This window comes from Streptomyces sp. NPDC059649 (assembly GCF_042734445.1).
Taxonomy (GTDB): Bacteria; Actinomycetota; Actinomycetes; order Streptomycetales; family Streptomycetaceae; genus Streptomyces.
This window is the reverse complement of sequence record NZ_JBHWDV010000003.1, coordinates 1-57671: the sequence shown is the minus strand read 5'-3', so window position 1 is coordinate 57671 and position 57671 is coordinate 1. Positions and strand designations below refer to the sequence as shown.

Genomic DNA, 57671 nt, shown 5'->3' with positions numbered 1-57671 from the left:
CTCCGGACGGGCGGACGTGGGCACGGCGGTCGGTTCGTGGCCGGGCGTGGTGGGCCGGGCACTCGGGACCGCGGACGCGCCGGCGGCCGGCGAACGTTCCGCGGCGTACGCCGACCCGGCGGCCACCACCGGGACGGCAAGCACCGGTACGACGGCCAGCGCGAGCGCCGCGACGAGTCCGCCGCGGGCACGGGCCGCCCGCTTGGCGGGGGAGGGGCCGTGCCCCGTGGTGGTGCACGAGGCGTGGCCCGGGCTGGCGTTTGTGTGGTCGGTGTGGTCGGTGTGGGCCGTGGTGGGGAACGGGGTGTGCTTCAGGGTCACGGTCGGCTGCTCCACGTTCATGCGTCGAAGGGCGGCGCCGATTGGCGCCCTCACCCCTGACGACGCCCGGCGGACACGGGGGTTGCCGCACGCACCCGGATTTCTTCCGCGTACCTCAGATTCCCGCAGACGGCCGGGGGCCGACGGCCGATGGTCCACGCCCCCTGCCCCCTGCCCCCTGCCCCCTGGCCCACGGCCCCCGCCGCACGTGCCGTACGTGCCGCACGTGCGCGCTTGCCGCCTCAGATCGTCGACGCGTCGATCACGAACCGGTACCGCACATCGCTCGCCAGCACCCGCTCGTACGCCTCATTGATCTGGTCCGCGCTGATCACCTCGATGTCCGCGCCCAGCCCGTGCTCACCACAGAAGTCCAGCATCTCCTGCGTCTCCGGGATGCCACCGATCATCGACCCGGCGAGCGACTTCCGCCCCGGGATCAGCGCGAACGGCGCGACCGGCAGCGGGTGTTCCGGCGCACCGACCTGGACCAGGGTGCCGTCGGTGCGCAGCAGCCCGAGGTACGCGTTCAGGTCCAGGTTCGCCGAGACGGTGTTGACGATCAGGTCGAAGGTGCCCGCGAGCTGCTCGAACGTGGCCGGGTCGGAGGTCGCGTAATAGTGGTCCGCGCCCAGCCGCAGGCCGTCGTCCTTCTTGCGCAGCGACTGGCTCAGCACGGTGACCTCCGCGCCCATCGCATGCGCGATCTTCACGCCCATGTGCCCGAGGCCGCCCAGACCGACCACGGCCACCTTCTTGCCGGGACCGGCCTTCCAGTGGGCGAGCGGGGAGTAGAGGGTGATGCCGGCGCAGAGCAGCGGAGCGGCGGCGTCCAGGGGGAGGGAGTCGGGGATGCGCAGCGCGTAGTTCTCGTCCACCACGAGGTGCGTCGAGTAACCGCCGTATGTGGGCTCGCCGTCCCGGCCGGTCGCGGCATACGTACCGACGTTGCCGAGCTCACCGGTGCAGTACTGCTGCAGGCCCGCGCGGCAGTTGTCGCACTCGCGGCAGGAATCGACGAAACAGCCGACGCCGACCCGGTCACCCGTCCGGTAACGGGTGACCTCGGCGCCGACCTCGGCCACCACGCCGGCGATCTCATGACCGGGGACGATCGGGAAGTTCCCGCCGTCGCCCCACTCGGCGCGCACGGTGTGGATGTCGGAGTGGCAGATGCCGGCGTACTTGATCTCGATCAGGATGTCGTGGGCCCCCAGCTCGCGGCGCGGAATCGTGGTCCGCTCCAGCGGTGCTTTCGGGGCGGGTGCGGCGTACGCAGAGACAGAGGTGTGGGTCATGCCCACGAGAATGCGTGGTTCCGCTTTCCCTGACCAGTGCACCGTTCAACATATGCACAGCAGGCCTAGTACTGGCGGAACCACCTTGCGGCGGGGCTTTGGGGGGAGGAGCTGGGGGGCTGGTCGGAGGGAGGCCCCCAGCGGGACCTCGAGCAGCAGCCCAAGCAGCACCTCAAGTGGGACCCCAAGCGGGACCCCATGCAGCCCCCCAAGCAGCACCCCAAGTGGGACCTGACGGAGGTCCTCAGACAGGACCCCAAGCCGGCTCTCAGGAGAAGACGACCGACCGGACCTTCAGACGCTCGGAGGCATGGCCGCCGTTCGGCCGGAGGCTGAAGTAGTCACCCGTGCAGTCGGCGCCGGCGAAGACCGTTGCCGTGGAGGCGGTGTAGTTCCTCGGCGTGTGCGCGGGCGGAACGGCCGGGTCGGCGACCTCGGGCAGCGTGATGCACTCCAGGCTGGGCGGATCGGCCAGTAGCCCCACGCGCGGCTCACCGGCCGCGTCGTCGTAGACGTAGCTGAACGGCCCGGTCGCCGCCCCGGCCGCCGACGCCGGCAATGCCACGGCGAGCGCAAGCGCCCCGAGAGCCGTGGCAGCGGCAGTGACGGTACGCCGAAGCCGCACGGCCCGACGCCCGGCCCCCTTCTCGGCCCGGCTCACGGTTCCCCTCTCGGACAGACCAACGGACGGGCGGCCTACGGGCGGGCGGCGTACGGACAGGCGGCCTACGGGCGGGCGGCCTGCGGGCAGGCGGCCTGCGGACGGGCGGCCTGCGGACATGCCTGCGGACACGCCTTCGGACACGCTCTCGGACAGATGCATGGGCAGCTTCCTTCCCTCTTCTCCCGCAGGGGCTCGACACCCCTCGCGCGGAATGCGAGCTGCCCATACGCACGCCCGACGATGTGCCCGTCACACGAAGGAGTGCTGCCGAATCGATCCAGCGGGTGCAACTCCGTACGAAGCGGAGGCACGCCGAGCGGTGCGTACCCGAAGCCGTGCGTCCCCGACGCGACGGCGTCCCGACGCGCTGGGCCCCGAAGCTGTGGCGCACCGAAGAGGTGGTGCCCCGAAGCCGTGGGCTACACCCGCTCGACCTGCTCCACGGTGATCGCGGCCGCCGGGCAGATCGCCGCGGCCTCCCGTACCGCGTCATGCAGCTCGGCCGGCGGCGCCGCATCCAGCAGCTCGACGATGCCGTCCTCCTCCCGCTGGTCGAACACCTCGGGCGCGGACAGCACACAGCTCCCGGCCCCACAGCACTTCTCCTGATCAATGTGGACGCGCATGACTCTCTCTCCTCAGTGATGACAAAAACGGTGGTGCACCTGCACCAGCGGCAGGCCAAACGGAAGGATCGAAGGCCGGATAAAAGGCCGGATAAACAGCCGGGGCGAAGGCCGGGCGAGGACCGGAGCGACGTACGGGCTCAGCGCGCCAGCCGAGGCCCAACTGGGCCCCCAAGGCCCAGCCGACCACCCGAGGCCCAACTGGCCACCCAAAGCCCAACTGGCCCCCCAAGGCCCAACTAGCCCCCTAAGGCCAGCCGGCCCGGCCAGACATGGGAGCGCCCCGGCTCACTCACCACGCGACCGGCAGCGCATACACCCCGTAAACCCCCATGTCATGCCGGAAGCGGACCTCCTCGAAGGGAACGTCGAGCCGCAGCTCCGGCAGCCGGCGAAGCAACGTCTCCAGGGCGATCTGCAACTCCACCCTGGCAAGCGGCTGCCCCAGGCACTGATGAACGCCGAAACCGAACGCGACATGACGACGGGCGTCCCTGCCGACATCGAGAACGTCCCCGCCGGGGAAGACGTCCTCGTCCCGGTTGGCACTGTTGAGCGTGCACAGCACGCCCTCGCCGGCACGGATGGTGACGCCACCGACGGTGACGTCCTCGGTGGCGATCCGCGGCAGACCGTTGTGGACGATCGTCAGATAGCGCAGCAGCTCCTCCACGGCGCCCTTGATCAGCGACGGATCCGTACGCAGCCGGGCCATCTGGCCGGGGTTACGGAGCAGCGCGAGCGTGGAGAGGGCCGTCATGTTGGCGGTCGTCTCATGGCCGGCGACCAGCAACAGCCGCCCTATGGAGGCGATTTCGTCATCATCGAGCTCGCCCCGGGCAACCAGCCGGCTGACAATGGCGTCGTCCGGCCGCTCCCGCTTGGCCCGGGCGAGCCGGACAAGGTACTCATGCAGTTCCTGCTGCGCCGTCCGGATCTCCTCGGGCCCGGACCGAAGGCTGAGCAGGATGCCGCTGCGCTTCTGGAAGAACTCATGGTCCTCGTACGGCACGCCCAGCAGCAGGCAGATCACCAACGAGGGCAACGGCAGCGCAAATTCGGCCACCAGGTCCGCCGCGGTCCGCCCGTCGGTCATCCGGTCGAGCAGCTCGTCCGCGATGCGCTGCACCTCGGGGCGCATCGCCTCGACCTTCTTGACCATGAAGTCAGCGGTGAGCATCCGGCGCAGCCGCGCGTGCTCGGGGTCGTCCTGGCGGATGAAGGTGGGTTTCTTGGTGACGATTTCCCGCCCACCAGCCGTGAGGAACGGAAACCCGGGCCGCGTCGCATCAGCACTGAACCTCGGGTCCCCGAGCACCGCCCGCACATCCTCATGCCGCGTGACCAGCCAACACGACGACCCGTCCCACAACGTCGCCCGCACCACCGGCTGCTCCCGCCGCGCCCTCTCCACCCCCGCCGGCGGATCAAACGGACACCCTTCCCCCCTCCCCACCGGCACCACCAGCCCACCCTCACTGACGCCACCACCGCCGCTCGCGTCACTGACGGTGCTGGAGGTCCTGGAGGCATGGAGGGTGCTGGCGATGCTGGAGGCGGTGCTGGAGGTGCTGGAGGTGCTGGAGGTGCGGAACGTGCTAGCGGTGCCGAGCATGCTGGTACTACGGCTGGTGCCAAGAGCGCCCGTGGTTTCGGTGTTCCCGGAGGTACCGACGTCCCCGGAGGTGCCGACGTTCCCGGCGCTCTGCTCCACGTCGATGGGTGTGGGTTCTACGGTCGTCATGCGGCTGGTCCTTCCACGATCGGGACACGGCACTGCCGTGACCAACGCTGCGGGGTGGCGCCACTCCTCGACGGGACGTTGCAGGCACGCGCACTGGCACAACTTCAGAACAGCACGCGGCACAACTACTTACCTAAGTTAAGCAACTAACCGTTCACACGCTAACCCAGCGCCAGCAAGCCACGGAAGGAAAGATCCGAGCCTCCCCAAGGTTGGCTCAAAACCAAGCCCAGCCAGGGACCGCCTCTCGCCCTGACCGCGGGGGCGGCTCTCTACCGGCCGCAGGGACGGCTCTCTACCGGCCGCAGGGGCGAACCGCTGCAGACGCCGCCAAAGGCGCCGAACTGTCATAGGAGGCAGGGAAGTTGCAGTAGCGCTGGACAAGTTGCAGCGACGTGGACAGGTTCGGGCGGCGCGGCGACCGGCACCGCTCGGGCTGCGCGGCCCCTACGGAATCAGGAACGAAAGCCAGGAGCCAGGAACGAAAGCCATGAGCCAGGAACGGAAACGAGTAGGAGATGGCGGGTAAAGGGTGACGAGTAGGAAACCTGGTGCGGCCCAGCTCGGCGATTCGGGACGAATCGGGTACGGGGTCGGCACGGCACGGATCGGGTACGAGACCGGCCACGAATCGGGTACGAGTCCGGTACGGATCGGGTGCGGGAGCCGGCACGGCTCGGGTGCGAGACCCGGTACGGCTGGGGTACGGGAACCGGTGTGGAAACAGGTACTGAGCAGGGCTGATCCTGGTATGCGGCAAGGGTTCCGGAATCCCAAGGGCCGCTAAAGTGCCTGCATGCCGGACCCCGGAATGGACCAGGACCCCACCGCCGCGCTGCAAAGGGTGCTGGCCACGCTGTCGTATCTGCTCACCCGTTCACGGGCGCACGAGCGCCAGGCGACTCAGGCGGGCGTGACGGCGGCCCGCTCCGACCTCTGGCTGTTGATGGCGCTGGAGGACAGCGGTGGCACGTGCCGGGTCGGCGATCTCGCCGAGCTGCTGATGGTCGAGCCGCCGCATGTCACGCGACAGATCAGCCAGTTGGAGGCGCAGGACCTGGTCGAACGTACCCAGGACTCGCTGGATCGGCGCGCTCGGAAGGTGGCCATCACCCCGCACGGCAAGGCCGTCCTCCAGCGTCTCCAGCAGACCAGTCAGGCCGGCCTGCGCGACGCTCTTGCCGACTTCGACGACTCCGACATCGCCGCCACCGTCGCCGTCCTGAACCACCTGGTCGGCTACGCCCGACACAAGCACGCCGAGGAGGAACGCCAGCGGCGCCGGGGAGCTTGAGGACGTAGCCCGAGGACGGTTGGTGGCGGGCGCAGGAAGGCGGGGGCGGGGTACGGGGCAGGTGGCTGGGGGCTGGGCGGGCCCGGGTGGGGTGGCGTTCGTAGACGGTGGCGGCGATGTCGGAGTCGTGGCGGTTCCGAGGGCAGGCTCTTGTGAGCTTGGGTAGCGCGGGACGTCGGCATTGGCGCGGGCGGGGTGCGGCACCCGGCCCTCGGCGATGTCGGTGAAGTGGGCCTCCTTCCCGGGTGGTTGGCCTCGCGTGTGCCTCCTTATTCCGGCAACGATTACGGAGAGTTGTTCGTTCCGGGGTGAGGGTCGCTCATTGTGATGGGTTTGGGAGTGGGCTGGGGCGGTGGCTCCCTGGTCGGGGCTGGGTGGGGTGAGCGCCCGGCCGTGGGACGGGTGCTGGCCCTGGGGCGCCGGCCACGGGGTTGCCCAACCTGGGGTCGGCGGCCCCACCAGCGGCGCCCCCCGGGTCGCCGACCCCGCGGGCACCACCCCCGAGGTCGCCGCCCCCGCAGCCGCCGCCCCCAAGCCGCCGCCCCCGGGCGGTGGCTATTCGATTTCCACGCGCCCGGACGGGTTGGGGTTGGACGGGGAGTTCGGGGTGGGAGTGGAGGTGGAGGTGGTGGAGGACTTGGTGGGGGACTGGTTGTCGGGGGTGCCGAGGTTGCGGCGGACCGAGTCGAGGATGGTGAGGCCCTGGCCGACGAGGCCGGCGGCGATTTCACCGAGGCCGTCGGTGCCGTTGAGGACGTTGACGTTGGCGTTGGACAGGCCCGCGGAGGCTTCCTTGACGATCTGGGGAAGCTGGTCGATGAGCATGCGGTCCAGGGCCACACGGTCGTACGAGGCGGCGGCCTCGGCCTGGATCTTCATGCGCTCGGCCTCGGCCGTGGCCAGGAGCTTGATGCGTTCCGCCTCGGCCTCGGCGGGCTTGACGACCTCGGCGACCAGTTCCTGCTGGCGGAGCCGGGCGCGGCGTTCGGCGAGTTCGGTCTGGGCGGCCAGGACCTCTTGCTGTGCGTGGGCCTGGGCGAGCGGGCCGGCCTGGGCCGCGCGGGCCTGGGCACGGTCCACCTCGGCGGAGTACTCGGCCTGGACGACCGCGGTCTGCCGGTTGTACTCGGCCTGATTACGGGCGGCCTCCTGCTGCGCCTCGACCGCGGCCTGGGTCGCCTGGGCCTGGGCGATCTGGGCCTGGCGCTGGATGGCGGCCTTGTGCGGGGCGGACATCGCCTCGATGTAGCCGGTGTCGCCGTCGTCGATGGACTGGATCTGCAGCGAGTCGACGATCAGACCGATCTTGGCCATTTCGGTCTTGGACGTCTCCAGGACCTCGGTGGCCAGCTTCTGGCGCTCGGTGACGATCTCCTCGACCGTCATCGAACCGATGATGGAACGCAGGTGGCCGGCGAAGATCCGGCCGGTCAGGACCGACATCTGATCCTGGTCGGACAGGAATCGCTGGCCGGCGTTGACCACGCTCTCGGTGTCGTTGCCGACCTTGAACGCGATCACGGCACGGACCGTGAGCGAAATGCCCTGCCGGGTCACACAGGTCTCGGCGACCTCTGCCTCGCACATCGCCAGGGTCAGGAAGCGGACCTTGCGGAAGACCGGCAGGACGAACTTGCCATGACCGGTCACCACCCGGAATGGCGCGCCGCCCTGTCCACGCCTGCCACCCGAGATCAGCATGGCTTGATCTGGGGCCGGAACGCGGTAACCGAACATCTTCGTCTCCTCAACCGGCGTTGCCGGCGTCGCCGGTCAACGCGTCCAACGGATCGGTCCACTCCATGACCTCGACCTGGCGATTGCCACGGGACTCGATCACGAGCACGGTTGCCCCTACTGGAAGGGGCTCGGCGGACCAGGCGAGAAAGGCCTCGGAGCCACCCCTGACCCGCACCAGAACCTCACCGGGACCGGCAGCCCCACGAGTGCCGATCAGTAGCACTCCCGTGCAGCCGATCACCGCGTCGTCCTGCACCATCGGCGGCTGCCCTCCCCCGTTACGTTCCTGGAAATCCGACATTAGCGCCCTCGAACCTGCGGGCCTATGGGGGGATGACGGCGAGTTGGGCCATCGGGCCGACCTCCGTTCGCCCGTTCTTGAGTCAGCTCGCTCTGTCAGGCCTTTCAGGTCTTTCGCGGTCCGTCGGCGGGGCGGTGGGGGAGGGCTGGAGGAGCCGTGGGGAGGGTCGGGAGGGCCTGTTGGAGGCGTAGGGGGTAGGGCGTGGGCGTGGGGCACTGGGGGTGTTCGACCGGTGGCGCTCAGTGCAGACGAGGGTGATCAGTGCAGCCGGGATGATGAGTGCGGACGGGGGTGCTCAGTGCAGACGGTGGGTGACGAGGTGGTGACCGGCACCCCGTCGTGGTGACCGGCACCCACCCCGCCGGCGTCCCCTCTCGGTCTTCCACGATTCTCGGTCTTCCACAGTGACTGGTGGGTCGGTCGTCGTGTTCCCGGCCAGGGCTGGGGGGACTCCGTGGCGGCGGTCATGGCTGGGGCTTGAGGGCTGTGGCCTTGAAGAAGGTGTAGTGGAAGGTGCCGTCGGGGTCGGTGGTGCGGTGGAGGTCGGTGATTCCGCGGTTCCAGGCGGCCGTCGTGGTGAGCCCGGCCGACAGCGCCTCGTCGCGTACCGATTCGATCATGGCGATGAAGGTCCTGCGGGTGAAGCCGTCCACCAGGGTGGGGCGGGACGCGTCGGCGTAGACGGTGCGGGGGCGCACCGTGATCGCGTCGAACCCCGCTTGGGTGAGCAGGGGGTGTAGTTCGCGGCCGATCAGGGCGTTGCCGCCGGCGGCGGACTGGAGGCGTACCTGGTGGTCGATCACCGCCTGCGCGTACGGGCTGGCCGGGTGGAAGAGCGCCGAGCCGTGGTCGCCCTCGATGGCGGTGAGGGTGCCGCCCGGCCGTAGGACGCGGCGTAGTTCGGCGAGCGCCTGCGCCGGGTTCTGGAGGTGTTCCAGGACGAAGCAGGTGAAGACGTGGTCGAAGGAGGCGTCGACGAAGGGGAGTTGGCGCAGGTCGGCGTGGTGCCAGGAGACGGGGGCGGCGGGGGCCTGGGCCGTGACCTGGGCGCGGGCCTGGTTGAGCGACTCCGCGGAGCGGTCGACGGCGACGATCTGGGCACCGGGGCTGCTCCGTACGAGGTGGACGGTCTGCGCGCCCACCCCGCAGCCGGCCTCCAGTACGCGGCTGCCTGGCTCGTAGGCCGTACCGGCGTGCAGGAGCGCGGCCAGGGTGTCGGCCTGGTCGCCGAGGCGGCGGGCTTCCTGGGGCGAATAGCCATGGATGTAGGGGGAGTTGGTGGAGGGGGTCTGGGTGGAGGGGGTGTGGTTCGTGGTGGACATGGGACACAGCGTGGCGCGGACAATGGATCGATGAACAGGTCCAAAGGCGGGACGGCTGAGGGGTCCATAAAGGCGGCGGGGACCTCTGATTTTCTTCAGCTGGACATCGGGGAGGCGCCGGCCGGGGGACGGGCGGACTGGCTGGCGCGGCGATTGCGGGAGGCGATCGCGGATGGCCGGCTGCCGGTCGGGAGCAGGTTGCCCGCGACCCGTGTGCTCGCCGCTGACCTGGGGGTTTCGCGGGGTGTGGTGACGGAGGCGTATCGGCGTCTGGGGGAGGACGGGCAGCTGGCGGGGCGGGGGAGGGGCGGGACGGTGGTGGTGGCTGCACCGGCGACGACGCTGGGGGGCGGTTCTTCGGTCAGTCGGGTGGCCACGCCGGGGGGTGGTCCCTCGGCCGGTCGGATGGCCATGTCTGGGGGATTGCCGGAGGGCGGGGCGGGCGTCGGGCCAGATGCCTTCCGGCCGGGCGTTGTTGGGCCGGATGTTTTCCGGCCGGACGTTGTCGGACCGGACATCCTCCGACCGGACGTTTTCGATGTAATGCGGGCGGCGCCGGCAAAGGTCGATCTGTCGCCGGGCGTACCGGATCTGGCCGCGTTTCCGCGGGCTGCCTGGTTGCGGGCCGAGCGGGAGGTGCTCGCCGGGTTGCCGGCCGCCGGGTTCGGTTACGGGGATCCGCGGGGCGCGCCGGCGCTGCGGCGGGCGGTTGCCGGCTGGCTGGCGCGTTACCGGGGGATCGCGGTGGACCCGGAGGAGGTGATCATCACCGCGGGTACGGCGCAGGCGCTCGGGCTGGTCGCGCAGGTGCTGCGGGGCGCGGGGATCCGGGAGGTCGCGGTGGAGGATCCGGGGTCGCTGGGGGCGCGGCAGCATCTGCGGTACTGGGGCGTGGCGACGCCGCCGGTGGGGGTGGACGAGGAGGGGGTGCGGGTCGGGGAGCTGCGTGCGAGCGGGGCGCGGGCAGTGCTGCTCACGCCGGCGCACCAGTTCCCCACCGGCGTGGTGCTGGGCGGTGCGCGCCGGCGGGAGCTGATGCGCTGGGCGGCGGAGGACGGCGGGCTGATCATCGAGGACGACTACGACGCCGAGCACCGCTACGACCGCCCCCCGGTGGCGGCATTGCGCTCGCTCCTTCCCGAGCAGGTCTGTTACGCGGGCAGCGTTTCCAAGCTGCTCGCGCCGGCGCTGCGGGTGGGCTGGCTGCTGGCGCCGCCGGCGTACCGGGAGGCGCTGGTCGACGCCCGGCGGTTCGCGGACCTCGGCAACGCCGTACTACCGCAGCTGGTGCTGGCGCGGCTGATGGAGACGGGTGAACTGGAGCGCCGGCTGCGGTGGGCGCGGCGGCGCCACCGTCAGCGCCGGGACGCAATGATCGCCGCGGTCCGGCGCCACCTGCCCGGCGCGACCGTGCACGGTGCCGCGGCGGGGCTCCACCTGACGCTCACGTTCGGGACGCCGGAATCATTCGGGGTGTCGGAATCATTCGGGGTGTCGGAACGGTTCGGGGTGTCGGACTTCCGGGCTACCTCATCCTTCGGAGCGCCGGATTTCCGGGCTCCCGCAGGTGCAGCCGATGCGGCCTGCGGGGCCGGTGGTGCCGACAGGGCTGGCATGCCCGGCAGGGTAGACGTGGCGATGGCTGGCCTGCCCGACGAAGCCGACGTGGCCATGGCCGGTGGGCCTGACGGTGTGCCGCGCGGGTCCGATTCGACCGGAGTGCTCGACGAGGCCGACGGGCCAGGTGCCGACGGGACAGGTGCAGCAGGCACCGAGGACCTGGCCGGTTGCGGCCGAGTCGGTCGAGTCGGCCGAGTTGGTCGAGTCGGTCGAGCCAACGTGGTCGACGTGGAGTGGGCAGCGGCTGCGCTTGAACGGGGCGTGAAGGTGCAGCCGTTGTCCTGGCACCGGCAGCGGCCGGGAGCGCCGGGGCTGGTGCTCGGCTATGCGGCGCGTACGGCAGGGGAGATCGCGGAGGGGGTGGCCACCCTGGGGGAGGTTCTGGGGGAGGCGCTGGGGGACGTGGCGGCGCTGGGTGGTGCGAGATGCACTCGGCGGACGCCTTGAAGTGCGATGCGCGGGGTGGAAACCCAACGCGCGGCGGACGCCTTGAGCGGATGCGTTAGGCACTTTGCGTGGACGCCTTGGGCGGAGGCCTTAGGCGCCTTGCGCGGGCGCCGTGGTGGGTGTCTTAAGGCCTCAAGGGCCGTGCCGCACTGGGCCGTGTTCCGCCGAGTTGCCTCGTTTCGCCTTGCCTCGCCGGGCCTGCCTCCCTACTCTTTCCGGCAACGATTACGGAGGGTTAATTTGTTCCCTAGGTCGTAGCAGAGAGTTAAGTTGGTGGGGGTGGGGCGAGGCGGCGGGAGTTGGGGGCGTTAGGCGAAGGGGAGGGGGTGGCCCTTTTCGTGGTCTGGGCGGGGGCCGATGATGCGGCGGGCGGATTCCTGGATGGGGATGTCGTGGATGCCGGCCTCGCGGCGGCGCATCAGGCCGTGGTCGTCGAACTCCCACAGCTCGTTGCCGTAGCTGCGCCACCACTGGCCGTTGGTGTCGTGGCTCTCGTACTGGAAGCGGACCGCGATGCGGTTGCCGTGGAACGACCAGAGTTCCTTGCGTAGCGCGTAGTCCAGTTCGCGGGACCACTTCTGGCGGAGGAAGGCGATGATCTCGTCGCGGCCGCGGAGGAAGGTGTCGCGGTTCCGCCAGATCGAGTCCTCGGTGTAGGCGAGGGCCACTCGTTCCGGGTCGCGGGTGTTCCAGGCGTCCTCGGCGGCCTGGACCTTTTGCAGGGCGCTCTGCTCGTCGAACGGGGGGAAGGGTGGGCGTGGGGAGGTCATGGTGACTCCTTGTCGTGGTGCGGCCGGGGCGCACTCTTTAGTCGTTGCGCACCCCTCGGGAGGAGGGCGGGGAGAACGAGCGTTCTCGAGGTGCTGTGTCGGCTAGTGTAGAGAACGGGCGTTCTCCTCGCTACCGGTCGCCCCGATCAGTGCTGATCTGCCACCCATCACCCCCCTCCCGATCAGCGCCGATACGCCACCCGTCAACCCCCGAACACCCCGGACGTGACATGACGATGGACCAGGATGAAGCCCGGGGGCGGATACTTGATGCCGCCGAGGAGTTGTTCTACGGGCGCGGGATCCAGGCCGTGGGCATGGATGAGCTGCGGACCGCTGCGGGGGTCTCGTTGAAGCGGCTCTACCAGTGCTTTCCGGCCAAGCAGGATCTTGTCGAGGCGTATCTGCGGCGGCGGGATGCCCGGTGGCGGGCGGCGCTCGCGGAGTACGTGGACGCGCACGGCGAGGGGCCGGCGGAGCGGGTGCCGGCGGTCTTCGACTGGCTGGCGGAGTGGTTCGCGGAGCCGGATTTCCGGGGGTGCGCCTTCCTCAACTCGTTCGGTGAGCTGGGGGCCACGTCGGAGCAGGTCGCACGGGCCGCGCGGGAGCACAAGCGGGCGCTGGTGAGCTATCTGGGCGGGCTGGTGAGTGACCTCTCCGGCGAACTTTCGGAGGAGCAAATCTCCCTGCTCGCCGGCCAGTTGGCGTTGCTCGTTGATGGGGCGATCAGTGCGGCCGCTGTTGCCGGGGAGGCGGGGTCGGCCCGGCAGGCGCGGGCCGCCGCCGAGGTGTTGCTGGCGACGGCGGCCCGGATGGAGGGAGGGGGACGGCGGCCCGGTGACGACGGCCCCGTCTGCCCCTGACCTCACCACTCGCAAGGGCGGCCCCGTAAGGGCGGCCTCGCCCCTAACCTCACCCCGTAAGGACGCCCTGTGGTGGCGGTCCCGTACGGGCGGCGCCTCCGGACCCCGCACGGGCGCTGCCTCCGGACACCACCCCGCACGGGCGCCGCCTCCAGCCCCCGTACGGACGTTAGGCCTCCCGCCCCCATACGGACGTTCAGCCTCCCGCCCCCGCACGGGCGCCGCCCCCCCCGTACGGGCGCCGCCCCTCCTCGTACAGGCCTTAGCCCAAAGCCCGTTCCAGTGCCGTCAAGGCCGAGGTCAGTTCCTCCGGGGTGATGGTCAAGGGTGGGGCCAGGCGGATGGTGGAGCCGTGGGTGTCCTTGACCAGGATGCCTTCTGCCAGGAGGCGTTCGCTGATCTCGCGGCCGGTGCCGAGAGCGGGGTCGATGTCCACGCCGGCCCACAGGCCGCGGGCGCGGAAGCCGGTGATGCCCTTGCCGGTGAGGGAGGCCAGGCCGGTGCGCAGCTGTTCGCCGAGTTCGGCGGCGCGGCGCTGGAACTCGCCGGTGGCCAGGAGTTCGATGACGGCCGAGCCGACCGCGGCCGCGAGCGGGTTGCCGCCGAAGGTCGAGCCGTGCTGGCCCGGGCCGAGGACGCCGAGGACCTCGCGGCGGGCGACGACGGCGGAGACCGGGACGATGCCGCCGCCGAGTGCCTTGCCGAGCAGCAGGACGTCGGGGACGACGGATTCGTGCTCGACGGCGAGGGTGGTGCCGGTGCGGCCGAGGCCGGACTGGATCTCGTCGGCGATGAAGAGGCAGTTGGTTCGTCGGGTCAGTTCGCGGACGCCGGTCAGGTAGCCCTCGTTGGGGATGATGACGCCGGCCTCGCCCTGGATGGGCTCGATGAGGACGGCGGCCGTGGTGTCGTCGACGGCGGCTGCGAGGGCGGCGAGGTCGTTGTAGGGGACGGTGCGGAAGCCCGGGGCGAAGGGGCCGAAGCCGGTGCGGGCGGTGGCGTCGTCGGAGAAGCCGACGATGGTGGTCGTACGGCCGTGGAAGTTGCCGTCGGCCACCACGATCGTCGCGCGGTCGGCGGGGACGCCCTTGACGTCGTAGGCCCATTTGCGGGCGACCTTGATGCCGCTCTCCACCGCCTCGGCGCCGGTGTTCATCGGCAGGACCATGTCCAGGCCGGTCAGTTCGGCGAGGGCCTCGGCGAAGCCGGCCAGCCGGTCGTTGTGGAAGGCGCGGGAGGTGAGGGTGAGCTGGTCGAGCTGGCGGTGTGCGGCCTCGATGAGGGCCGGGTGCCGGTGGCCGAAATTGAGTGCCGAGTAGCCGGCCAGCATGTCGAGGTAGCGGCGGCCCTCGACGTCCTCGACCCAAGAGCCTTCGGCGCGGGCCACCACTACGGGCAGCGGGTGGTAGTTGTGGGCCAGGACCGGGCCCTCGGCGCGGATCAGCTCGGCGGACGAGCGGGGTGCCCGGGCGGGGGCGGCGGTGGGGGCCGGGACGGTGCGGACGGGTGCGGTCATGAGCGGATCTCCTGGGTGCAGCACTTGATGCCGCCGCCGGCCTTGTGGAACTCCGACAGGTCGACGGGGACGGGGACATAGCCGCGGGCGGCGAGCTGGTCGATCAGGGCGGTGGCCGGCGGTGCGACGAAGACGTGCCGGCCGTCGGAGACGGAGTTGAGGCCGAACGCCATGGCGTCGTCCCGGGTGGCGAGCACGGCCCCGGGGAAGAGCCGGCGCAGCACCTCGCGGCTGCCGGACGAGAAGGCGCCGGGGTAGTAGGCGATCTCCGCGTCGCCGGTGCCGGCGTCCTCGGAGAGGACGAAGAGCGCGGTGTCGAGGTGGTAGAAGTGCGGGTCGACCAGCTGCAGGCCGATGGTCGGGACGCCGAAGAACTCCTGCACCTCGGCGTGGGCCGCGCGGTCGGTGCGGAAGCCGGTGCCGGCGAGGACGTAGCGGCCGGCCGGGACGAGGTCGCCCTCGCCCTCGCACGGGGACGCGGGACGGTACACGTCGTAGCCGGCGGCCTTGAACCAGGCCTCGTACTCGGTGGCCTCCGGGCGGCGCTGCGGGGCGTGGAACTGCGAGCCGAAGACCCGGCCGTTCACGACGAGCGCGGAGTTCGCCGCGAACACCATGTCGGGCAGGCCGGGCGCCGGCGGGACGGTCTCGACGCTGTGGCCGTGCGTGCGGTAGGCGTCGACCAGGGCCTCCCACTGGCGGGCGGCGAGGGCGGTGTCTACCTGCGTGCCCTCGCGCATCCAGGGGTTGATGGCGTAGCGCACGTCGAAGTGGCGGGGCTCGCACATCAGGTAGCGGCGGGGGCGCGCCACGCGGGGCGGTACGGGGGCGGGGAGGCGCGTAGTGCTGGGGGTGATGCTGGGGGTGATCGGGCTGCTGGGGCTGCTGGGGCTGACCACACCGCTCGTGCTGCTGGGGCTGATCACACCGCTCGTGCTGCTCGTGGTGCTGGGGCCGCTCGTCACGCTTGCGCTGCTGGGGCTGCTCAACCCGTGCGCACTGGGCGCGCTGGGCGCGCCGGTCGTACCGCTCGTGCTGTTCACGATGCTCGCGGTGCTCACGATGCTCGCGCCGGCAGCGCTGCTCGGGGTGCTCGTCGCACTACTCGTCGGCACAGAAGTATCCCTTCCTCTCCGGTGGGACAGGCTGGGTGACCTCGATCCATGCGCTGTGATTCATGAACTGTGACACTGCGTCACTGGTCGTCACCCGGGCCTTACCACGGTAAGGAGGGGTGGATTCCGGCCACAAGCAACAAATGCTGCGTATATGAGCAGGAATCCTGCGTGCTACGGGTCAGATGCGCTCGTTCGCTGCATGGGCTATTTGCTTGGGCCGTGCTGGGCTGCTGCTTGGGCCCCGGCCTCCGGGCTGTCCGGGAGGAGGTGGGAGAGGACCATGTAGCTGATCGTCTTCCGGATGAACGGTTCGGCCCGGATCCGCTCCAGGACCTCCTCGAAGTGCTCGACGTCCGTGGCCCGTACGTGGAGCAGGGCGTCGGCGCCGCCGGTGACGGTCATCGCCGCCGCGATCTCCGGGTGGTTGCGGACGACCTCGGCCAGCCGGCGGGGCGGTGCCGCGCTGTCGCAGTACACCTCGACGTACGCCTCGGTCAGCCAGCCGAGGGCGGCGGGGCGGACGGTGGCGGAGAAACCGGTGATCACGTGGTGCTCGCGCAGCCGGTCGACGCGTCGTTTGACCGCGGTGGCGGACAGTCCGATGGCGGTCCCGATCTCCGCGAAGCTCGCCCGGCCGTTGTCGATCAGCGCCGCGATGATCTTCCGGTCGAGGTCGTCGAAGGGCACGGCCTTGTGGGTCACGGCGGGACCTCCTTGTCTTCCCAGTCCTGCGTGATCGCCGCACAGCAACGCACGGTATGCGTGACCGCCTCACGGTACGCACGGTGATCGCCTCACGGTAGCGGCCCGCCGGCGCCCCGTAGTGCTCCGCCCGTAGCGGCCCGCCGGCGCCCCGTAGTGCTCCGCCCGTAGCGGCCCGCCGGCGCCCCGTAGTGCTCCGCCCGTAGTGGTTCGCGGGTGCCCCGCAGTGGTCCGTCCGTGGTGGTCCGCCGGTGCCGGGTGGTGGCGCAGTCCCGGGGCCGGCCCGCAAACCGGCAGTTCAGGAATCTATGCAGGTCAGGCGGGGCGGCGTACCCTCGCGGCAACGCCGGTCGCCTAGCGTCGCGGGCGTAGGGAGGAGGGCTGGGAATGCCGGCGGATCAGGGGCGGCGCGCGGATCAGGCGCGCCGGGTGGCGCATGTGCTGCGGGGCCAGGTGCTGCGCGGGGCGTTCCCGGAAGGGGTGCTGCCGGACGAGCGGGCGTTGGTGGCCGAGTTCGGGACGTCGCGGAACACCGTGCGGGAGGCGCTGGGGTTGTTGCGGGACGAGGGGCTGGTGGAGCGGCGCCGGGGGGTCGGCACCGTGGTGGCGGGGCGGACGTACCAGCATCCTCTGGGGGAGCTGTCCGGGCTGGCGGAGGTGCTGCAGCGGCACGGTGTGGTCGTCAACGAGGTGCGCGAGGCGCGGAGCGTGCGGCCGCCGCAGGCGGTGGCCCGGCGGCTGGGGCTGGCGGAGGGGGCGGCGGCGGTCTATCTGGAGCGGCTGCGGCGGGTGGACGGGGCGCCGCTGTCGCTGGACTGTACGTATCTGATTCCGGAGGTCGGGGAGCCGCTGCTGGCGCGGGGGCGGGCGACGCTGGAGCGGAATGACGTCTTCGATCTGATCGAGCGGGTGGCGGGGGCGCCGCTGGGCCGGGCGGAGGTGTCGGTGCGGGCGGTGGTCGCGGATCCGGCGACGTGTGAGGTGCTGGCGATGCCGGAGGGCGGCGCGGTGCTCGCCGTGGAGCGGCTGACCCGGCTCGCCGACGGGCGGCCGGCCGACCTGGAGTTCATCCATCTGCGCGGGGACCGGCTGACGCTGCAGGCCACGCTGGACCGGGCGCGGGACGTCAATTCCGTTGTGGAGTAGGCGCGTTGGGGCTGCGCCGGGTCGGCGTGGTGGGCATGGGGTCCGCGGTCAATCTCCCCCGGGGGCGCAGGGTGCTCGGGGAGTGGGGGAGGCGACGGGCGGGTGGGGGCGGGGTGAGGGCGGGGGCCCCTAGGGAGGGGGCGAACAGATCCCCTAGCTAGGGGGTCCGGGCGCCCCCTCGGGGCCCACAACGAGCCAGAGGTGAGGGGTATTCCCGTGGAGGCCGACGACAGCCGGTGTTCCCGTGGGTGGGGCCGAGGCCAGCGGGTATCCCCGTGGGTGGGCCTACACCGGCGGGTGTCCCCGTGGGTGGGCTACACCGGCACGTATCCCCGTAGGGCCCTACACCGGCTCCACGCGTTGCAGTTTGGCGCGTTCGACGGTTCGGGGGCCGAGTTCGGCGGCGTGGGTGAGCAGGGCGTGGGCGTCCCAGTCGGTCGGCCAGCCGTGCCAGAGGCGGAGTCGGCCGGCGACGACGACGGCGGCGACCTGGTCGCGGTTCGCGAGGCGGACGAGTTCCCAGCGGAGGTCGTAGGAGGGGGTGAGTTCGGGGACGGCGAGGTTCACGACGAGGTAGTCGGCGGCCTTGCCGGCGGCGATCTCGCCGGTGACCTTGCCGAGGCCCAGGGCGTCGGCGCTGCGGGCGGTGGCGTGGTCCAGCCACATCCGGCCGGCGCCGCAGACCGAGTCGCCGGAGCCCAGGCCGTAGGCGAGGCGCTGGGCGGTCTCCGCGGCGTCGAGCAGGCGGAAGCCGTCGCCGCGGGTGCCGTCGGTGCCCATGCCGAACCGGACGCCCAGCGCGGCCAGCATGGTGGCGTGGTTGACGCCGTTGCCCTTCCAGGCGCTGGCCACCGGGTTGTAGCTGATGGCCGCGCCGGAGTCGGCCAGCAGCCGCATCTCCGTGGGGGTGAGGAGGGTGGCGTGGGCGCCGAGGGTGTGCGGGCCGAGTGCGCCGATGTGGTGGAGGTGTTCGAGGGGGCGCCGGCCGACGCTCTTCAACGAGCGTTCCACGGAGGCGAGGTGCTCGTTGACGTGGATCTGGAGGACCGCGCCGGCCTCGGCGCACAGGGCGGCGGTCCTGCGGAGGGTCTCGGCCGGGGCGTCCTCGGGGACGGCGATGGCCAGGGAGGGGTGGACGAGGGGGTGGCCGTCCCAGCGTGCGAGGTGGGCGGGGCCGCCGGTGCCGTCGGAGACGATCTTGGACAGGACGCAGCGGATGCCGGCTTCCTCGGTGCCCCTGGCGATCGCCGCCACGTCGACGGGGGCGCGGGTGCCGGCGTCGGCGACGGTGGTGAAGCCGCCGCGCAGGGCCTCCAGGGCGGCCAGTTTCGCGGAGACGTAGGCGCTCTCCTCGTCGAGGGCGTGCTCCAGTGGCTCCCAGATGGTCTTGAAGATCTCCGAGGGCTGGCCGAAGGACTGGGCCTTGCCGAAGCTCTGGGTCAGGTGGTGGTGCGCGTCCACGAAGCCCGGCATCAGCAAGTGGCCGTCCAGCCGCACCGGTTGGAGGTCGCGGTGGTCGGCGATGAGCTGCTCGGCCGGCCCGACGGTGTGGAACGTCCCGCCGGAGACGAGGACCGCCCGGTCGCGCACCGGGCCCTCGGGCAGGAGCAGCAGCTCGGGCACGAGCAGCTGCCGGTGGCCGTGGAAGTCCTCGGGCCGCGGCCCGTGATGGGGTGCCGCGGCCTCGGCCGGGCTCGTCGCGCCGAGTCCTGAGGTGCCGATGATGCCGCCCATGCCGGCCAGGAATCCCCGCCGGCCGAATCCGCTGTGCTGTGCGTTCGCCAACCCGCTCGCCTGCTTCCGTACTCCGGTACGCGGTGCGTACCGCTCGCCGATCCGTCCCCGGGGTGGCCCGACCCTAGGACCGCACCAGAATCGGAACAAGGGTTCCGGCATACGGGATTTGAGGGGTGGGGTGGGGGGTGGCGTTGGGTCGGAGGGGGGCGGTGGCGTGCCTGGTCAGGGCGGTCGGAGCGGGCGCCGAGGGTGGCGTAACCTCGCCGAAACATGGGGCGGGCGGGGATCCGTAGCGGCGCACGGGCCCTCACGGCCCCTGTCGGGCCGTGCGTGGGATCCTGGTGTGTCGCGGATCTGCCGGGCGGACGGTGGACGGACGCCCGGCGATGACGAGGATGCCCAGATGAGACTCTGCTTCCTGGTGGAGGAGCAGTACCGCCACGACGGCATGCCCAAGGACGTGATCCGCCAACTCGGCGCCTGGGGCCACCAGGTGGACGTCGTCCGGCCCGGCCGCTCGCTGATCCCGATATCCGAGTCGATCCGCGCGGGCAGCCACGACGCCTGGATACTCAAGACCGTCTCCGGCGGGCCGGGGCTGACCCTGTTGGAGGCCGCCGCCGCGGTCGGACTGACCACGGTGAACGACGCCCGGGCGATCCGCGGCGTCCGGGACAAGGCACTGGCCGCGGTGATCGCCCGCACCCACGGACTGCCGGTCCCGGTGACGTACGCGGCGGCCCGGGCCGAGGAGTTCGCGGAGCTGCCCGGCAGCGCGTTCCCGCTGGTGGTGAAGCCCGCGGACGGCAGCTCGGGGCGTGCGGTGCGGCTGGTCGAGAGCCCCGGCCGGCTGACCGGGCCGGGCGCCCCGGAGAACGACGGCGGGCTGCTGATCGCCCAGCCGTACGTCCCCAACTCCGGTACGGACCTGAAGGTTTACTGCGTCGCCGGTGAGCTGTACGCCACCGAGCGGTGCTCGCCGCTGCACCCCGGGCACGACGTCCCCGAGCGCCAGGTGCCGCTCACCGCCGAGGTCGCCGGGATCGCGGCGGAGGTCGGGGCGGTCTTCGGGCTCGACCTCTACGGCGTGGACGTGCTGTTGGGCCCGGACGGGCCGGTGGTCGTCGACATCAACGACTTCCCGAGCTTCCGTCAGGTGCCGGACGCGGTGGCCCGGGTGTCGGCGGCGGTGCTGCGGCTCGCCGGCGGAGACGGCGTGGGTGGCGCAGGCGGCGGGTACGGCGGGCAGCGGGTGCCGGCCGCGGCGGCGCGGACCGCGCCGGAGACCGTGCCGCTGGCGGCGATCGGCGGCGACCGGTGAGGATCGGCCTGATCACCACGGACCCGGCGCACCCGGTGCTGGCCGCGGTCACCGCCCTGCTGACCGCGGCCGGCCACCGGGTCGACCACCTGGACCCGGAGGGTCCGGAGGGTCACCGGGTCGGCCATCTGGGTCCGGAGGGTCCGGGCGGCCACCGGGGCGACCACCTGGATCCGGAGGGTCCGCACGGCCACTGGGGCGACCACCTCGACCCCGACGGTCACCGGGTCGGCCACCTGGATCTGGAGGGTCCGCACGGTCACCGGGATGACCACGCGGGCCCGGACGGTGCGGTGTCCGGCCCGGACCGTGGCGGGCTCGCCGATGTGTATCTCCTCAAGGCGCGGACGCCGCGGGCGCTGGCGTTGGCCGCCCGTCTGGAGGCGTACGGCGTTCCGGTGCTCAACTCGGCGGCGGCGACGGCCCGTTGTCAGGACCGGGTGGCGATGGCGGAGCTGGCGCGGACGGCGGGGCTGCCGTTCGCCGCGACCCGGGCGGTGGACACGATCGGGGAACTGGCGGCGGCGGGGGAGCCGGCCGGGCCGCTGGTGGTCAAGAGCCGGTACAGCCGGCGCGGTGACCTGGTGGCCCGCGCCGACACCGTCGCCGACCTGCGGGAACTGGCGGCCGGCTGGCCCGGGGAGCCGGTGGTCGTGCAGGAGTTCACCGCGAACAGCGGCTGGGACCACAAGCTGTGGGTGGTCGACGGGCAGCTCTTCGCCGGGTTGCGCCGCTCGGAGCTGGCACCGGACGGACGCGGGCCGACCCGGCCGCTGTCGCCCGGCGAACTGCCCGCCGGCTGGGCGGAGCTCGCGCTGCGCACCGGCGCGGCCTTCGGCCTGGAGGTCTACGGCGTGGATGTGCTGCGGGGGCCGGACGGGCCGGTGGTCGTCGACGTCAACGCCTTCCCCGGCATACGGGGCCAGGCCGGCGCGCCGGAGGCACTGGCGGACCTCGCCCTCCGCACCGCCCGTACCGCCGCCACGGCTCCCACGGCCCGTACCGCCCCCACGGCTCGTACCGCTGCCACCGCCGCCATCGCCCGTACTGTCCCCACCACCCATACCGCCCCAGCCGCCCAAGAAACGAAAGCGTGGCGCCGGAAAAGCGGCTGAAGTGATCGTCGGTGCGGAGTCGAACGGGCAGAAAGCGGCGGGGGCGGAAGCTCCTCCTCCGCAACGTCTAATGCGCCGGGCCCCGGGGTAGCGCTGCCCCCGTCAGGGGGGCGTGGTCCGGCGCGCCGTCCTTCCGCACGTATGGGGAGAGGCCAGCAACGGTGACACAGCCATTTGAATTGCCCCACTTCTACACGCCCCATCCGGCGCGGCTGAATCCGCACGTGGAGGCGGCGCGTACGCACTCCCGCCGGTGGGCCCGTGAGATGGGGATGCTGGAGGGCTCGGGCATCTGGGAGCAGCGGGACCTCGACGCCCACGACTACGCCCTGCTGTGCGCGTACACCCACCCGGACTGCGACGCGGACGCGCTCTCGCTGGTGACGGACTGGTACGTCTGGGTCTTCTTCTTCGACGACCACTTCCTGGAGAAGTTCAAGCGCACCCTGGACCGGGAGGGCGGCAAGCAGTACCTCGACCGGCTGCCCGCCTTCATGCCGATGGACGACACCACGCCCGTACCGGAGCCGACCAACCCGGTCGAGGCGGGTCTGGCCGATCTGTGGGCGCGCACCGTTCCGCACATGTCGGCGAACTGGCGCGGGCGGTTCGCCGAGAGCACCGAGCACCTGCTCAACGAGTCCCTCTGGGAACTGTCCAACATCGACATCAACCGGGTGCCGAATCCCGTCGAGTACATCGAGATGCGCCGCAAGGTCGGCGGCGCGCCCTGGTCCGCCGGCCTGGTCGAGTTCGCGGCCGGCGCCGAGGTCCCGGCCGCGGTCGCCGCCTCCCGGCCGTTGCGGGTGCTGCGCGACACCTTCGCCGACGGCGTGCACCTGCGCAACGACCTCTTCTCCTACCAGCGGGAGACCGAGGACGAGGGCGAGCTGAGCAACGGCGTCCTGGTGCTGGAGACCTTCCTGGACTGCACCACCCAGGAGGCCGCGGACGCGGTCAACGACCTGATCACCTCCCGGCTCCAGCAGTTCGAGAACACCGTGGTCACGGAGCTCCCCGCGCTGTTCCTGGAAACCGGCCTGGACCCCGCGTCCTGCGCGGCCGTGCTGGCGTACGCCAAGGGACTGCAGGACTGGCAGTCCGGCGGCCACGAATGGCACCTGCGCTCCAGCCGCTACATGAACGGCGGCGGAGCGGCGGCGGCCGGATCCGCGCAACCCTGGTCGCCGTTCGCCGCCGCCGGACTGGGCACCTCGGCGGGGGACCTGAGGACGGCGCTGACCACCGCCGGCGCGCACCGCTTCCGCAGCCACACCCACGTACCGCACCGGAAGGTCGGCCCGGCGCGGATCCCCGAGATCACCATGCCGTTCACCCTCACCCTGAGCCCGCACCTGGACGGCGCCCGCCGCCGGGTCATCGACTGGGCGCACCGGATGGGCATGCTGCGGCCGCAGCCCGGGGTGCCGCTCTCCGACGTCTGGGACGAGCCGGCGATGGAGCGCCACGACCTGGCGCTGTGCGCGGCCGGCATCCATCCGGACGCCACCCCGGACGAGCTCGACCTCGACTCCCAGTGGCTGGCCTGGGGCACCTACGCCGACGACTACTACCCGCAGGTCTTCGGCCGGGCCCGGGACATCGCCTCGGCCAAGGTCTGCACCGAACGGCTGTCGGCGTTCATGCCGCTCGACGCCGCCACGCCCGTCCCCGAGCCGGTCAACGCCCTGGAACGCGGACTGGCGGACCTGTGGCCCCGTACGGTGGCGGCGATGACGCCGGAGGCGCGCCACGACTTCCGCAGGACCGTCGACGTCATGACGGCCAGCTGGCTCTGGGAGATCGACAACCAGATCCAGAACCGCATCCCCGACCCGGTCGACTACATCGAGATGCGGCGGGCGACGTTCGGGTCCGACCTCACCATGTCCCTGTGCCGGATCGGCCACGGCCGGCGGGTGCCGCCGGAGGTCTACCGCACCGGCACCCTGCGCGCGCTGGAGAACTCCGCCGCCGACTTCGCCTGCCTGCTGAACGACGTCTTCTCGTACCAGAAGGAGATCGAGTACGAGGGCGAGGTGCACAACGGCGTCCTCGTCGTCCAGACCTTCTTCCGCTGCGACTACCCGAGCGCGCTGGGCATCATCAATGACCTCATGACCTCGCGCATCGAGGAGTTCCAGCACCTCGCCGCCAAGGAACTGCCCGTCGTCCACGACGACTTCCAGCTGTCCGCCGAGGCCCGTGAGGTGCTCGACGGCTATGTCCACGAGCTGGAGAACTGGATGGCCGGCATCCTCAACTGGCACCGCAACTGCCGCCGTTACGTCGCGTCCGAACTCCGCCACCCGACGGGTTCGCCCGGTTGGTGGGGCGTCCCGGACGGCCTGGGCACCTCGGCGTTCCGGCTCGGCCGGCGGCCGGTGGCGAGCGGCGGGTAGCCGTCCGCGCGGCGGGCCCGTGGGACCGCGGACCACGGGCCCGTGCCATGCCCCCGTGCCCCTCCTGTGCGCACTACCGCGTCATGTGCCACGGACCTATGGTTCATGACCCCGTGGGACGCGGGGCGAGGTGAGGGGGCGCGCGATGACGGCAGGCGGGTCGGCGGCGGGCGGATCGGCAGCACGGCGGGCCCAGGAGGCCCGGCGCCAGGAACGGCTGTTACGGGAACAGTGGCAGGCCGCCCGTCAGCGGGCCGAGCGCTGGGAGGCGGCCGGCGAGGGGGAGCGGCGGATCGCCGCCCAGCTGCTGATGCTGACCGAGCGGGGCTGGCGGCTGCTGGTGGACCGGCGCTGGCCGGGCACCCGGGCGGCCAACGTGGACATGCTGCTGATCGGGCCCGGCGGGGTCTTCGTCATCGACGTCAAGAACTGGCGGGCGGCGCCGGAACCGTCCGGCGGGCGGCTGCGGGCCGGCGGGTTCTCCCGCGACGAGCACCGGCGCAAACTCCTCGCGGTCACCAAGGCCGCCGAGGGCGCGGTGGCGGCGCTGGGCATGTCACCGGTGGCGGTCCGCCCGCTGATGGCCTTCGCCGGCCACCGCGTCGACACCGAACTGGGCCGGCTGCGGCTGCTGGGCGAGCACGAGATCGGCCCGGCGCTGCTGTCGGAGCGCACCCGGCTGCCCCCGGGCTCGGTACGGGCGCTCGCCGAGCACCTGGCCCGGGTCTTCCCCGAGTACGAGGACCCGGCGGCGGCCGGGACGGCGAACGGCCGGGCCCCGCGGAACCGGCCCGCGACCACGGCGGCCCCGCCGGCCGCACCGTCCGCGCCGGCCGCACCCGCCTTGGCGGACGACGGCCTCTTCGACCTCGACGGGCTGCGCCGGGCCGCACTGGACGAGGCCCGGCGGGCCCCCATCGAGCAGTGGATGACCTTCCTCGACCCCGACCAGCTGGCGCTGGTGCGCCGCAACTGGGCCGGACCGGCCCGGATCAGCGGCCCGGCCGGCACCGGCAAGACGGTCGTCGCCCTGCACCGCGCCGCGTACCTCGCCCAGCGCACGGGCGGCCGCGTCCTGTACGTCACCTTCGCCAACAACCTGCCCCGGGTGCAGGCGACGTTCCTCGCGACCATGGCCCCCGCGGTGGCCGAGAAGGTCGCCTTCCGCAGTCTGCACTCGTGGGCGCAGGAGTACCTCCAGTCCCGCGGCGTGCCGGTGCGGCTGCACGGGGAGAAGGCGGAGACGGCCTTCAGCCTGGCCTGGAAACACGTCGGCCGGGACAGCTGCCTGGCCGAGATCGATCCGCTGCCCCGTTACTGGAAGGAGGAGATCGACCACGTCATCAAGGGCCGCGGGATCACCTCCTTCGACGAGTACGCCGTGCTGCCCCGCCGGCGCCGCCGCACCAGCCTGCGCCACCCGCACCGGCAGGCCGTCTGGGCGCTCTACGAGGCGTACGAGGCCCAGCGTGCCGAACGCGCGGTGCACGACTTCAACGACGTGCTCTCCCTCGCGCTCGCCGAGACGGCCGGCCGCTCCGGGCACTCCCCCTACACGGCCGTCGTCGTGGACGAGGTCCAGGACCTCACCCTGGTCGGGGTGCGGCTGCTGCACTCCCTGGTGGGGGACAGCCCGAACGGACTGCTCCTGGTGGGCGACGGCCAGCAGGCCGTCTATCCCGGCGGGTTCCGGCTCTCGGACGCCGGGATCGACATCCGCGGCGACCGCGGGCAGGTGCTGCGCGCCAACTACCGCAACAGCAAGGAGATCGTGGACACCGCGCTGTCCGTCGTCGCCGAGGACGCCTTCGAGGACATCGACGGCTCGCGAACCCCGGGCCGGCGGGACGTCGACCTGACGTACCACCACGGCGAGGTGGTCCGGGCCGTGCTGCCCACGCCCGCGGCACACGACGCGGCGCTGGTGGCCGTGCTGCGCGGACTGACCCCGCAGGAACTGGCGGACTCCGCCGTGCTGTGCCCCGCCACCCGCGCCATCGAACGCTACCGGCGGCTGCTGACCCGGGCGGGCGTACGGGTCTGCCTGCTGGAGAACTACGACGGGCGGCCGGTCCCGGCGGTGAAACTGGGCAGCTACCGGCGGGCCAAGGGCCTGGAGTTCAAGCGGGTCTATCTGCCCCGTTACGAGGCGAACCTGACGGCGCGGAAGGACGGGCCGGACGATGCCGGGACCGCCCGTGAGCAGGGCGAGCTGAGGCGGAGCCAGCTGTTCGTGGCGATGACCAGGGCGCGGGACGTGCTGTGGCTGGGCAGCGTCCGGCCGAGCGGCACGGAGGGTGAATCTACCGAACGGGAGGAATAGGATAAATCGCCCTCGGGAACGTGTGGGGCCATGCGACGCAAGACCGCTCTTCTCGGCGCCGTGGCCCTCACCGGAGCGCTCAGCGCGGCGCTCGCCGTGTCCGTACCGCCCACGGCCCGGGCCACCACCGGCACCATCATCTTCCACATGCGGCCGGGCAACCGGCAGTACCAGATCGTCGACCCCGGCGACGACCACTGCTACGGCCTCGGGCCCGGGGGCGGCGAGGTGGTGAACGACACCCCGCTCGACCTGGTCCTGTGGTCCTCGCGCGACTGCACCGGCAACCCGATGGCCACCGTCCGGGCAGGCACGGACGCGGTGTTCGCCCGCTACGGCAGCCTGCAACTGGTCCCTTCGGACGACCCCGACCCCGGGGACGACGACCCGCCGGGTTCCGGTGACGATCCGCCGGACACCGATCCGCCGGACACGGACCCGCCGTCGACGGACCCTCCGTCGACCGATCCACCGGACACGGACCCGCCCGGATCCGGGGAGGAGCCGCCGGTGACGGACCCGCCGGGTGACCAGGACCCGCCCGCCGCCGAGCACCCGCCGGCGGGCAAGCCCTCGGCGCGGCCCTCGCCCGCGCAGTCGGCACGGCACCCGTCGGCACGGCAGCCGTCCCGGCACTCGTCCTCACCGCACTCGTCGTCCCGGCATCCGTCCTCACCGCACGCGCCCTCACGGCACTCGTCGTCGCGGCACTCGTCACCGCACGCGGCGCGCCGCTCGTAGAGCGGGGCCGAGGACCGGATGCCCGAGTTGCCGGACGTCGAGGGGTTCCGGCGGACGCTCGTCTCCTGCGCACGGGGCCGGGTGATCCGGCGGATCGACGTGTACGACGAGGGCGTGCTCCACGGGGTGAGCCGGCAGCGGCTGCGGAGCGAGCTGGAGGGCCGGCGGTTCACCGAGCCGGAGCGGCACGGCAAATGGCTGCTCGCGCACACCGGCGGCCCCACCCTGCTGCTGCACTTCGGGATGACCGGACGGCTGGTCTGCTGCTCGCCGGACGATCCGGTCCACCCCCACGACCGGGTGGTGTTCACGCTCGGCCGGGAGCGCCAGCTCCGCTACCGCGACCAGCGCAAACTCCAGGGCCTGTGGCTCGCGGACCCGGCCGGTACGGAGCGGATCCTGAGCCGCCAGGGCCCGGACGCGGGGAAGGTGGGCCGGGCGGACCTCCGGGCCGCGCTCGCCGGGCGGCGCGGCAGCCTCAAGGCCGTGCTCATGGACCAGTCGGTCCTCGCCGGGCTCGGCAATCTGCTCGTCGACGAGATCCTGTGGCGCAGCTGCCTGCCCCCCGGCCGCCCGGCCGGTGACCTCTCCGCCGCCGACTGCGACCGGCTGCACACCGAGATGCGCCGCACCCTGCGGGCGGCGGTCCGGGCGGGCTGCGTCCCGCCGCGGGACTCCTGGCTCACCGGCCGGCGCGACGACCCCGCCCCCACCTGCCCGCGCTGCGGCAGTCCACTGCGCCGGGCGCGGATCGCCGGGCGGGGCACGGTGTGGTGCCCCCGCTGCCAGCCGTAGACCGGCGGCCGTGGACCGTCGGCCGTAGACCGGCGGCAGGTCAACTCGTCCGTCGTGGAGGCCGGACGAGCGGCCCCGCCGCCTTGACCGTGCGGAGTACCGGAGCGGTTTCCAGGGCGTGGATCGCGCGTTGCCCGCCGAGGCGGTGGGTGAGGTAGTGGTGCAGGGCCGCCGGGTCCGGGCACAGGGCGTGGGCGACCACGTTCGTCCGTCCGGTGGTGGCGGCGACGAAGGCGAGTTCGTCGTGCCGGGCCAGGGCGGTGGCGACCTGCTCCAGGCGGGCCGGGGCCACCGTCATCCAGAGCAGCGCCTGTGTGGTGGCGCCGAACAGCGCGACATCGCATTCGACGTCGAAGAACAGCGCACCGGTGGCCCGCAGGGCGGTCAGCCGGCGGGCGACGGTGGTCGGTGACCAGCCGGTGGCCGCGGCCAGTTCGGCCTGGCCGGCCCGGCCGTCCCGCTGGAGCGCGGCCAGCAGCGCCTGGTCGTCGTCGGTCGGTGTCGCGCCCGGAACGGAGGTGGCGTCGGCGTTCTGCCGTTCCGGCGGGGCGAGTTGGCGGCGCTGCCGGGCGTCGAGGACGTTCACGCGGCCGCGCCAGGCGGTGGGGCCGCCGAGGTAGGTGTGCAGCAGGTAGTGCGCGGAGACCGCGGTGATGCCGGCGGTGCGCGGGATGTCGTGCAGCAGCAGGGAACGGCCGTCGGCGCCGCTCGCCGGGGTGTGCACCACGGCGATGATCTCCGTCCCGCCGGAGGCGAGCTTCACCCACGAGGTGTCCGACCGCCGGGCCAGCGCATGCGCGAGGTCCTGGGCGCTGTGCGGGGTCGCGGTGAGCCGGACCAGCCACTGGGCGCGGCCGGCGCGGTGCGGATCGGGCAGGCCGACGACCCGCAGACCGGCCTCGGCGGACAGTCGCCGGTAGCGGCGGGCCACGGTCTGCGTCGAGACGCCGAGCACCTCGGCGATCCGGCTGAACGGCGCCCGGCCGTCGAGGTGCAGTGCGTGGATCAGCCCGCGGTCGATCTCGTCGAGCGGCATGCCCGGGCCTCCTGAGCGCCGAGGGAAGGTGATGGATGAATTCCTTGCCGAGGTGCCCATCGATGGAAAGAAACCTCGGCCTCATTCGTCCAGCTGGAACATTCAACGTACGCGCAAGCAGGCTCGGCCCGTGAATCCGTGACGGCCGAAGGGACGATCCATGCCGCACCACTCCTTGTCGAAGAGCTCCGTGACGACCCGCCCCGGCCCGGCCGGTCCGCCGGCCGGGCCGCACCCCCGGCGGTGGGCCGCGCTGGCGGCGCTGCTGCTCGCCGAGGCGATGAACCTGCTCGACTCCACGATCATGACCGTCGCCGCCCCGGTGATCCACGCCGACCTCGGCGGGCCGGCGTCCGTCATCCCCTGGTACAGCGCCGCGTACACGCTGCCCTTCGCGGTGCTGCTGATCACCGGCGGCCGGCTCGGTGACATCGCGGGCCGCCGGCGGCTGCTCCGCCTCGGGGTCGCCGGCTTCGTCCTGGCCTCCACGGCCTGCGCGCTGGCCGTCTCCCCGGCGCTGCTGATCGGCGCGCGGGCCGTGCAGGGCGCCGCGGCCGCCCTGGTCATCCCGCAGACCATCGGGCTGATCCGGGCCATGTTCCACGGCGACGCGCTGGCCCGGGCGATGGGCAGCATCGGGCCGGTGATGGGCCTGGCCGCGGTCTGCGGGCCGGTGCTCGGCGGGGTGCTGACCCATGCCGACCTGCTCGGTTCGTCCTGGCGGGCGGTCTTCCTCGTCAACGTCCCGCTCGGCCTCGCCGTGCTCGCCGCGACCCCGCTGCTGCCCGAGGACCGCTCGGACCGGCGGCCGCGGCTCGACCTCACCGGCACGGTACTGGCCGTCCTCGGCACCGGACTGCTGGTCCAACCGCTCCTCGACGGCGGGCTGGTCCGGTTCGCGGTCCGGCCCTGGGCGGTCCTGGCCACCGGGCTCGCGGTGCTGGCCGTCTTCGTGCTGCAGCAGCGCCGCCGTGCCCGGCGGGGGCGCAGCGCGCTGGTCGAGGCGGGGCTGTTCCGGGACCGCGGCTTCCCCGCGTCGCTGGCCGCCTCGCTGCTGTTCTTCGCGGTGGTCAACGGCCTGATGATGGTCGTCGTGCTGCAGCTCCAGCTCGGCCTGCACACCGACGCCCGGTCGTCCGGACTGACCCTGCTGCCCTGGTCGGCCGCGATGGCGGTGGCGTCCTGGTGCGCCGGGGCCCGGCTGGTGCCCCGTTACGGCTCCCGGGTGATGTTCGCCGGGCTCGCCGCACTGCTCGCCGGTTCACTGGGCGCCGTCGCCGTCTACACCACCGCGCCCGCCGCCTCGTACCCGTGGCCGCTGCCGGTGGCGCTGGCGGTCTGCGGGCTGGGGCAGGGGCTGTTCGCCGTCCCGTTCTTCACCACCGCGCTGGGCCGGGTCCGGCCGCACGAGACGGGCTCGGCGGCCGGGCTGCTCAACGCCGCCCAGCAGCTCGGCGGGACGCTCGGCACCGCACTGCTCGGCGCGGTCTTCTTCCACGCGTTCCACGCCCCCGCGGTCCACGCGGCCCCGCCGGTCGGCGCGCCCGGTGCTGTCTTGGCGCTGCACGGCGTACGCGATGCCTTCTGGATCGGGGCCGCCCTGCTCGCCTGCACCTTCGTCGCCGCGGCCCGGATGCGGCCAAGTCCCGTGGTGGCTACGGCGGGTGATCGAGGAACGGACGGTACGGGCGCTGCGTGACCGTCTGCGGAGAGTGATGAATTGTCCACTATGTGCAAGGAAATTAAGAATTTCAGCTTTCGTCTGAAATTTCACGTATTTTCCTTGTTGTCAGTAGGTGTGCGACGTAGCTTGGGAGTTGGCGCCACCGGTAACGGGGCGTCGGAAAGGATCAACCGAGGAGGCAGAATGAGCTTCCGGAAAGTCTTCCCGCGCAGGAACAGGCGCGACTGGGACCACGACCGGGACCGTTACAGGAGGCGTCGTCGTAGGCATGGCCGCCGGCACAACAGGCGCCGCTACTTCGGCTTCGACTACGACTAACTGACCCCATCCTCACAGTTCGAGGCAGGCTCGCGTGGCGCGCGGGTCCGCCTCGTGCGTTTGCGAGTGGGTGTGCGTGAGGGCCCCTCAGCGGCCTTTCCGCCCGGTCCGACCAGCGACTGATACGGCGTAGCCATCATGCATCTGCGCAGCTCGCGACGGCGGCCGGTGCGCACCGAGACGCCGGCCCCGGCGCCGACCGAAGCCTTCGCACCGCCGACAGCGTCCACACGGCCACCACCGCCGGCCCCTCCGGCACCTCAACCGGCATGGGATTCCCCGCCCGTTGAGGGGGCCCCGGAGACCGTTCGGAAGGTCCCGGGGCGGGAGGCCCAGGAAGCGGAGGAGCCCGGGACCGTCGGATTCGGCCGCGGGCTGTGGGGCCCGCTGGCCGATCCCACCATCCGCACCCGGCGGGTCGGGCTCAAGGAATCCCTCCGACGCTTCTGGCCCCTGACCAAGGGCGACCGGCGCTGGCTGCTGCTGGTCTGCCTGTGCGCCGTCGGCGCCGCGCTCGCCGAGACCGCGGCCATCCTCCTCTTCGCCCAACTCACCGACAACGCCCTGCAGAAGGGCTCGGTCGACGCCTTCTGGCAGCCGGCCGGACTGTGGCTGGCGGTGGCCGTCATCGGCGCCGTGGTCGGCTACCTCGGCAACTCGCTCGCCGCCTGGACCGCCGAGCGCTTCGTGCTGCGCCTGCGGGCCAGGGTCTTCGCCCATCTCCAGACGCTGCCGCCGCACTTCTTCCAGCGCAACCGGCGCGGTGACCTGGTCGAGCGGCTGACCGGCGACGTCGACGCCATCGAGCAGCTGGTGGTCTCCGGCCTCGTCCAGGCGGCCACCGCCCTCTTCGGCGTCATCTTCTACGCCGGTGCGGCCCTCTGGCTGCGCTGGGACCTCGCGCTGGCCACGTTCGTGCTGGCACCGGTGTTCTGGGGTGCCACCCTCCGCTTCACCGGCCGGGTCAAGGAGGTGTCCCGCCGTGAGCGCGCCGCGGACGGCGCGATCACCTCGGTCGTGGAGGAGGGCCTGGTCAACGTCGTCCTCACCCAGGCGTACAACCGCCGGCACGAGGAGGAGCAGCGGCTGGACCGGCAGGCCCGCGCCTGGTTCCGCGCCTCGGTGACCAGCGCCCGCCTCAACGAGCTGTACGCGCAGGTCGTCGAGCTGCTCGAAACGCTCTGCGTCCTGGCGATCATCGGCCTGGGCGCGTGGGAGATCTCCGCCGGCCGGATGACCCTGGGCCAGCTGCTCGCCTTCGCCGCCTTCATCGGCTACCTCTACCCGCCGATCCGCTCGCTGGGACAGCTCGGTCTCACCGCCACGGAGGCCACCGCCGGCTCCGAGCGCCTGCTGGAGATCCTCGACGCCCGCCCCGCCGTCACCGACCCGCCGCCGTCGCTCGTCGCCCCGCCGCGCTTCACCCGTGCCCTCGGCGAGATCGAGGTCCGGAACGTCAGCTTCCACTACCCCGGCAGTCCCGACGAGGTCCTGCACGACCTGTCCTTCACCGCGGTCCCCGGCGAACTACTGGTCCTCACCGGCCCCAGCGGCGCCGGGAAATCCACCCTGGCCGCGCTGCTCCTGCGGTTCTACGACCCGGACACCGGCACCGTCCGCCTCGACGACATCCCCGTCCACCAGATGCCGCTCACCCAGCTGCGCCGCAACATCACCCTCCTCCCCCAGGACACCCTCGTCCTGCACGACACCATCGAGGAGAACATCGGCTGCGGCCGCCCGCACGCCACCCACGAGGACGTGCTCCGCGCCGCCCGCGCCGCCGACGCCGACACCTTCATCTCCGCCCTCCCGGACGGCTACCGCACGGTCATCGCCCCGGGCACCGCCCGCCTCTCGGGCGGCCAGCTGCAGCGCGTCGCCATCGCCCGCGCCATGCTGCGCGACGCCCCCGTCCTCATCCTCGACGAGCCCACGACCGGCCTGGACATCCTGGCCACCCAGCGCATCCTCGCCCCCCTGCGCCGCCTCGCCGAGGGCCGCACCACCCTCGTGATCTCCCACGACCTGGACCTCGCCACCGACGCCGACCGCATCCTCGTCCTCGACCGCGGCCGCCTCGTCGAATCCGGCACCCACCCCGAACTCCTGGCAGGGAACGGCCTGTACTCCACCCTCTTCCACGCCCACCCCCCGGGCCACAACGGCCGGCCGGCGCCGCCGCACAGCCTGGCGGGGCAGCCGGGGCCGGGGGGCTGGCACGGCTGAGGCGTGCTGGACGCACCCGGGGACGCGAGCAGCGCGACGGCGTGCACCCCGGCGCAACGGCGGCGACGTCACCGGCGGCCCACCCGCGCCCGCCAGGAGCGACCGCCCTGCCCCGGAGGCCGGCCGTTTTCCGCGCCTCACCCGTCCTTCGGGCCGAGGTCGGCGAGCGCGGCTCCCAGCCGGCGTGCCCCCTCGGTCAGCTCGGCGTGATCGGCGGTCGCCGCGAAACCGATCCGCAGATGCGCCGCGGGCGGCTCGGTGGCGAAGTAGCGACTGCCGGCGCTCACCGCGACACCGCGTTGCCGCGCGGCGCCGGTGAGGACGGTGTCGTCCACGCCCGGCGGCAGGCGGACCCACAGGTGCAGTCCGCCCGCCGGCAACCCGGCCGCGGTCGCACCGGGGACCTCCTGGGTCAGCGCGGCGGCCAGCACGGCGCACCGCTCCCGCAGCGCCGTACCGAGAGCGCGGACGTGCCGCTCCCAGGACGGGGAGCTGAGCACCTCCAGCGCGGCCTCCTGGAGCGGGCGGGTGACGAAGAAGTCGTCGACCAGCCGCACCGCCCGCATCCGCTCCATTACCGGCCCGCGGGCCACCAGCGCCCCGATCCGCAGGCTCGGGGCGGCGGGCTTGGTGAGCGAGGTGACGTGGACGACCGTGCCGTCGCGGTCGTCGGCGACCAGCGGCCGCGGTACGGCGCCGCCGTGACCCAGGTGCCGCGCGAAGTCGTCCTCCAGCACGAACGCGCCCGAGGCGCGCGCCACATCGAGGATCTGACGGCGCCGTTCGGGCCCCAGCACGGCGCCGGTCGGGTTCTGGAAGGTCGGCTGGCAGTACAGCAGTCGCGCGCCGGTCATCGCGAACGCGTCGGCCAGCATGTCGGGCCGCAGCCCGTCGGCGTCGAGCGGTACCGGAACGGGCCGCAGCCCCGCGGCGCGCGCGGCGGCCAGGGCCCGGGGATAGGTGGGGGACTCCACCAGGACCGGGCTGCCGGGCCCGGCGATGGCCCGGAACGCGATCGACAGGGCGCTCTGCCCGCCGGCCGTGACCAGCACGTCCTCCGGCGCGACGCTGCCGCCGACGATCCGGGCGAACACGGTGCGCAGCGCCATCAGGCCGCCGGCCGGGGCGCGGTCCCAGGCGTCCGGACGGCGGGCCGCCCGCGCGAGCGCCGCGCTCAGGGCCCGGGTGGGCTGCAGCGAGCGGTGCACATAGCCGCCGTCCAGCGTGATCGTCCCGGCCGGTGGCGGGCCGAGCGGGTCGGCGATCAGGTGGGTGTCGACGGCGCGGTCGGTGAGGGCGACGGTCTGCCAGTCGGTGTCCGTGGCGCTGCCGCCGAGCGTGTCCGGCAGCCGGTTGCGCTGCGCCGCGAACGTCCCGCTGCCCGGACGGGTCACCACCGCGCCCTCGGCGGCCAGCGCGGCGATGGCCCGGGCCACCGTCGCCGGGCCGACCCGGTACTCCTTGACCAGCTCCCGGCTGCTCGGCAGCCGGTCGCCGGGCGCCAGCCGGGAGACCAGCGCACGGAGACTGTCGGCCAACTCCCCAGAAGTGCTACCGTCATTCATGAGAGACAACAGTAGCGCTTCTACCTCTGCTCAGGAAGCACTTCAGCTGGACGTCGCCGCTCTGCGGGCCGACACCCCGGGCTGCCGCCGGGTCATCCACTTCAACAACGCGGGCTGCGGACTGCCGGCCCTGCCCGTGACGGACGCGATGGTCGGCCATCTGCACCTCGAAGCCCGGATCGGTGGTTATGAGGCGTCGGCCGCCCGGGCCGCCGAAATCCGCGGCTTCTACACGGAGATCGCCGCGCTCATCAACACCACGCCCGACAACATCGCCTTCGCGGGCAGCGCCACCCACGCCTACGCCAACGCCCTGTCCTCGATCCCGTTCGCGCCCGGCGACGTCATCCTCACCACCCGCGACGACTTCATCTCCAACCAGATCGCCTTCCTCTCCCTGCGCAAGCGATACGGCGTACGCATCGTCCACGCGCCCAACGCCCCGGAGGGCGGGGTCGATGTGGAGGCGATGGCCGCGCTGATGCGGACCCACCGCCCCCGCCTGGTATCCGCCACCCATGTCCCCACCAACTCGGGCCTGGTCACGCCCGTCGCCGAAATCGGCCGCCACTGCAGGGAGTTGGACCTGCTCTACCTGGTCGACGCCTGCCAGTCGGTGGGCCAGTTCGTCATCGACGTGGCGGAGATCGGCTGCGACCTGCTCACCGCCACCTGCCGCAAGTTCCTCCGCGGCCCGCGCGGCTCCGGATTCCTGTACGTGTCCGACCGGGTCCTGCGCGCGGGCTACGAACCGCTCTTCATCGACATGCACGGCGCCCGCTGGACCGAACCGGGCGGCTACCGGCCCGTGGAGACGGCGGCCCGGTTCGAGGAGTGGGAGTTTCCGTACGCCACGGTGCTCGGCAGCGCCGCCGCGACGCGCTATGCCCGCAAGGTCGGTATCGAGGCCGTCGAGCAGCGCACCCCGGCGCTCGCGGCCCGGCTCCGCAGCCGGCTCGAACCGATCCCGGGGGTGCGGGTGCTCGACCGCGGCCCGCGTCTTGCCGCGCTCGTCACCTTCGCAGTGGCGGGCTGGCAGCCGCAGCCGTTCAAGGCGGCCCTGGACGCCCGCGGCATCAACTCGGCGCTCAGCTTCCGGGAGTTCGCCCAGTTCGACTTCGGGGACAAGGACGTCGACTGGTGCCTGCGCCTGTCGCCGCACTACTACAACACCGAGGAGGAAGTGGACCACGTCGCGGACGCGGTCGCGGAACTCGCCGGCCAGGCACGGCGATGACCGCCACGCAGACACGCACCGAGGGCCCGCCCGCCGAAAGCCTCTGGCGCAACGGCGACTTCCTCAGGTTCTGGTTCGGCGAGACGCTCTCGCTCCTCGGCACCCAGGTCACCAACCTCGCGTTGCCGCTGACCGCGCTCCACGCCTTCCACGCCACCGACGAACAGCTGGGCGTCCTGCGGTTCCTGCAACTCGTCCCGTACCTCGGCCTCGCCCTGGTCCTCGGGGTGTGGGTGGACCGGGCCCGACGGCGGCGGATCATGCTCGGCGCCAACCTCGTCCGGATGCTCCTGCTGGCCCTCGTACCCGTCCTGTACTGGACGGACGTGCTCAGCCTGGTCTCGCTGCTGGCGATCGCCTGCACCGTCGGCGTCGCCTCGGTGCTGTTCGACGTGAGCTGGATGTCGTACGTCCCCACTCTCGTACGCGACCCCCGGCACTATGTCGAAGCCGGCGCCAAGATGGGGATGAGCTCATCGGCCGCCGACGTGGCAGGGCCCGGGCTCGCGGGTGTCCTGGTCGGCGCCCTGACCGCACCCGTGGCGCTGATCGTCGACGCGTTCTCCTACCTGGTGTCGCTGATCTCGCTGCTGCTCATCCGCACGCCCGAACCCCGTCCCGAACCGCCGGCCGTACGACGGCACCTGCCGGCCGAACTCCGGGACGGCCTGCACTGGGTGCTGAAGAACCCGGTCCTGCGGTCGCTGGCCCTGATCGGGTTCTGCTGCAACTTCTCCATGATCACCGTATGGACGATGTTCTTGCTGTACGGAACCCGCGACCTGCACCTGGACTCCACGACCCTCGGCGGCATCTTCGCCACCGCCTCCCTGGGCGGACTGATCGGCGCGGCGATCTCCCGCAAGGTCATCCGGCGCTTCCGGCTCGGCCGTGTCTACCTCGTCGCGCAGTCCGCCCTCCTCATCGGCCCGACGCTGATCGTCCTGGCCGCCGGCCCCAGGCCGGTGATGCTGGGGATGTTCGTCCTCTCCTTCTTCACCACCTACCTCGGACTCGGCGTCGCCGGCGTCCTCATCGTCAGCCTGCGCCAGGCCAGTACCCCGCCGTCGATGATGGGCCGGATGACGGCGGCCTTCCGCACCCTGCTGTTCGGCGGCGGCGCCCTCGGCGGCCTCTCCGCAGGCCTGCTGTCCGGCCGCCTCGGCCCCCGGGCCGCACTGACCGTGGCAGCAATCGCCTCCGCCGCCGTACTGATCGCCCTCGCCCTGTCCCCGGTCACCCGCCTACGCGCCTTGCCACCGCCACCGGAAGGACCCGCCCCGGCGACAGCGACCGCACAGACCGCCGACTGAAACGCGCAACACGATCAAGGGCCCCACCACAAGCGGTGGGGCCCTTGATTGCCGTCAGACGGTCAGACGGTCAGACGGTCAAATCGGCAACGGCGCGGGGCTAATGGTGCTTCCTGCGGCCGTTTCCCTCGTCTGTCCGGCCGTTCCCGGTCGCGTTGTGCGTGGCGCCGGGGTTGGTGTCGGGCGTGCCGTTGCCGGAGGCGCCGGTGTTCCCCGCTGAGCCGTTGCCGGTTGCCGCGTCGCCCTTGCCGGGTTTGCCCGTGCCGGCCGTCCCGCTCGGCGCGCCCGGCACCCGCTTCAGCTGCTCGGAGCAGTACGCGGCGACCTTGTCCTCTCCGCCGGCGGCCGCGACGAGCCGCTGCCAGGCCGTCGCGTCGAGTGCTTTGCCGCGCCCTTCGACCTGCTTGTAGGCGCGGCAGTGGGCCTCGGTGTCCTGGGCGGGGGAGGGGCGGTGCGTGGGGCCGGGGCGGCCGGAGGACGACGGCGAGGTCGTACCGCCCGGCTGGTCCGGGGCGACCGCAGAGGGGCGCGCGGTCCCCCGGCCGCTACCGGGACCTCCGGTGGACGAGCCGGCCGAACCGACGGCAGCGACCGCGACACCTCCCAGCGCGAGGCCGGCGAACACCGCGCCGAACGTCATCCGCACCGGGCGCCGGACACTGCGCTCCTCGCGCGGGCGCCAGTCGTCCCGGCGCCGGGTACGTGCCCGGCGCGCACCCGCGCCGTGGGCGGCGGCCCGGAAGGCGGCCAGCGCCCGCTGCTCGGCCTCGGGGTCGAGGTGGTCCGCGCGGACGGCGGCGCCCAGCACCGTTTCCAGCGTGGTGGGGTCCTGCACGTCCCACGGGCCGGACACGCTGCCGTCAGGGTGCCCACGCCGGCGACGGACCGGAGCTCCGTCGCCGCTCAGCCGCTCACCCATGTCCGCTTCCGTTCCTGTCCGACCGTTTCGATCCGTCGAGGTGCCGGGCCCCGATGCCTGCCGGCCGTCCACTGTCGCCCTCGTCGTTCATTCCGACTTCCCCAGCGTTCGGGAAGCCCCATCCGTCACACCCTCGTCCGCCTCACCGCCGACGCCCAGCTGGCGGGCGAGGCGTTTCAGGCCCCGGTGGGCAGCCGTGCGCACCGCTCCCGGACGCTTGCCGAGGACGCGTGCGGCGGCGGGACCGTCCAGACCCACGACGATCCGCAGGAGCACCGCCTCACCCTGGTCCCGCGGCAGGCCGCGGACCAGTTCCAGGGCCCGCTCGGTGGAGAGGGACTCCAGGGCCTGGTCATGGGTGTTGTGCGGTCCGGGCAGGTTCAGCACGTCCTGTTCGGTCCCGCCGGCCCTGGGCCGCACGCGCTGGCGGCGCAGATGGTCCAGTGCCCGGTGCCGGGCGATGGTCGCGGTCCAGCCGCGGAACCCGGCCCCGTCCCCCTTGAAACGTCCGAGGTCGCGGGCTATCTCCAGCCAGGCGTCGGAGGCCACGTCCTCCGCTTCCTCGCCGACCAGCCCGTGCAGATAGCCGAGCAGGCCCGGTTGCACGAGCCGGTAGGCCACCGCGAAAGCGGCCTCGTCGCCGTCCTGGGCCCGCGTGACCGCTGCACCCAATTCCCCGTCGTACGTCCTTGCGCGCCGGGGTTGCCCTACCTGGCCCAAGACTGTCCTCGTTCGCACCGGGTTCATAGCGAGTCCGTGTCGTCCGCCCGCGCTCCGGACGCAACGGCGGCCCATGAGGAACAGCGTCCGCCCTCATGAAAGTGTCACAACGTCCAGGGGTCCTTCACGCCGTCGCCGCAGCCCATCGGCGTCCCCACGACGGTGCGTGACCGGCGCTCTCCGGGCTGCTGCCGACTCTCCCGGCGAGCGACTGTCCGGATCGCGCCTTTATGGAGACTTCATCCCTTCCGTGAGGGCCAGGTGTAACACTTCCGGCCGAGTTCGCTCTCTTCATGCGGGCGACCGCGTCGGTCGGCCAGGACAGGAGACACGACTCGTGCGGTGGACGGACGGAAGCGGAGCGGTGTACGGCGAGGGTCCGTACGGCGGCCCCGGTTACACCTATGCCCACGGCCACGAGCCCGCCTATGGCCACGAGCCCGCCCACGGCCACGAACCCACCTATGGCCACGAGCCCGCCTACGGCCACGAGCCCGCCCACGGCCACGAGCCCGCCTACGGGAACGCGTACGCCTACGGGAACGCGTACGGAGGGGGCGTCACCGGCGTCACCGCCGACCCGGCCTCGCAGCCCAGGGGCGGGGCGCAGCCCGCGCAGTGGACGTACCCGCCGGGGGAGGCCACGACGGCGTGGGGTTCCCCGCACGGTGACGTCCTCACCGCGCAGCTCCCGGTGTTCGACGCGCCCGGTCACCCCGTGCCGGAACCCGAAAGGCCCGAGAGCGAGTCGGCACGGCCCGTCTTCGTCGATTCCTCGGGGCGACGCCAGCGTCGCGTGATCCGAGCCGCCCGGCTGCTGCTGATCCCCGCCGGCGGCTATGTCGCCGTGCTGATCAGCACGATGCTGGGCGGCCCCAGCATCAGCTCTCCGTTCGTCCCGCACGCGGACTCCGCGCACTCGGCCAGGCCCAGGGCGACCGCACCCACCGAACACCCGGCGCGGAGCGCGAGCCCCACCGAGGCGCAGGAGAACTCCGGCACAGCGGTGCGGAAGTCCCCCGGCCCCACCGGCCGGCCGACAGTCTCCGCCGCCCCTGCGGCCCCGTCCCGGCCCACGGCTGCGCCCACCACGACCGCCGCCCCCACCACGACCGCCGCCCCCACCCCCAAGGGACGCGCCCGCGGCTCGTCCCACAAGCCCGTGAAGTGACCAAGGCCCTGACGTGACCGACCGCCGCCACCGCAACGCTCCTGCCCGCCGTCACGGCCGCACCCGCCGGATCACACCCCGCGCCCACTGGCTCCTGCTGAGCGTGCTCGCGGTGACCCTGTCGACGGCCCTCCTGCTCCAGGGCTACACCCACCACATGTTCGGGATCACCTCGGACGCCGTGACCGGTGCCCGGGGCCGGAGCGAGGCGGTCCCCCGCCAGGTGACCCACGGCGGCCCCGTGATCGCGGATGCCGCCACCTCCGCGCACACCGCCCGGGTCAAGGACCGCACCATCGCCCTCACTTTCGACGACGGTCCCGACCCCCGCTGGACGCCGCGCATCCTGGACGTACTGCGCCGCAACCATGTGCCTGCGACGTTCTTCGTCGTCGGAACCCAGGTCGTGGCCCATCCGGAGCTGGTCCGCCGGATCGTCGCCGAGGGACACCAGATCGGCATCCACACCTTCACCCATCCCGACCTGGCCCGCCTCGCTCCCTGGCAGCGTTCCCTGGAGCTGCGGGAGACGCAGCTGGCGGTGGCCGGCGCCGCGGGGGTCACCACCGCACTGCTCAGGCCGCCGTACTCCTCGGAGAACGACGCGCTGGACGATGCCGACTGGGCCGTCCTCCAGCAGGCGGACACGGCGGGCTACGTCACGGCGCTCTCCACACGGGACGCCGAGGACTGGCAGCGCCCCGGTGTGCACCGCATCCTCGCCCGTGCCACACCCCACGGCCGTGCCGGGCAGATCGTGCTGATGCACGACGGCGGCGGTGACCGGTCACAGACCGCCGCCGCGCTGAGCGCCTTGATCCCACGGCTCAAGGCGCAGGGTTTCCGGTTCGCGACGGTCGGCGCCTCGGTCGGCATGGCTGCGCCGGTCCGGCGCGCCGGGCTCGGCGACCATCTGCAAGGCCAGGCTCTCATCGGGCTGCTGCAGGCCGGCGACTGGACCGTGTGGCTGCTCGGCATGCTGATGTACGCGGCCGGAGCGCTCAGCGTGCTGCGCGCGGCGGTCGTGCTGCTCGCGGCCCGCCGGCACCGGCGGCTGCGGGCGGGGCCCCGCGGCCGGTCCTGGGGGCCGCCGGTGACCGAACCGGTCAGCGTCATCGTCCCCGCGTACAACGAGAGCGCCGGGATCGAGGCGGCCGTGCGTTCACTGCTCGCCTCGGACCACCCGGTGGAGATCATCGTGGTGGACGACGGTTCCACCGACGGCACCGCCGACCTGGTGGAGTCGCTCCGGCTGCCGGGGGTGCGGGTGATCCGGCAGGAGAACGCGGGCAAGCCGGCCGCGCTCAACACGGGACTCGCCGCCGCCTCGTGCGAGCTGGTGGTCATGGTCGACGGCGACACGGTCTTCGCATCCGACGCCGTCCGCACGATCGTGCAGCCCTTCGCCGACCCCCAGGTGGGCGCCGTCTCGGGCAACGCCAAGGTCGTCAACCGCGGTGGCCTGCTGGGCCGCTGGCAGCACATCGAGTACGTGGTCGGCTTCAACCTCGACCGCCGCCTGTTCGACCTCGCCGAGTGCATGCCGACCGTGCCGGGGGCGGTCGGCGCGTTCCGCCGCCGGGCGCTGCTCGCCCTCGGCGGCGTCAGCGACGTCACCCTCGCCGAGGACACCGACCTCACCATGGCGCTGTGCCGCGCCGGCTGGCGGGTGGTCTACGAGGAGGGCGCGGTGGCCTGGACGGAGGCGCCCGCGTCACTGAACGCCCTGTGGCGTCAGCGGTACCGCTGGTGCTACGGCACCCTGCAGGCGATGTGGAAGCACCGCGGCGCCTTGGTGCAGCGCGGCGCCGCAGGGAAACTCGGCCGACGCGGCCTGGTCTACCTGCTGCTCTTCCAGGTCCTGCTGCCGCTGCTCGCCCCCGTCGTGGACATCTTCGCCCTGTACGGGCTGCTCTTCCTCGACCCGGTCCGGATCATCGGGCTCTGGCTGGCCTTCCTGCTGCTGCAACTCCTGATGGGCCGGTACGCGTTCCGCCTGGACGGGGAACGGCCCGGCCCGCTGTGGAGCCTGCCGTTGCAGCAGTTCGTCTACCGGCAGCTGATGTACCTGGTGGTGATCCAGTCCGTCTTCACCGCCGTTTCGGGCTCCCGCCTGAGATGGCAGCGCATGGAGCGGTACGGCAGCCTCCGGGCCCCGGCGGGCGCGGAGTCGCCCGGCCGTGACCGGTCTCCGCGGGATGCCGGCTCTGCGTACTCTCCGCACTCTCCGCACTCGGCGCCGTACGACGGCTTGCCGCGGCAGGCGCAGTGCGGCCCGTTCCCCCGGCCGGCGCCGTACGACGGCTTCCACGAGCCGGAACCGTACGACCCCTTCCAGCAGCCGGAACCGTATGCCCCCTCCCCGCAGCCGGCGCCGCAGGCCCCCTTCCCCCGGCAGGCACGCCACGACCTCTTCCACCAGCCGGCGCCCCCCGACGGCCTTCCGCAGCCCCCGCCCCACAACGGTTACTGACAGCCCCCGCCCCACAACGATTTCCGGGCAGCCCGCACCGCACGGGACATCGCAGTCGCACCGAGTCGCACAGAGTCGTACCGAGTTTTACCGAGAGGACAGTGATCCGGGCCATGAGCGGACACCGGCGCCGACCGCCGCAGCAGTCCCGTGGCGGCACGCCTGCCGAGGATGTCCGCCCCACGGGCCACCGCCCCTCGCGGCACCGGCCCTCCGGACCGGGCACGTCACGCCGTGCGGGGAGAGCGGCGCCGGAGAGGAGACGTGGGAGACGGCGGATCGACTACCCGCGCCGGGACAGGACGGGCCCGCGCCGCTGGCTGCCGTCGATGCGTCAACTGCTGGCGCTCTTCCTGTTCTTCTTCGGCGCCACGACAGCGGCCGTCGGCTATGCCTACGCCACGGTCACCATCCCCGACCCCAACCCCACGGCACTGCTGCAGAACAACGTCTACTACTGGTCGGACGGCACGGTCCTGGCGACCGACGGCAGCGTCAACCGGCAGAACATCCGGATCTCGCAGGTCCCCGCCGACGTGCGGTGGGACTTCATCGCCGCGGAGAACGCCTCCTTCTACACCGACCCGGGCATCGACCCGCAGGGCATCCTCCGCGCCGTCGTCCACATGGCCGAGGGCGACACCGTGCAGTCCGGGTCGACGATCACCCAGCAGTTCGTCAAGAACACCTACCTGGACCAGTCGCAGACGGTCTCACGGAAACTCAGGGAACTGCTGATCTCCACCAAGATCGGCGCCGCCATGAGCAAGCAGCAGATCCTCCAGGGGTACCTGAACACCTGCTTCTTCGGCCGGCAGGCCAACGGCATCCAGGCCGCGGCCCGCGCGTACTACGGCCTTCCGGTGCAGAAGCTCGACGCGAGCCAGGGAGCCTTCCTCGCCGCGGCGGTCAACGAGCCGAGCCTCTTCCAGCACGCGGACTCCGATCCCACGGCCCGGGCGAAGGCGAAGGCACGCTGGTCCTGGGTGCTCGACCGGATGGTGAAGATCGGCAAGCTGACACCGGGGCAGCGGGCACGGTACGCGGCCGCAGGATTCCCGGCACCCAGGAAGTGGACCCTCGGCTCGGGTCTCCCGGGCCAGACCGGCTACCTGGTCCAGCTCGCCCGGTCGTACGCCGAGGCACACGACCCGAGCATCACCGACAGCAGCCTGAGCAGGGGCGGCTACCAGATACACACCACCTTCGACAGGAAACGGACCGCAGGACTGTCCAGGGCCGTCGCCAGGGTCCGTGCGCAACGCCTCGACCCCGCCCACCGGTCGGTCGACCGGGACGTCCAGGTCGGAGCCGCCTCGGTCGACCCCACGACCGGCAGGATCCTCGCCGTCTACGGCGGCCCCGGCTACGACCACGCCCATTACTCGGACAACGCCGACACCTCCGGCGTCCCGGTGGGCTCGACGTTCAAACCCGTCGTCCTCGCCGCCGCGCTCCAGCACCGAGCCGTACTGCGGCCCGGCAGGCCCCCGGCGCCGATCACCCCGGCCAGCAAGTTCAACGGTGACGACGGCATCAAGATCAAGGACCGGCAGGGCGCCTACGTCACCGATGACAAGGACCCCACCGGCCTCCTCCACCAGCACAACGACACTCCCCGGCACTGGGGCTACATCTCTCTGCGCAAGGCGATGGAGCAGTCGGTCAACACGCCGTACGTGCAACTGGGAGAGGACGTCGGCCACCGGAACGTGGTGAGGACGGCGCAGGCCCTCGGCCTGCGCCACAGCAGCCTCGCCGCCCCCAGCGCCGGCTTCTACATCGGCACCTCGACACCGAGCGCCATTCGCATGGCAGGTGCCTACGCGACCTTCGCCGCCTCCGGTATGCGGGCCACCCCCTACTCGGTGACCAAGGTGACCCACAACGGCTCCGCACTCCCCGGCTTCACCGCCCCCGCCCCCGTACGGGCGCTGCCGCAGGCCATCGCCGACAACGTGACCGATGTCCTCCGGGGCGTCATAGCCCGGGGCACCGGCACCAAGGCCAAGGCCCTCGGCCGGGCGGCCGCGGGCAAGACGGGTACCACCGACGACTACCATTCGGCCTGGTTCGTCGGCTACACCCCCCAACTGGCCACCTCCGTGGTCCTCTTCCGCGAGGACGCGGCCCACCCCCAGCTGCAGTCCCTGGTGGGCGTCGGCGGCCTGCAGAAGGTGTTCGGCGGCGACATCCCCACCGAAATCTGGACCCGGTACATGAGTGACGCCCTCGCCGGCCTTCCCGACGCCCCCTTCCCCACCGCCGTCCCCCTCGGCCGCGGCACCGACGAGCCGGGCGCCCCGTCACCCTCCCCGTCCGCCCCTCCCGCCAAGAAGGGCGGGCAGACCGACAGGACCGGCAGGAACGGCAAGCCGGGCAAGAGGACGGCCACCACTCCCGCCCCCACGCCGGGCGCCCCGACAACGAGCCCCAAGTGCCGCCACCACAAGTGCCGGTGACCGTGGGCGAACAGGGGCGGACCGGCTCCCCGGCACCGCCTGGCCGCTACCCGGCCCGCTCCTGACCTGGTGCAGCCGGCCGGCTGCACCAGCCTTGCCCGGACGCCGGTGCAGCGGGCGCGAAGGAGCCGACCACACCCGTCCAGCGAGCCGTGGCTCCGGCCGGCCTCGGTTGCCCGGTCCGGGCGCCGGGACCGGGTGCCGGGACCGGGCGTCGAGTGCGGACCGCTGCTGCACCGCTACGGGGGCACGGCCATGCACTGCGCACCACGGCGTCTGCCGCGCCGCACTCCACCGCCGATGGCCGACGCCGGCCCCGGCAGAGGCGCCTGCAACCACCCCGACCATCACCACTGCAGCCGAACCGCCCTCACGGAACGTCGAAGGGCCCCACCGCGAACGGTGGGGCCCTTCGACATCGTGCCCGGTGAGAGCACTGGCGGAGGATACGAGATTCGAACTCGTGAGGGGTTGCCCCCAACACGCTTTCCAAGCGTGCGCCCTAGGCCACTAGGCGAATCCTCCGCCGCAAACAATACAAGACGTTGGGGAGTGCTCGCGAACATGATCCGGGGCGGGGGTCCGGGGAGGGGTGTCGGGGAGGGGTGGGGGCGGGGACGGGTTCGTGGGTTGGGGGTGGGATCCGCTAGGGTGGGGGCCAGCCCCTCACGTGGCGCTATCTGACTGAACTCCCCCAGGGCCGGAAGGCAGCAAGGGTAGGTCGGCTCTGGCGGGTGCGTGAGGGGCGCTTGCGTTTGCGGGGCCGGTCGATTGTCGGTGGGGCCCGATATCGTCGTAAGCGTGTCGTCCCTTGCGCTGTACCGCCGCTACCGTCCCGAGACCTTCGCCGAGGTCATCGGGCAAGAGCACGTGACCGATCCGCTGCAGCAGGCGCTGCGGAACAACCGCGTCAACCACGCGTATCTGTTCAGCGGTCCGCGCGGCTGCGGCAAGACGACCAGTGCGCGGATCCTGGCCCGGTGCCTGAACTGTGAGGAAGGTCCCACTCCGACGCCCTGCGGGACGTGCCAGTCGTGCGTCGACCTGGCCAGGAACGGGCGGGGCTCGATCGATGTGATCGAGATCGACGCGGCGTCCCACGGTGGTGTCGACGACGCGCGTGAGCTGCGGGAGAAGGCGTTCTTCGGGCCGGCCGGCAGCCGGTACAAGATCTACATCATCGACGAGGCCCACATGGTCACGTCGGCGGGCTTCAACGCGCTGCTGAAGGTCGTCGAGGAGCCGCCGGAGCATCTGAAGTTCATCTTCGCGACGACGGAGCCCGAGAAGGTCATCGGGACGATCCGGTCGCGTACGCATCACTATCCGTTCCGGCTGGTGCCGCCGGGGACGCTGCGCGAGTACCTGGGCCAGGTGTGCGGGCAGGAGGAGATCCCGGTCGAGGACGGGGTGCTGCCGCTGGTCGTCCGGGCCGGTGCCGGGTCCGTGCGGGACTCGATGTCGGTGATGGACCAGCTGCTCGCCGGGGCGGGCGCCGACGGTGTGACGTATGCCATGGCCACGGCCCTGCTCGGGTACACCGACGGTTCGCTGCTGGATTCCATCGTGGAGGCGTTCGCCGCGGGGGACGGCGCGGCGGCCTTCGAGGTCGTGGACCGGGTCATCGAGGGCGGCAACGACCCCCGCCGGTTCGTGGCCGATCTGCTGGAGCGGTTGCGGGACCTGGTGATTCTGGCTGCCGTGCCGGACGCCGGGGAGAAGGGGCTGATCGACGCCCCCGCGGACGTCGTGGAGCGGATGACGGCGCAGGCCTCGGTGTTCGGGGCGGCGGAGCTGAGCCGGGCCGCCGACCTGGTCAACACGGGGCTGACGGAGATGCGGGGCGCGACCTCGCCGCGGCTCCAGCTGGAGCTGATCTGTGCGCGGGTGCTGCTGCCCGCGGCGTACGACGACGAGCGGTCGGTGCAGGCGCGTCTGGACCGTCTGGAGCGCGGCGCGGGCGCGGCGCTGCTGGGCGGAGCGGGCGCGGGCGGCCTCGGCGGCGTGCCCGGCGGCCCGGGTGCGGGTCCCGGGGGCGAGCCGGGTCCCGTCGTGGTGTCCGGTGGCGGTCCCGCGGCCGGATACGTACCGGGTCCGGAGGCGCATCCGCCGATGCCGGCGCCCGGCGGCCCGTCGGGGCCGGCTGCCGCGCGTGCCGCGGTACGAGGTACGGGGTCGGCCGCTGCTCCCGCGGCTCCGGCTGCTGCGGCCTCGGCTCAGGGCGCCCCGGCGACGCAAGGCGCCCCGGCTGCCGGTGGCGCCCAGGCCGGGGAGGGCGCGGGCCCGCAGGCCGGTGGGCCGGCCGGTGGTCGTGAGGGTGGTCCGCCGCGTCCCGGGGCGTGGCCCGGAGGGACGGGCCGGGGCGGTGCGGGCACGGGTGCCGGCGCCGGTCCTGGTGGCGCCGCCACGGGCGGTGCCGCCCCCGGAGGCGCGGGCAACGGCAGTGGCGCGGGCAGCGGCAGCGGGGCCGGTGGCGGCGGTGCGGCGCGGCAGCCCGGGGGCTGGCCCACGGCCGTGGCGCCGGGGCAGGGCGGCGGCCAGGTGCCGGCGCCGCAGACCGGCAGGACGCCCGCGGGCCCGCCGCCCGCGAGCGGCCCGGCCGGTGGTGCTCCCGGTGGCGCGTCCGGGGCCGGACCGCAGGCCGGGGGAGCGGCTCCGGGGACGCCGCAGGGTGCCGCCCAGGTGCGCCAGATGTGGCCGGACATCCTGGATGCGGTGAAGGCCCGCCGGCGCTTCACCTGGATCCTGCTGAGCCAGAACGCCCAGGTCTCCGGCTTCGACGGCACGACCCTGCAGATCGGCTTCCCCAACGCCGGTGCCCGCGACAGCTTCGCCAACGGCGGCAGCGAGGACGTGCTGAAGGACGTCCTGGCCGAGCGGTTCCAGGTGCAGTGGCGGGTCGAGGCGATCGTCGACCCGTCGGGCGGTGCCAATCCGCCGGCCGGCGGCGCGCCCCGTAGTGGGGGCGGCGGCTTCGGCGGGGCACCGGCGCAGCCGCCCGCACCCCAGGCGCCGTCCGCACCGGGCGGTCCGGCGGCGCCCTCGTCGTCCGGCGGGTCGTACGGCCAGGGCGGCGGCGGTGGAACGGCCGGTGGGCCCGGCGGCGGTGCCGGGGCCGGCACCGGCGGGGGCGGTCAGGGTGCCCGGATGGCGCGGGAGGCGGTGGCCCCGTCCGCGTCCGCGGGCGGCGCCTCGGGTGCGGCAGCGGCGGAGCCCTCGTACACCCCGCCCGAGCCCCCGCCGATGTCGATCGAGTACGACATGCCGGCGGAGGACGACCCCGACCTCGTCGACTCCGCGCTCAGCGGACACGACCTCATCGTCCGCGAGCTGGGCGCGACGGTGATCGAGGAGTTCAACAACGAGTAGCCCGGGGACGGGTGGGCCGGAAAACGGCGGGAGGAAGGCCGGAGGAAGGGGCGGGGGAGGGCAGAAGACGCGGCAGGTGGAGCGGTGCGTAGGGGGCGGTGACGGTGCGTGGCCGGAGAGGTGGGCGTACACCGGACGTACACCAGTGCTCCTCCCTGCGGCGTAGGGCGCCGGGGCGGCGAAACACGTAGGCTCGGGCTACCGCACAATCGTTGTCGTATGGCAGGAGTCACGTCGTGATCCCCGGTGGTCAGCCCAATATGCAGCAGCTGCTCCAGCAGGCCCAGAAGATGCAGCAGGACCTTGCGGCCGCCCAGCAGGAGCTGGCGGAGACGCCCGTGGAGGGTTCCGCGGGCGGCGGCCTGGTCAAGGCGACGGTGACCGGCTCCGGTGAGCTCAAGGGCCTGGTCATCGACCCCAAGGCGGTCGACACCGACTCCGCGGAGGAGACGGCCGAGACGATCGCCGACCTCGTACTGGCGGCGGTCCGCGATGCCAACGCCAAGGCCCAGCAGCTCCAGCAGCAGAAGCTCGGCCCGCTCGCCCAGGGTCTGGGTGGCGGCGGCATCCCCGGCCTCACGTTCTGAGGAGTCCCCGGTCTCCCATTCTGAGGAGTAGCCAACTAGCGTACGCAGCACGGCAGAAGAGAGAGAAGACGTTCCGTGTATGAAGGCGTGGTTCAGGACCTGATCGACGAGTTGGGCAGACTGCCCGGCGTCGGTCCCAAGAGCGCGCAGCGGATCGCCTTCCACATCCTTCAGGCCGAGCCGACCGATGTCCGCCGGCTCGCGAACGCGCTGATGGAGGTCAAGGCGAAGGTCCGGTTCTGCAGCGTCTGCGGCAATGTGGCGCAGGAGGAGCAGTGCCGGGTCTGCCTGGACCCGCGGCGTGATCCGGCGGTCATCTGTGTCGTGGAGGAGCCCAAGGACGTCGTGGCGATCGAGCGGACCCGTGAGTTCCGCGGCCGCTACCACGTCCTCGGTGGCGCGATCAGCCCCATCGAGGGCGTCGGCCCCGACGATCTGCGGATACGGGAACTGCTGGCCAGGCTCGCGGACGGCACCGTCACGGAGTTGATCCTGGCCACCGACCCGAATCTGGAGGGCGAGGCCACGGCCACGTATCTGGCCCGCATGATCAAACCCATGGGTTTGAAGGTGACGCGACTGGCGAGCGGTCTGCCGGTCGGCGGCGATCTGGAGTATGCCGACGAGGTCACGCTCGGGCGGGCCTTCGAAGGGAGGAGACTTCTCGATGTCTGATGCCACGCTGCACGACGCGCGACAGAACCCTGACGACTTCGCCGTTTCGATCTCCGACTCGATCGAGAGCTTCATCGTCGCGGTCACGGAGGTCGCCAAGGGGGACGAGCCGGACAGCGCGGTGCCCTTCCTCCTCCTGGAGGTCTCCCAGCTGCTGCTCGCCGGGGGCCGGCTGGGCGCGCACGAGGACATCGTTCCCGATGAGCGCTACGAGCCGGACACCGGGCCCGAGCCCGATGTGGACGATCTGCGGGAGCGCTTCGCCGCCCTGCTCGACCCGGTGGACATCTACTCCGAGGTGTTCGACCCGTACGTACCGCGCAGCGAGCCGGTGGCCTGCCGGATCTCCGACGACCTGGCGGACATCATCACCGACCTGCGGCACGGGCTGGCGCACTACCGTGCCGGACGGATCGTCGAGGCGCTGTGGTGGTGGCAGTTCTCCTACCTGACCAACTGGGGCCCGACCGCCTCGGCCGCCCTGCGCGCGCTGCAGTCGCTGGTCGCCCACGTACGCCTGGACCAGCCGCTGGACGAGCTGGACGGGCTGGACACCGACAGCGGCGTCAACGGCGACGGTGACGAGGAGCGGCTCGCGGAGGAGGCCGGCAAGGTCATGGCGGCGGAGATCGCCGCGCCGCTGGGGCTGCGGGAGCTGCGCGGCACCTGACCGCCGGGAATCCGGACCGCCGGGCCGGTGGCTGTGACCTGGGTTACCTTTCCGTGTGTACCGGCCCGTAGCGGGCATGTGCTCGCCGAGCGGGCGCGACGGTGCGCCACGCGGAACCGACCGGCGGGACATGATCACGCGGTGGGCCGGACGTCCCCGGACGTACGGCAGTACGGTCCGTCTCACGGAATCGTCTCACCATGTGATATCGGCAGGGCGGACTCCGCTTGCTCGTTAGACTGAGCCGACCGCAGTACCCCCATGTTCGGGGGTCCGGGAGGAAACTCCCGAAGAGACAGTTGCGAGGAGCGCACGTGGGCCTTGTCGTGCAGAAGTACGGCGGCTCATCCGTTGCGGATGCCGAGGGCATCAAGCGCGTTGCCAAGCGAATCGTCGAGGCCAAGAAGAACGGCAACCAGGTTGTCGTGGTGGTTTCGGCGATGGGCGACACGACGGACGAGCTGATCGATCTCGCGCAGGAAGTGTCCCCGATTCCGTCGGGGCGCGAGTTCGACATGCTGCTGACCGCCGGAGAGCGGATCTCCATGGCCCTGCTGGCGATGGCGATCAAAAACCTCGGTCACGAGGCGCAGTCCTTCACCGGTAGCCAGGCCGGCGTCATCACCGACTCCGTGCACAACAAGGCACGGATCATCGATGTCACCCCGGGCCGTATCCAGGCCTCCATCGACGAGGGCAACATCGCCATCGTCGCCGGTTTCCAGGGCGTGTCCCAGGACAAGAAGGACATCACGACGCTGGGGCGCGGTGGCTCGGACACCACCGCGGTGGCGCTGGCCGCCGCGTTGAACGCCGACGTCTGTGAGATCTACACCGATGTGGACGGCGTCTTCACCGCCGACCCGCGGGTCGTCAAGAAGGCCCGGAAGATCGACTGGATCTCCTTCGAGGACATGCTGGAGCTCGCCAGCTCCGGCTCCAAGGTGCTGCTGCACCGCTGCGTGGAGTACGCACGCCGTTACAACATCCCGATCCACGTCCGCTCGTCCTTCTCCGGGCTGCAGGGCACGTGGGTCAGCAACGAACCGCAAGGGGACCAGCCGATGGAGCAGGCAATCATCTCGGGCGTCGCGCACGACACCTCCGAGGCGAAGGTCACGGTCGTCGGAGTCCCGGACAAGCCGGGCGAGGCCGCGCGCATCTTCCGTGCGATCGCGGACTCCGAGGTCAACATCGACATGGTCGTGCAGAACGTGTCCGCGGCCTCGACCGGTCTGACCGACATCTCCTTCACCCTCCCCAAGGCCGAGGGCCGCAAGGCCGTGGCGGCCCTGGAGAAGACCCGGGCCGCGGTCGGCTTCGACTCGCTCCGCTACGACGACCAGATCGCCAAGATCTCGCTGGTCGGCGCGGGCATGAAGACCAACCCCGGCGTCACCGCGACGTTCTTCGAGGCACTGTCGAACGCCGATGTGAACATCGAGCTCATCTCGACCTCCGAGATCCGGATCTCGGTCGTCACCCGCGCCGATGACGTCAACGAGGCCGTGCGCGCCGTGCACACCGCCTTCGGGCTCGACTCGGAGAGCGACGAGGCCGTGGTCTATGGCGGCACCGGTCGATGATTCCGGCCGAGGCGGGCCGTCCGTCCCTCGCTGACACGGCGGGGGCGGACGCCCGCACGGCCCGTGAGCCGGCCCGCAAGCCGGATCTCGCCGTCGTCGGTGCCACCGGCGCCGTCGGCTCGGTCCTGCTCGGCATCCTGTCCGAGCGGGCCGACGTCTGGGGCGAGATCCGGCTGATCGCTCCCCCCAGCCCTCAACTGCGTGCGAGCGGCGGGGAGTTCGAACCGGGCCCGGCCGGCCGCAAACTGACCGTACGGGGTGCGGAGGTCGAGGTCGTCCCGCTGAGCGAGGACGCCCTCGACGGGATCGACGTCGCGATGTTCGGTGTCCCGGACGAGGTCGCCGCGCAGTGGGCGCCGGTCGCGGTGTCCAAGGGCGCGGTGGTGATCGACAGCTCACGCGCGTTCCGGCGGGACCCGGACGTGCCGCTGGTCGTCCCCGAGATCAATGCGCACACCGCCCGGGTGCGCCCGCGCGGCATCCTCGCCGGTCCTGGCTGCACCACCCTCGCGATGATCGTCGCGCTCGGGGCGCTGCACGCCGAGTACGGGCTGAGCGAGCTGATCGTCTCCTCGTACCACGCCGCCTCCGCGGCCGGACGGGCCGGCGTCGAGACGCTGCGGGCCCAGCTGTCCGCGGTCTCCGGTACGGACCTGGGGGCCGCGCCCGGTGACGTACGGCGGGCCGTCGGCGACACCCTGGGGCCGTTCCCGGCGCCGCTCGCGCTCAACGTCGTGCCCTGGGCCGGCACGCTCCAGGAGGACGGCTGGTCCTCGGAGGAGCTCGACGTCCGTCATGAGTCCCGCAAGGTCCTCGGCCTGCCGGACCTGCCGGTCACCGCGACCTGTGTGCGGGTGCCGGTGCTCACGACCCACTCGCTGACCGTCCACGCCCGTTTCGAGAACGACGTCACGGTCGCCGGCGCCCACGAGATCCTGGCGGCGGCCCCCGGCGTCGTGCTGTGCGACGCCCCCGAGGAGGACGAGTACCCGACCCCGTCCGACGTCGTCGGCACGGACCCCACCTGGGTCGGACGCGTACGGCGCTCCCTGGACGATCGGCGGGCGCTGGAACTGTTCGTGTGCGGCGACAACCTCCGCAAGGGCGCGGCCCTGAACACGGCCCAGATCGGGGAGTTGGTGGCGGGGGAGATGCGGGGGGCCGGGGGGCCTGGGGGGCTCGGGGGTAGGGGGTAGGGGCCTGCTTCGACTGGCTCCGTGGACCTGTCTTGGCTGGGCCCGTGGGCCTGCTTCGACTGGCCCCGTGGGCCTGTTTTGACTGACCCTCGTGTCTTGACTGGCCCCGTGTTTTGACTGACCCCTGTGTCTCGGCTGGCCCTCGTGTGGTGTGTGATGGCTGGGGTGTGGGGACTGCGGGGTCTGGGGGGGCCTTGGGGCGTACGCGGTATCTGGGGTCTGTGAGGGCTCTGGGTTGGGTGCGGCGTGGTGGGGGTTCTTGGTTGGTTCTGTGAGGGGTGACTTGGCGGGATTGGCCGTGGCGGGCCGGCCGCCTGGGGGATACTTTGAGGGACGTGTGAAGATCCTGTGAGCGAATTGCTGGTCCGTACCTCTTGATCTGGGCTGACGATCTGTTCGACCATTCGCTCCCCGCCACACTGCAACCGGCAGTTCGGCGGGGAGCGTCTTTGTGGCCATCCCGGTGGGTGGTCCGGGATGCCTGCGGGTCTGCACGTGTGAGCCCTCGGGTGTCGGGGCGAACGCATCGGGATATATGGGGCATTCGGGAAGAGCTGGTACGCATGAGGGCATTTGATGCATCGTCAAAAGCGGTGCCTTGCGCGTACAACCCTTATGGGGGGAAGCGTGTCCAACAGGCGTGGCAGAGGTACTCGGTTTCACCATCGCCCCGGCGGGCGCGGCAGGCGCGGCAGTGCGTCCGCAGCGGCCCCGCGCAGTCGGGGGCATGCCAGTGATCGCTCCCTGGCCCACCACGCGCCCCGCGCAGATTCCTTCTCAGCGTGGGGACACTGACGACGCGATGGCCGTGGGCACCACAGTCGACCACCTCACCGAGACCTACCGCGCGCACTACCGCTCCCTGCTCGGTCTCGCCGCGCTGCTCCTCGACGACACCGCCTCCTGTGAGGACGTCGTACAGGAAGCCTTCATCCGGGTGCACTCCGCGCGCGGCCGGGTGCGCGACCCCGAGAAGACCCTCGCCTACCTCCGGCAGACGGTCGTCAACCTCTCGCGCTCCGCACTGCGCCGCCGCATCCTCGGCCTGAAGCTGCTGTCCAAGCCGATGCCGGACATGGCCAGCGCGGAGGAGGGCGCGTACGACCTGCTGGAGCGCGACCAGCTGATCAAGGCGATGCGCGGGCTGCAGCGCCGCCAGCGCGAGGTGCTGGTGCTGCGCTATTTCGCCGATATGACCGAGGCGCAGGTGGCGCAGACGCTGGGCATATCGCTCGGCTCGGTCAAGGCGTACGGGTCGCGGGGCATCGCGGCGCTCCGCGTCGCGATGGAGGCACCAGCATGAGTGGCAACAGGTTCGGCCGGTACAACAGGTTCGGTCGGTACGGGCCGTTGGACGCGGGGTCGTTGGACGCCGGGTCGCTGGGGTCGGCCGGGTCGGTCGGTTCGGTTGATTCGTCGGGCTTTGGGGGGCGCGGCGTGCCCGGGGGTCGTGCGGTTCCGGGCTGGGCGGCGGGGCGTGCCGGTGTGGACGACGCCTCGTACCGCACGCGCGGCATGTCGGACCGTGGGCCGCAGGGGCTGTACCTCGTACGCGAGGCGCACGACGGCGGTCAGGGCGGCGGTCTGGGTGGCGGTCAGGGCGTTGGCCAGGGTGGCGGTCTGGGTGGCTGTGCGAGCCACGAGGGCCGGGGGAGCCACGCGGGCCGTGAGGAAGAAGAGAGCCGTGAGGTCTGCGCGAGCCGTGAGGGCCGTGAGATCTGCGAGAGTCCTGAAACCCGCGAGAGTCATGAGTACGACCGTGGGGTGCGTGATCGCGAGACGCGGGCCCGTGCGGACGAGGCCGACGAGACGCCGGCCGGTGCGGCCGGGGCCGGTGAGATGCGCTCCCGTAAGGGCGGTCGCGACAACGATGCCCAGAGCGGTGGAACGTTCGACGGCACTGCTCCCACGGATCCCGGTCCTGCCTCTGCGGGTCCTGCCTCTGCGGGTCCCGCTTCTGTGGGTCCTGTCTCTGCAGGCGCGGCCCCCGGGGGCGGTGGGGGCGACGGCGACGGTGACGACCACGGCCGTAGCCACCCCACCGGCGGCGGATTCGGCGACGGCTTCGGCGACGAGGACGAACTGAGGCGCCTCCTGCAGTCCAGCGTCGGCGGCCTCGAACCGTCCCCGGACGCCCTGGAACACCTGCGTCGCGCCGTACCGGCCCGCCGCCAGCGCCGTCGGCACGCGGCCGTCGGCGCGGCAGCAGCGGTGCTGCTCGGCGGGATGTCGATCCCCGCCATGCTCCACGTCGCGAACCTCGCCGACGGCTCCCCCGACCGGCCCGCCAACGCCGCGAGCAGCCAGCGCGCCCACGACACCGGCGGGGGCACGCACGGCGAAGGCACCGAACAGGCCGGGCCTCGCCCGCCCGGCAAGGGCGGCGCCAAACCGGGCGGCGGACAACCCGCGGGCAAGGGCAAGGCGACGGAGAAGAACGGCGCCGGCCACGGCCCGGGTGCCGGCACCCCCGCCCCGGACGAGACCATGGACGTCACCTCGCCGGTCTGCGGGCGCGATCAGCTCGGCCAGGGAACGAGCACGGTCGGCACGGCGGACGCCGACGGCCGCGTCTACGGTGCGTTCCGGGTGGTCAACACGTCCGCCACACCCTGTTCCGTCCAGGGCGGTGGCACCGTCGTCGTGGCTTCCGCGCAGGGTTCCACGAACCCCGACCACATCCACGTGGTCGACCACACCTCAGGTGACGAGGCCACCGGTCTGCCCGACCCGGCCACCACCCCTGACCAGCTGGTTCTCAAGCCGGGCGAGGCGTACGAGGTGAAGTTCGCCTGGATCCCGCAGGCCGGCGGCGGGCCCACCGGGTGCGCCAATCCGGGGCCCTCGCCGACTCCCGACCCCTCCAAGGAGCCGGCGCAGTCCCCGGACGCGGGGGCCACGACGGGTACGGACGGCGGCGGTCAGGCGGGGGGCGGCGACGGTTCCGGCAGTGGTGGTGACGGTGGCGGAGCCGTGTCCGGAGGGATCGTGCTGAGCCATACGCCGGAGGCGGGCGAGCCCGCCGCGACCGACGCCAAGATCAGCGACGCCTGCGCCGGAACGGTTTACCGCACGGAGGCGGTCGCGGCTCAGTAGGGGACTGCCCAGTGGGTGGCGGCCCGGTCGGTGGCGGCCCAGTGGGTGACGGCCCAGCCGGTGACGGTGGCGGCCCAGTAGGGGAGCGGGCGTGCCAAGGGGGCCCACCAGCTCTCGTGCAGCCCGTCGAGGTGGCGGTGTGGGGGGCGGTGTGGGCGGCGGCGGTGAGGGGGCGGTGAGGCCTCGCCGTACGGGCCCCGTACCGTTGATGGGGTGTACCGGTTCCTGCTGACCCCGCGGTGGTGGGGGATCAACGTCTTCGCCGTACTGGCGATTCCCTTCTGCATCTTCATGGGCAGCTGGCAGCTGAGCCGCTTCGAGGACCGCGTCGACACCCACCGGCAGCAGGAGGACCGCTCGGCCCGGGCGAAGACCGCGGCCGCCCGGCCCCTCGACCGCCTGCTGCCCGTCGACAAGGTCACCTCCGGACGCCAGGCCAGCGCCCGCGGCCACTATGACGCGGAGCACCAACTGCTCGTACCGGACCGCACCTTGAAGGACAAGCACGGCGAGCGGCAGGGCTTCTACGTCCTCACCCTCCTGCGCACGGACCACGGCAAGGCGCTCCCGGTCGTACGCGGCTGGCTGCCCGGTGACGCCGGTACGAAGGCCGACACGGCGAAGGTGCCCGCACCGCCCAAGGGCGAGGTGACGGTCACCGGTGCGTTGCAGGCCTCCGAGAACCAGGGCACCGACGGCGTGCAGGCGGGCGGTGGGCTGCCGCGCGGTCAGCTCGGCATGATCAGCGCGGCGTCGCTGGTCAACATCGTGCCGTACGACGTCTATGACGCCTGGATCACCCTCACCGACCCGCAGGCCCCGCTGCACCCCGTCCCGCCGGCCGCCGCCGAGGGCAGCGGCCTGGACCTCAAGGCCTTCCAGAACCTCGGCTACACCGGCGAATGGTTCGTCTTCGCCGGCTTCGTGGTCTTCATGTGGTTCCGCCTCTTCCGCCGCGAATCCGAGGCCGCAAAGGACGCAGCCCTGGGCCTCCTACCGGGGACGGACGAGCCGGCGGACGAGCTGGCGGACGAGCCGTCGGATGAGACAGCGGACGAGCCGGCGGACGGGACGGCGGACGAGCCGGGTAAGGCCACGGATGTGGCGGCCGGGCGCGGGGCGTGAGCGACGGCTGAGGCGGCGGGCGGCTGAGGGTGGCGGACGGCTGAGGTGGCCGGGCTGGTTGAGGTGGCGGGCGGCTTAGTTAGGCGGCTGGGCCGGCTGAGGCCGGGGCGCGGGCCGTGTCGGGTGAGGCGGCGGGCGGGTGGCTGGCCAGGAAGGGGCGGGGCTGGGGGAGGGAGGGGCTCGGCGTCTGCTCCCCCCGGGGGGGGGCGCCCCCCGCCCCCACCCCACCCCACCCCGCCCCCACCCCACCCCACCCCGCCCCCACCCCACCCCACCCCACCCCACCCCACCCCACCCCACCCCACCCCACCCCA

The 57671-nt window shown here is 72.4% G+C and carries 45 protein-coding genes, 1 tRNA gene and 1 other RNA gene (1 of these 47 running past the window's edge); 29 read left to right on the top strand and 18 right to left on the bottom strand.

The features are described 5' to 3' along the window. The 5 genes from ACFV1J_RS06105 to ACFV1J_RS06085 all read right to left on the bottom strand — a co-directional run. Positions 1-342: the 5' portion of an LPXTG cell wall anchor domain-containing protein gene (locus tag ACFV1J_RS06105; protein WP_385856055.1), read on the bottom strand. Its footprint begins 291 nt before the window's first position; only the first 342 of its 633 coding nucleotides appear in the window; it begins with the start codon at positions 340-342; its stop codon lies off the left edge, out of view. Positions 343-563: 221 nt separating this feature from the next. After that, on the bottom strand, positions 564-1619 hold the full coding sequence (locus ACFV1J_RS06100; RefSeq protein WP_385856054.1) for an NAD(P)-dependent alcohol dehydrogenase: 1056 nt from the start codon (positions 1617-1619) through the stop codon (positions 564-566). A 268-nt stretch (positions 1620-1887) separates the two neighbouring features. Continuing rightward, positions 1888-2184, bottom strand: coding sequence for a hypothetical protein (locus tag ACFV1J_RS06095; protein ID WP_385856053.1), 297 nt, complete (start codon positions 2182-2184; stop codon positions 1888-1890). Positions 2185-2702: 518 nt separating this feature from the next. Then, positions 2703-2909, bottom strand: a complete 207-nt coding sequence (locus tag ACFV1J_RS06090; protein ID WP_385856052.1) for a ferredoxin — start codon at positions 2907-2909, stop codon at positions 2703-2705. A 292-nt stretch (positions 2910-3201) separates the two neighbouring features. Further along, entirely contained in the window at positions 3202-4653 is a 1452-nt protein-coding gene (locus ACFV1J_RS06085; protein WP_385856050.1) for a cytochrome P450, read from the bottom strand. 796 nt (positions 4654-5449) lie between these two features. Here ACFV1J_RS06085 and ACFV1J_RS06080 point away from each other — a divergent pair. Next, positions 5450-5947 (top strand): MarR family winged helix-turn-helix transcriptional regulator, encoded by a 498-nt coding sequence (locus ACFV1J_RS06080; RefSeq protein ID WP_385856048.1) that lies wholly within the window; start codon positions 5450-5452, stop codon positions 5945-5947. Between the two features lie 555 nt (positions 5948-6502). On the opposite strand, the gene ACFV1J_RS06075 is transcribed toward ACFV1J_RS06080, so the two are convergent. From ACFV1J_RS06075 to ACFV1J_RS06065, 3 genes are all read right to left on the bottom strand, one after another. Beyond that, complete coding sequence (locus ACFV1J_RS06075; RefSeq protein ID WP_385856047.1) at positions 6503-7684, bottom strand: SPFH domain-containing protein; 1182 nt, start codon at positions 7682-7684, stop codon at positions 6503-6505. A gap of 10 nt (positions 7685-7694) precedes the next feature. Continuing rightward, a complete protein-coding gene (locus tag ACFV1J_RS06070) occupies positions 7695-7946 on the bottom strand; it encodes a hypothetical protein (protein ID WP_360957627.1) in 252 nt (83 codons plus the stop codon). Between the two features lie 506 nt (positions 7947-8452). Then, complete coding sequence (locus ACFV1J_RS06065; RefSeq protein WP_385856046.1) at positions 8453-9310, bottom strand: methyltransferase domain-containing protein; 858 nt, start codon at positions 9308-9310, stop codon at positions 8453-8455. A gap of 30 nt (positions 9311-9340) precedes the next feature. Here ACFV1J_RS06065 and ACFV1J_RS06060 point away from each other — a divergent pair, with 30 nt between their 5' ends. Continuing rightward, complete coding sequence (locus tag ACFV1J_RS06060) at positions 9341-11377, top strand: PLP-dependent aminotransferase family protein (RefSeq protein ID WP_385856045.1); 2037 nt, start codon at positions 9341-9343, stop codon at positions 11375-11377. A 308-nt stretch (positions 11378-11685) separates the two neighbouring features. Here ACFV1J_RS06060 and ACFV1J_RS06055 read toward each other — a convergent pair whose 3' ends face one another. Beyond that, positions 11686-12147 carry a nuclear transport factor 2 family protein gene (locus ACFV1J_RS06055; protein ID WP_385856043.1) on the bottom strand — a complete coding sequence of 154 codons (462 nt, stop codon included), beginning with the start codon at positions 12145-12147 and terminating at the stop codon, positions 11686-11688. A gap of 236 nt (positions 12148-12383) precedes the next feature. On the opposite strand from ACFV1J_RS06055, the gene ACFV1J_RS06050 reads away from it, so the two are divergent. After that, complete coding sequence (locus tag ACFV1J_RS06050; RefSeq protein ID WP_385856419.1) at positions 12384-13010, top strand: TetR/AcrR family transcriptional regulator; 627 nt, start codon at positions 12384-12386, stop codon at positions 13008-13010. 262 nt (positions 13011-13272) lie between these two features. Here the strand turns inward: ACFV1J_RS06050 and rocD are convergent, their stop codons facing one another. Both rocD and ddaH read right to left on the bottom strand, forming a co-directional pair. Continuing rightward, positions 13273-14526, bottom strand: a complete 1254-nt coding sequence (gene rocD / locus ACFV1J_RS06045) for an ornithine--oxo-acid transaminase (protein ID WP_385856042.1) — start codon at positions 14524-14526, stop codon at positions 13273-13275. Continuing rightward, positions 14523-15314: a dimethylargininase gene (gene ddaH, locus ACFV1J_RS06040; protein ID WP_385856418.1), complete on the bottom strand. Its 792-nt coding sequence runs from the start codon at positions 15312-15314 to the stop codon at positions 14523-14525. Before ddaH ends, rocD begins: the two co-directional genes overlap by 4 nt. A gap of 55 nt (positions 15315-15369) precedes the next feature. Between ddaH and ACFV1J_RS06035 the strand changes: the two genes are divergently transcribed. Beyond that, entirely contained in the window at positions 15370-15714 is a 345-nt protein-coding gene (locus tag ACFV1J_RS06035) for a hypothetical protein (RefSeq protein WP_385856041.1), read from the top strand. 134 nt (positions 15715-15848) lie between these two features. Here the strand turns inward: ACFV1J_RS06035 and ACFV1J_RS06030 are convergent, their stop codons facing one another. Next, positions 15849-16346, bottom strand: a complete 498-nt coding sequence (locus tag ACFV1J_RS06030; protein WP_385856040.1) for an Lrp/AsnC family transcriptional regulator — start codon at positions 16344-16346, stop codon at positions 15849-15851. A gap of 387 nt (positions 16347-16733) precedes the next feature. Here ACFV1J_RS06030 and ACFV1J_RS06025 point away from each other — a divergent pair, with 387 nt between their 5' ends. Further along, the gene (locus ACFV1J_RS06025; RefSeq protein ID WP_385856039.1) at positions 16734-17492 is read left to right on the top strand and encodes a GntR family transcriptional regulator; all 759 of its coding nucleotides are present in this window, start codon (positions 16734-16736) and stop codon (positions 17490-17492) included. Positions 17493-17834: 342 nt separating this feature from the next. On the opposite strand, the gene ACFV1J_RS06020 is transcribed toward ACFV1J_RS06025, so the two are convergent. Next, entirely contained in the window at positions 17835-19226 is a 1392-nt protein-coding gene (locus ACFV1J_RS06020; protein WP_385856417.1) for an amidohydrolase family protein, read from the bottom strand. Positions 19227-19632: 406 nt separating this feature from the next. Between ACFV1J_RS06020 and ACFV1J_RS06015 the strand changes: the two genes are divergently transcribed. From ACFV1J_RS06015 to ACFV1J_RS05990, 6 genes are all read left to right on the top strand, one after another. Further along, positions 19633-20550, top strand: a complete 918-nt coding sequence (locus ACFV1J_RS06015; protein WP_385856038.1) for a RimK family alpha-L-glutamate ligase — start codon at positions 19633-19635, stop codon at positions 20548-20550. Next, positions 20547-21665: a RimK family alpha-L-glutamate ligase gene (locus ACFV1J_RS06010; RefSeq protein WP_385856037.1), complete on the top strand. Its 1119-nt coding sequence runs from the start codon at positions 20547-20549 to the stop codon at positions 21663-21665. Before ACFV1J_RS06015 ends, ACFV1J_RS06010 begins: the two co-directional genes overlap by 4 nt. A gap of 161 nt (positions 21666-21826) precedes the next feature. Beyond that, positions 21827-24067, top strand: a complete 2241-nt coding sequence (locus ACFV1J_RS06005) for a family 2 encapsulin nanocompartment cargo protein terpene cyclase (protein ID WP_385856036.1) — start codon at positions 21827-21829, stop codon at positions 24065-24067. 145 nt (positions 24068-24212) lie between these two features. Beyond that, positions 24213-26390 carry a UvrD-helicase domain-containing protein gene (locus ACFV1J_RS06000; RefSeq protein WP_385856035.1) on the top strand — a complete coding sequence of 726 codons (2178 nt, stop codon included), beginning with the start codon at positions 24213-24215 and terminating at the stop codon, positions 26388-26390. A 30-nt stretch (positions 26391-26420) separates the two neighbouring features. Further along, positions 26421-27131: a chitin-binding protein gene (locus tag ACFV1J_RS05995; RefSeq protein WP_385856034.1), complete on the top strand. Its 711-nt coding sequence runs from the start codon at positions 26421-26423 to the stop codon at positions 27129-27131. 18 nt (positions 27132-27149) lie between these two features. Next, the gene (locus tag ACFV1J_RS05990; protein WP_385856033.1) at positions 27150-27926 is read left to right on the top strand and encodes an Fpg/Nei family DNA glycosylase; all 777 of its coding nucleotides are present in this window, start codon (positions 27150-27152) and stop codon (positions 27924-27926) included. A gap of 40 nt (positions 27927-27966) precedes the next feature. Here ACFV1J_RS05990 and ACFV1J_RS05985 read toward each other — a convergent pair whose 3' ends face one another. Then, on the bottom strand, positions 27967-28962 hold the full coding sequence (locus ACFV1J_RS05985) for an Lrp/AsnC family transcriptional regulator (protein ID WP_385856032.1): 996 nt from the start codon (positions 28960-28962) through the stop codon (positions 27967-27969). Between the two features lie 160 nt (positions 28963-29122). Between ACFV1J_RS05985 and ACFV1J_RS05980 the strand changes: the two genes are divergently transcribed. The 3 genes from ACFV1J_RS05980 to ACFV1J_RS05970 all read left to right on the top strand — a co-directional run bounded on the left by ACFV1J_RS05980 (position 29123) and on the right by ACFV1J_RS05970 (position 33193). Beyond that, positions 29123-30661, top strand: a complete 1539-nt coding sequence (locus tag ACFV1J_RS05980) for an MFS transporter (protein ID WP_385856031.1) — start codon at positions 29123-29125, stop codon at positions 30659-30661. Positions 30662-30829: 168 nt separating this feature from the next. Then, the gene (locus ACFV1J_RS05975; RefSeq protein ID WP_385856030.1) at positions 30830-30964 is read left to right on the top strand and encodes a hypothetical protein; all 135 of its coding nucleotides are present in this window, start codon (positions 30830-30832) and stop codon (positions 30962-30964) included. Between the two features lie 138 nt (positions 30965-31102). After that, complete coding sequence (locus ACFV1J_RS05970) at positions 31103-33193, top strand: ABC transporter ATP-binding protein (protein WP_385856029.1); 2091 nt, start codon at positions 31103-31105, stop codon at positions 33191-33193. 137 nt (positions 33194-33330) lie between these two features. Here ACFV1J_RS05970 and ACFV1J_RS05965 read toward each other — a convergent pair whose 3' ends face one another. Beyond that, the gene (locus ACFV1J_RS05965) at positions 33331-34758 is read right to left on the bottom strand and encodes a PLP-dependent aminotransferase family protein (protein WP_385856028.1); all 1428 of its coding nucleotides are present in this window, start codon (positions 34756-34758) and stop codon (positions 33331-33333) included. On the opposite strand from ACFV1J_RS05965, the gene ACFV1J_RS05960 reads away from it, so the two are divergent. Together ACFV1J_RS05960 and ACFV1J_RS05955 are read left to right on the top strand one after the other, a co-directional pair. Next, positions 34757-35995 carry an aminotransferase class V-fold PLP-dependent enzyme gene (locus ACFV1J_RS05960; protein ID WP_385856027.1) on the top strand — a complete coding sequence of 413 codons (1239 nt, stop codon included), beginning with the start codon at positions 34757-34759 and terminating at the stop codon, positions 35993-35995. The genes ACFV1J_RS05965 and ACFV1J_RS05960 overlap by 2 nt on opposite strands. Continuing rightward, on the top strand, positions 35992-37308 hold the full coding sequence (locus ACFV1J_RS05955) for an MFS transporter (RefSeq protein WP_385856026.1): 1317 nt from the start codon (positions 35992-35994) through the stop codon (positions 37306-37308). Before ACFV1J_RS05960 ends, ACFV1J_RS05955 begins: the two co-directional genes overlap by 4 nt. 100 nt (positions 37309-37408) lie before the next feature. On the opposite strand, the gene ACFV1J_RS05950 is transcribed toward ACFV1J_RS05955, so the two are convergent. Both ACFV1J_RS05950 and ACFV1J_RS05945 read right to left on the bottom strand, forming a co-directional pair. Continuing rightward, positions 37409-38161 carry a hypothetical protein gene (locus ACFV1J_RS05950; RefSeq protein ID WP_385856025.1) on the bottom strand — a complete coding sequence of 251 codons (753 nt, stop codon included), beginning with the start codon at positions 38159-38161 and terminating at the stop codon, positions 37409-37411. Between the two features lie 153 nt (positions 38162-38314). Next, the gene (locus ACFV1J_RS05945) at positions 38315-38947 is read right to left on the bottom strand and encodes an RNA polymerase sigma factor (RefSeq protein ID WP_385856024.1); all 633 of its coding nucleotides are present in this window, start codon (positions 38945-38947) and stop codon (positions 38315-38317) included. Positions 38948-39284: 337 nt separating this feature from the next. Between ACFV1J_RS05945 and ACFV1J_RS05940 the strand changes: the two genes are divergently transcribed. The 3 genes from ACFV1J_RS05940 (at position 39285) to ACFV1J_RS05930 (ending at position 45053) form a co-directional block, all read left to right on the top strand. Further along, entirely contained in the window at positions 39285-40118 is an 834-nt protein-coding gene (locus tag ACFV1J_RS05940; protein ID WP_385856023.1) for a hypothetical protein, read from the top strand. Between the two features lie 13 nt (positions 40119-40131). After that, positions 40132-42591, top strand: coding sequence for a bifunctional polysaccharide deacetylase/glycosyltransferase family 2 protein (locus tag ACFV1J_RS05935; RefSeq protein WP_385856022.1), 2460 nt, complete (start codon positions 40132-40134; stop codon positions 42589-42591). Positions 42592-42920: 329 nt separating this feature from the next. Beyond that, complete coding sequence (locus tag ACFV1J_RS05930; RefSeq protein WP_385856021.1) at positions 42921-45053, top strand: transglycosylase domain-containing protein; 2133 nt, start codon at positions 42921-42923, stop codon at positions 45051-45053. A gap of 437 nt (positions 45054-45490) precedes the next feature. On the opposite strand, the gene ACFV1J_RS05925 is transcribed toward ACFV1J_RS05930, so the two are convergent. Continuing rightward, positions 45491-45578 (bottom strand) — tRNA-Ser (locus tag ACFV1J_RS05925). Between the two features lie 132 nt (positions 45579-45710). Between ACFV1J_RS05925 and ffs the strand changes: the two genes are divergently transcribed. The 10 genes from ffs (at position 45711) to ACFV1J_RS05875 (ending at position 57357) form a co-directional block, all read left to right on the top strand. Beyond that, positions 45711-45809, top strand: an RNA gene (gene ffs / locus ACFV1J_RS05920) — signal recognition particle sRNA small type. Positions 45810-45854: 45 nt separating this feature from the next. Then, on the top strand, positions 45855-48422 hold the full coding sequence (locus tag ACFV1J_RS05915; RefSeq protein ID WP_385856019.1) for a DNA polymerase III subunit gamma and tau: 2568 nt from the start codon (positions 45855-45857) through the stop codon (positions 48420-48422). Positions 48423-48658: 236 nt separating this feature from the next. Then, complete coding sequence (locus ACFV1J_RS05910) at positions 48659-49009, top strand: YbaB/EbfC family nucleoid-associated protein (protein ID WP_078866577.1); 351 nt, start codon at positions 48659-48661, stop codon at positions 49007-49009. Positions 49010-49084: 75 nt separating this feature from the next. Beyond that, positions 49085-49684 (top strand): recombination mediator RecR, encoded by a 600-nt coding sequence (gene recR / locus ACFV1J_RS05905; protein WP_067348681.1) that lies wholly within the window; start codon positions 49085-49087, stop codon positions 49682-49684. Next, a complete protein-coding gene (locus tag ACFV1J_RS05900; RefSeq protein WP_385856018.1) occupies positions 49677-50354 on the top strand; it encodes a DUF5063 domain-containing protein in 678 nt (225 codons plus the stop codon). The genes recR and ACFV1J_RS05900 overlap by 8 nt, the downstream gene beginning before the upstream one ends. 314 nt (positions 50355-50668) lie before the next feature. Beyond that, positions 50669-51940: an aspartate kinase gene (locus tag ACFV1J_RS05895; RefSeq protein ID WP_030813352.1), complete on the top strand. Its 1272-nt coding sequence runs from the start codon at positions 50669-50671 to the stop codon at positions 51938-51940. Further along, positions 51937-53136, top strand: coding sequence for an aspartate-semialdehyde dehydrogenase (locus tag ACFV1J_RS05890; protein WP_385856017.1), 1200 nt, complete (start codon positions 51937-51939; stop codon positions 53134-53136). The genes ACFV1J_RS05895 and ACFV1J_RS05890 overlap by 4 nt, the downstream gene beginning before the upstream one ends. A 640-nt stretch (positions 53137-53776) precedes the next feature. Then, entirely contained in the window at positions 53777-54439 is a 663-nt protein-coding gene (locus ACFV1J_RS05885) for a SigE family RNA polymerase sigma factor (protein WP_199812566.1), read from the top strand. A gap of 656 nt (positions 54440-55095) precedes the next feature. Beyond that, positions 55096-56232, top strand: coding sequence for a hypothetical protein (locus ACFV1J_RS05880; protein ID WP_385856016.1), 1137 nt, complete (start codon positions 55096-55098; stop codon positions 56230-56232). Positions 56233-56445: 213 nt separating this feature from the next. Beyond that, entirely contained in the window at positions 56446-57357 is a 912-nt protein-coding gene (locus ACFV1J_RS05875; protein WP_385856015.1) for an SURF1 family protein, read from the top strand. Positions 57358-57671: the final 314 nt, after the last annotated feature.

Coding starts and splice junctions, on each gene's coding strand:
- ACFV1J_RS06100 (WP_385856054.1), bottom strand. CDS start 1,619: ATGACCCACACCTCTGTCTCTGCGTACGCCGCACCCGCCCCGAAAGCA.
- ACFV1J_RS06090 (WP_385856052.1), bottom strand. CDS start 2,909: ATGCGCGTCCACATTGATCAGGAGAAGTGCTGTGGGGCCGGGAGCTGT.
- ACFV1J_RS06085 (WP_385856050.1), bottom strand. CDS start 4,653: ATGACGACCGTAGAACCCACACCCATCGACGTGGAGCAGAGCGCCGGG.
- ACFV1J_RS06080 (WP_385856048.1), top strand. CDS start 5,450: ATGCCGGACCCCGGAATGGACCAGGACCCCACCGCCGCGCTGCAAAGG.
- ACFV1J_RS06075 (WP_385856047.1), bottom strand. CDS start 7,684: ATGTTCGGTTACCGCGTTCCGGCCCCAGATCAAGCCATGCTGATCTCG.
- ACFV1J_RS06070 (WP_360957627.1), bottom strand. CDS start 7,946: ATGGTGCAGGACGACGCGGTGATCGGCTGCACGGGAGTGCTACTGATC.
- ACFV1J_RS06065 (WP_385856046.1), bottom strand. CDS start 9,310: ATGTCCACCACGAACCACACCCCCTCCACCCAGACCCCCTCCACCAAC.
- ACFV1J_RS06060 (WP_385856045.1), top strand. CDS start 9,341: ATGAACAGGTCCAAAGGCGGGACGGCTGAGGGGTCCATAAAGGCGGCG.
- ACFV1J_RS06055 (WP_385856043.1), bottom strand. CDS start 12,147: ATGACCTCCCCACGCCCACCCTTCCCCCCGTTCGACGAGCAGAGCGCC.
- ACFV1J_RS06050 (WP_385856419.1), top strand. CDS start 12,384: ATGGACCAGGATGAAGCCCGGGGGCGGATACTTGATGCCGCCGAGGAG.
- rocD (WP_385856042.1), bottom strand. CDS start 14,526: ATGACCGCACCCGTCCGCACCGTCCCGGCCCCCACCGCCGCCCCCGCC.
- ddaH (WP_385856418.1), bottom strand. CDS start 15,314: ATGTGCGAGCCCCGCCACTTCGACGTGCGCTACGCCATCAACCCCTGG.
- ACFV1J_RS06025 (WP_385856039.1), top strand. CDS start 16,734: ATGCCGGCGGATCAGGGGCGGCGCGCGGATCAGGCGCGCCGGGTGGCG.
- ACFV1J_RS06020 (WP_385856417.1), bottom strand. CDS start 19,226: ATGGGCGGCATCATCGGCACCTCAGGACTCGGCGCGACGAGCCCGGCC.
- ACFV1J_RS06015 (WP_385856038.1), top strand. CDS start 19,633: ATGAGACTCTGCTTCCTGGTGGAGGAGCAGTACCGCCACGACGGCATG.
- ACFV1J_RS06000 (WP_385856035.1), top strand. CDS start 24,213: ATGACGGCAGGCGGGTCGGCGGCGGGCGGATCGGCAGCACGGCGGGCC.
- ACFV1J_RS05995 (WP_385856034.1), top strand. CDS start 26,421: ATGCGACGCAAGACCGCTCTTCTCGGCGCCGTGGCCCTCACCGGAGCG.
- ACFV1J_RS05990 (WP_385856033.1), top strand. CDS start 27,150: ATGCCCGAGTTGCCGGACGTCGAGGGGTTCCGGCGGACGCTCGTCTCC.
- ACFV1J_RS05985 (WP_385856032.1), bottom strand. CDS start 28,962: ATGCCGCTCGACGAGATCGACCGCGGGCTGATCCACGCACTGCACCTC.
- ACFV1J_RS05980 (WP_385856031.1), top strand. CDS start 29,123: ATGCCGCACCACTCCTTGTCGAAGAGCTCCGTGACGACCCGCCCCGGC.
- ACFV1J_RS05975 (WP_385856030.1), top strand. CDS start 30,830: ATGAGCTTCCGGAAAGTCTTCCCGCGCAGGAACAGGCGCGACTGGGAC.
- ACFV1J_RS05970 (WP_385856029.1), top strand. CDS start 31,103: ATGCATCTGCGCAGCTCGCGACGGCGGCCGGTGCGCACCGAGACGCCG.
- ACFV1J_RS05960 (WP_385856027.1), top strand. CDS start 34,757: ATGAGAGACAACAGTAGCGCTTCTACCTCTGCTCAGGAAGCACTTCAG.
- ACFV1J_RS05965 (WP_385856028.1), bottom strand. CDS start 34,758: ATGAATGACGGTAGCACTTCTGGGGAGTTGGCCGACAGTCTCCGTGCG.
- ACFV1J_RS05955 (WP_385856026.1), top strand. CDS start 35,992: ATGACCGCCACGCAGACACGCACCGAGGGCCCGCCCGCCGAAAGCCTC.
- ACFV1J_RS05930 (WP_385856021.1), top strand. CDS start 42,921: ATGCGTCAACTGCTGGCGCTCTTCCTGTTCTTCTTCGGCGCCACGACA.
- ACFV1J_RS05900 (WP_385856018.1), top strand. CDS start 49,677: ATGTCTGATGCCACGCTGCACGACGCGCGACAGAACCCTGACGACTTC.
- ACFV1J_RS05890 (WP_385856017.1), top strand. CDS start 51,937: ATGATTCCGGCCGAGGCGGGCCGTCCGTCCCTCGCTGACACGGCGGGG.